This window comes from Elusimicrobiota bacterium, assembly GCA_041658405.1.
Lineage (GTDB): Bacteria > Elusimicrobiota > UBA5214 > JBBAAG01 > JBBAAG01 > JBBAAG01.
Map to the genome: position 1 here is coordinate 1 of JBBAAG010000019.1, position 43,003 is coordinate 43,003.

General features: G+C 41.2%; 31 protein-coding genes. 5 read left to right on the plus strand and 26 right to left on the minus strand.

Annotation, left to right across the window (positions count from 1 at the left end; all coding sequences use genetic code 11):
* From WC955_05150 to WC955_05205, 12 genes are all read right to left on the minus strand, one after another.
* Window positions 1-9,489: carboxypeptidase-like regulatory domain-containing protein (locus WC955_05150; protein MFA5858433.1), on the minus strand; the 9,489-nt coding region annotated here is incomplete at its 3' end.
* Between the two features lie 136 nt (window positions 9,490-9,625).
* Window positions 9,626-10,246: a hypothetical protein gene (locus WC955_05155; GenBank protein MFA5858434.1), complete on the minus strand. Its 621-nt coding sequence runs from the start codon at window positions 10,244-10,246 to the stop codon at window positions 9,626-9,628.
* Between the two features lie 2 nt (window positions 10,247-10,248).
* Window positions 10,249-10,842, minus strand: coding sequence for a sigma-70 family RNA polymerase sigma factor (locus WC955_05160; protein MFA5858435.1), 594 nt, complete (start codon window positions 10,840-10,842; stop codon window positions 10,249-10,251).
* The gene (locus WC955_05165; GenBank protein ID MFA5858436.1) at window positions 10,842-11,624 is read right to left on the minus strand and encodes a hypothetical protein; all 783 of its coding nucleotides are present in this window, start codon (window positions 11,622-11,624) and stop codon (window positions 10,842-10,844) included. The genes WC955_05160 and WC955_05165 overlap by 1 nt, the downstream gene beginning before the upstream one ends.
* A 114-nt stretch (window positions 11,625-11,738) precedes the next feature.
* Window positions 11,739-14,981, minus strand: a complete 3,243-nt coding sequence (locus tag WC955_05170; GenBank protein ID MFA5858437.1) for an FAD-dependent oxidoreductase — start codon at window positions 14,979-14,981, stop codon at window positions 11,739-11,741.
* Window positions 14,982-14,990: 9 nt separating this feature from the next.
* Window positions 14,991-16,811: an NADH-quinone oxidoreductase subunit NuoF gene (locus WC955_05175; protein ID MFA5858438.1), complete on the minus strand. Its 1,821-nt coding sequence runs from the start codon at window positions 16,809-16,811 to the stop codon at window positions 14,991-14,993.
* Window positions 16,804-17,292, minus strand: a complete 489-nt coding sequence (locus WC955_05180) for an NAD(P)H-dependent oxidoreductase subunit E (protein MFA5858439.1) — start codon at window positions 17,290-17,292, stop codon at window positions 16,804-16,806. The genes WC955_05175 and WC955_05180 overlap by 8 nt, the downstream gene beginning before the upstream one ends.
* Window positions 17,293-17,310: 18 nt before the next feature.
* Window positions 17,311-18,669: a DUF4340 domain-containing protein gene (locus WC955_05185; protein ID MFA5858440.1), complete on the minus strand. Its 1,359-nt coding sequence runs from the start codon at window positions 18,667-18,669 to the stop codon at window positions 17,311-17,313.
* Between the two features lie 12 nt (window positions 18,670-18,681).
* Window positions 18,682-20,256 carry a Gldg family protein gene (locus tag WC955_05190; GenBank protein ID MFA5858441.1) on the minus strand — a complete coding sequence of 525 codons (1,575 nt, stop codon included), beginning with the start codon at window positions 20,254-20,256 and terminating at the stop codon, window positions 18,682-18,684.
* Complete coding sequence (locus tag WC955_05195) at window positions 20,244-21,008, minus strand: ABC transporter permease subunit (GenBank protein MFA5858442.1); 765 nt, start codon at window positions 21,006-21,008, stop codon at window positions 20,244-20,246. Before WC955_05195 ends, WC955_05190 begins: the two co-directional genes overlap by 13 nt.
* Entirely contained in the window at window positions 20,983-21,951 is a 969-nt protein-coding gene (locus tag WC955_05200) for an ATP-binding cassette domain-containing protein (GenBank protein ID MFA5858443.1), read from the minus strand. The genes WC955_05195 and WC955_05200 overlap by 26 nt, the downstream gene beginning before the upstream one ends.
* Before the next feature lie 14 nt (window positions 21,952-21,965).
* Complete coding sequence (locus WC955_05205; GenBank protein ID MFA5858444.1) at window positions 21,966-22,484, minus strand: DJ-1/PfpI family protein; 519 nt, start codon at window positions 22,482-22,484, stop codon at window positions 21,966-21,968.
* A 124-nt stretch (window positions 22,485-22,608) separates the two neighbouring features.
* Here WC955_05205 and WC955_05210 point away from each other — a divergent pair, with 124 nt between their 5' ends.
* The 5 genes from WC955_05210 (at window position 22,609) to radC (ending at window position 27,388) form a co-directional block, all read left to right on the plus strand.
* Window positions 22,609-23,247 carry a DUF502 domain-containing protein gene (locus tag WC955_05210; protein ID MFA5858445.1) on the plus strand — a complete coding sequence of 213 codons (639 nt, stop codon included), beginning with the start codon at window positions 22,609-22,611 and terminating at the stop codon, window positions 23,245-23,247.
* Between the two features lie 7 nt (window positions 23,248-23,254).
* Window positions 23,255-24,805: an ATP-binding protein gene (locus WC955_05215; GenBank protein ID MFA5858446.1), complete on the plus strand. Its 1,551-nt coding sequence runs from the start codon at window positions 23,255-23,257 to the stop codon at window positions 24,803-24,805.
* A 77-nt stretch (window positions 24,806-24,882) separates the two neighbouring features.
* Window positions 24,883-25,107, plus strand: a complete 225-nt coding sequence (locus WC955_05220; GenBank protein MFA5858447.1) for a DUF167 domain-containing protein — start codon at window positions 24,883-24,885, stop codon at window positions 25,105-25,107.
* A 26-nt stretch (window positions 25,108-25,133) separates the two neighbouring features.
* Window positions 25,134-26,561, plus strand: a complete 1,428-nt coding sequence (gene glnA, locus WC955_05225; GenBank protein MFA5858448.1) for a type I glutamate--ammonia ligase — start codon at window positions 25,134-25,136, stop codon at window positions 26,559-26,561.
* 131 nt (window positions 26,562-26,692) lie between these two features.
* Entirely contained in the window at window positions 26,693-27,388 is a 696-nt protein-coding gene (gene radC / locus WC955_05230; protein MFA5858449.1) for a DNA repair protein RadC, read from the plus strand.
* On the opposite strand, the gene WC955_05235 is transcribed toward radC, so the two are convergent.
* From WC955_05235 to WC955_05300, 14 genes are all read right to left on the minus strand, one after another.
* Window positions 27,380-28,093 (minus strand): hypothetical protein, encoded by a 714-nt coding sequence (locus tag WC955_05235; protein MFA5858450.1) that lies wholly within the window; start codon window positions 28,091-28,093, stop codon window positions 27,380-27,382. The two genes, radC and WC955_05235, sit on opposite strands and share 9 nt — an antisense overlap.
* A 4-nt stretch (window positions 28,094-28,097) precedes the next feature.
* A complete protein-coding gene (locus tag WC955_05240; GenBank protein ID MFA5858451.1) occupies window positions 28,098-30,038 on the minus strand; it encodes a DUF6785 family protein in 1,941 nt (646 codons plus the stop codon).
* Window positions 30,035-30,757, minus strand: a complete 723-nt coding sequence (locus WC955_05245; GenBank protein ID MFA5858452.1) for a pyridoxine 5'-phosphate synthase — start codon at window positions 30,755-30,757, stop codon at window positions 30,035-30,037. The genes WC955_05240 and WC955_05245 overlap by 4 nt, the downstream gene beginning before the upstream one ends.
* A gap of 4 nt (window positions 30,758-30,761) precedes the next feature.
* Window positions 30,762-31,766: a hypothetical protein gene (locus WC955_05250; protein ID MFA5858453.1), complete on the minus strand. Its 1,005-nt coding sequence runs from the start codon at window positions 31,764-31,766 to the stop codon at window positions 30,762-30,764.
* A 42-nt stretch (window positions 31,767-31,808) separates the two neighbouring features.
* On the minus strand, window positions 31,809-33,158 hold the full coding sequence (glmM, locus tag WC955_05255; GenBank protein MFA5858454.1) for a phosphoglucosamine mutase: 1,350 nt from the start codon (window positions 33,156-33,158) through the stop codon (window positions 31,809-31,811).
* A 96-nt stretch (window positions 33,159-33,254) separates the two neighbouring features.
* Window positions 33,255-34,079 carry a diadenylate cyclase CdaA gene (gene cdaA / locus WC955_05260; GenBank protein MFA5858455.1) on the minus strand — a complete coding sequence of 275 codons (825 nt, stop codon included), beginning with the start codon at window positions 34,077-34,079 and terminating at the stop codon, window positions 33,255-33,257.
* A 16-nt stretch (window positions 34,080-34,095) separates the two neighbouring features.
* Entirely contained in the window at window positions 34,096-35,304 is a 1,209-nt protein-coding gene (gene folP, locus WC955_05265; GenBank protein ID MFA5858456.1) for a dihydropteroate synthase, read from the minus strand.
* Between the two features lie 90 nt (window positions 35,305-35,394).
* A complete protein-coding gene (locus tag WC955_05270; GenBank protein ID MFA5858457.1) occupies window positions 35,395-36,216 on the minus strand; it encodes an MBL fold metallo-hydrolase in 822 nt (273 codons plus the stop codon).
* A gap of 26 nt (window positions 36,217-36,242) precedes the next feature.
* Window positions 36,243-37,319, minus strand: a complete 1,077-nt coding sequence (locus WC955_05275) for a flagellar motor protein MotB (protein MFA5858458.1) — start codon at window positions 37,317-37,319, stop codon at window positions 36,243-36,245.
* Window positions 37,320-37,342: 23 nt separating this feature from the next.
* Window positions 37,343-38,176, minus strand: a complete 834-nt coding sequence (locus WC955_05280; protein MFA5858459.1) for a MotA/TolQ/ExbB proton channel family protein — start codon at window positions 38,174-38,176, stop codon at window positions 37,343-37,345.
* A gap of 17 nt (window positions 38,177-38,193) precedes the next feature.
* Window positions 38,194-39,024, minus strand: coding sequence for a hypothetical protein (locus WC955_05285; protein MFA5858460.1), 831 nt, complete (start codon window positions 39,022-39,024; stop codon window positions 38,194-38,196).
* Entirely contained in the window at window positions 38,987-40,084 is a 1,098-nt protein-coding gene (locus tag WC955_05290) for a hypothetical protein (GenBank protein ID MFA5858461.1), read from the minus strand. The genes WC955_05285 and WC955_05290 overlap by 38 nt, the downstream gene beginning before the upstream one ends.
* A gap of 51 nt (window positions 40,085-40,135) precedes the next feature.
* Window positions 40,136-42,025, minus strand: coding sequence for a FliG C-terminal domain-containing protein (locus tag WC955_05295; GenBank protein MFA5858462.1), 1,890 nt, complete (start codon window positions 42,023-42,025; stop codon window positions 40,136-40,138).
* A gap of 88 nt (window positions 42,026-42,113) precedes the next feature.
* On the minus strand, window positions 42,114-43,003 hold an 890-nt coding region (locus WC955_05300), incomplete at its 5' end, for an alkaline phosphatase (GenBank protein MFA5858463.1).

Sequence of the window (43,003 nt, forward strand, 5' to 3'; positions counted from 1 at the left end):
CTTATAACTAATATCCGTTGACTTAATTCTTATCACATACTTCCCGGAAGTAATGTTTGCAAACTCAAACGGCAACGTTCTCGCGCTGGTATTAGTCCCGGTGAAATCTAACCGTTTAAACGCAACTTCCTCATTTGTACTGGCAAGGAAGAGTGTTACTATAAACGACTCTGCCGTCCCTGCGACTGGACGCTGTACCGACCCGGTAATCTTATGACCGTCAGTAAGTACAAAATTGATCCCAGTTTTTTGTTCACCCGCTGCCAAGGATACCATCTGAGGTATCATCGCAACATCCGGCGTCTTCATTGTCCCGCTATCATTAGTCACGTCGATATCCGGATCAATAAATACTCTGTACACTTCTTCCTTCAACCCGCTGATAGCATAAACTCCGTCGGAAGAAGTTATCACTGTTTCAAACGGCGTAACTTTCGTCCCGGTACGTTCCGCTAACAACGGCACTGCATACACTTTTTGGTTAACCAAATTTGCTGCAGTATACTTAGAAGACTTAATAGAAACAGCCCCTGAAATTTTCCCGCCTGTAGGCAGTACTAAACTAAGCGTATCTTCCGAAGGCACGTTTATTCTTGACAATACCGTCCCGAAATTCCCGCTGAGTTCACCCTTAGGATTTGTTGTAGACGGAGGCACTGAATACTCATTCGCCACAACTATATACTCTCCAAGCCCGAGCCCGTCAATCGAGAAATATCCAGTTGTCGAAACTTCTGCCATCCGCGCTTTAATCCCTTTTTCTTCCCAATATGGCATATACGCCATAACTCTTACTTTGCTGTAATCTACCGTACCGGTAGAAGCTGTTACTACGCCCTGTATTTTCCCGGAGAATTGTTTAAGCGTAATTGTTTGCATAATAACAGTAGTAGTCCCATTGACAACAGCCTCAACATACTTAGGTTCAGCATTGAAGATTATGTCAGTCCAAATTTCAAGCTTATACTTCCCATTTGCCATACCAGATATTGCATACGAATACTCGTTCATCAGTTTAATCATTTCATAATCACTTAAACTCATCCCTTGTGGAATAGTTGTTGAAGTATTGACCATGTCTAGATATTTCAGCGAATCTTCACCCATGAGTATCAACCGTACTGTAAACGTTGCCGGTTCGATATACATCGCTCCCGGCCCTTCATTTGACGACTGTTGAAGGAAACCGGTATCAGCAGATGAAACTCTCCCATGCATCACAAGCTTCTGTCCCTTATACGCTTCATACAGTTCAGGTGTCCAATCAGCAAACACTTTCCCAATCATCATTCCGCCTTTTTCCACCTCAACCATATCCGGTATCGTCATCGATTCAGTACCTATTATCAAGTCAAACGTTTTCTCAGCATACCCACTAACCTGCACGCGAATGCTATACGTATTATCGTCTGTACTATCCGCCTTACCCGGCGTCGGGTCGGCTACCACGCCGTATACCTGGAAATACCCAGTGGTATTTCCCGGCATAATATTACCCCAACCGTTAACGGATACCTGCCCGTCTTTTCTTTGCCCGCCGACATTAATATAATTATTCCCTTCGCTTGTCGCGGGTAACTTAACGTATCCCATAACCTTTATTGCAGGTACAAGGTTAATATTCAACTCCACATCACTTGAAGTGATAGTCAAAGTTGTACGTTTACTTGTATACATTTCACCTTCCGCATGCGCATAAATCTCATAATCACCCGGAGAGAGAGTTATTTCATAATACGTAGTCACCTGATTTTGCAGGTAGAAACCTGTGAAGTTTGAAGAATACGATCCCCTCTTACTTGCTGTGACAGTCCCGCTGATACCATTCCGGCGGTTACCAAATTGGTCATACCACGAATCTACTGCCGCAGGAAGAACAATCTGCCCTTTAACAGTAGCACCTTTCTGCAAACTGAAATTAATATCCGGAGTAATAGTATCCGCTGTGATCGTGATATCCTCAACCTCACTCGAAGTATATCCTTTAGCCTGTACACTTGCCCACGCTTTTTCAGTAGCAGTAGTCGCTTTCAATCCACCAACTGTATAGAACCCATTAGTATCCGTATAGGCCTCACCCCAACAACCCGCACCACCTGCACTCACTCTTGCACCTTCCACCGGCAAATCATCAGCTGTATCAGTTGTTCCTTTGACATCATATTTCACATACCCGCTGATTCCGGCAGATTTAATTTCTATACTCAACGTAGTAGTATCGCTTAACACCATACCATCTGACGGATCCCAATTCGGTGAGTCCAATTCAATTTTTACAGGATAAACTCCTGCCGGCATAGACTGCCCTTGAGTGTTCCGCCCTTCCCACATAATTTCTTTTCTTACACTATCCGCCATCTGAGTACTTGCACCCAACATAAACTGATCTTGATCAATCCATGTATCCATTGCCCAGTCGAACCCAGCCTGCATACGGTTAAGATCTTCATACGTCATCTTCACCCCGTCTTTATACGGCACTTGAGGCCCAGTTGGATTGGCAGGATCCATCTGCCATACAATCTGCCGCCAGTCAAACGCGTTGAATATACCATCACGGTTCGTATCAACTGTTATCTTCGCGCTTCCACCCTTCTGCCACGATTGTGAACCTTGATAAGTGTTAGTATAGGTGAACCTGATATATGCCCTGTCATTTACATTATCCCCATCCGGTGATATTATCGCTTTCACACTAATACCATCATCTGTACCAGTATCCACGCTAATACTGCTGACAGAAACTACATACATACGTTTCTGTAAATACCCGTCGCGGTTGACTACCGCATTGGAATACTGATCCACGAAAACGTCCATTCCACTGGCAATATAACCTTCTTTTGCTAGTCTTACATTATACCTGTACGGATTATACGTATCCGTTGAAATCTTGAGTACAACACCGGAGAACTCAATATTTCTGTACGGGTCAAGGTTAGAGCCTGTACCTTTAACGATACCGGTAACACCGTACGCAATAACTTTGTCATTATCCGAATTATAATCCGAATAAGTATCAATAATCTGTACTGACACACCTGATAGGCCACTACTTCCGCCAGTCGTCATACCCCATTCGCCTTCACGAATCATCATATTTATGGTATACGTACTTGTCTGCATTGATGAGTCACCTGACACAAAATCTACTAACGTAATATCCTTACCTGCAGTAACCCTCCCACCTGTCACAGTAATAGGGTTAAGCGCTTCACCAGATGGTTCATAACTTTGTTGTTGAGTATCGTTACTCATATCCTTAAACGCTGCAACGTAATAATTTGACTTATCCGCCAATCCATAAATTGTATAAGTCGCTTCACCCATTTCGAAATTATTAATCACAAAAGAACCTAACGTAGTAGGCCCGCCAACCGCGTTTTCCCAAACATAAATCAAAACATTCGCATTCATCGTATTCGTCCCGGTATATTTTACTTTACCACTGATTCCACCAGTTGCGATATTCGTAGTATCTAACGCTATAGTATGATTTACAGTTACCATCGACTCTGCAATAAACACCTGCCGTTTGCTGACCGGTTCACCCGGGTCAATGCTGTTTGACATATTAATATCATGATATGCCACGATGAAATAGGTTGTATTTGGTGTAATGTTACTAATTTGATAAAATTTCGGGAATGTTAACTGGATTGTTGGAGAAGGAACAAATTTCAGCCTATTCACAATCGACTGACTCTGCGCTTCAACCACCCTGATTACCAGCTGCCCAAGAAAATTCGTGGGCGCATTTGTGTAACTCACATTACCTTCAACTCCGGATACCACAGGATCTTTCAATGTAATATCCATATACTTCACCTCAGAAGTAGATACTGTCACCATTTGTGCAGCATCGCCCCAGGGTTCTTCAAAGTTTTCGTACATATAGTCATTATCTTTATCCCAATACGCACCAACTTTGTAAGTCCCTACCTGAAGACTCGTATTCAACGTTGCAGTGTTGGTAGAAACAAATGATGCATCACGTGATATCGGCGAGAAATACGCTGCCGGATTCGCTGAATCATACTTAGAGAACTGCACATGCACTACACCTTGAGATATACTCTTGAACCCGTATGATACCTTTATATCTACAGTCCCGCTTTCCATCCCAACAGGATCTGCCATAGAAATCATCTGTGTAGCTTTTCCGTTCATTGGAACAAACACCAGGTATTCATTATTATATCCTGTAGACGGATCAGTACCATCTCTCATATAATCGTTGTTACTGTCCTTATAACCTTTTATGTAATATGTACAATCACCATCAAGCGATACGAACGAGAAATACGACCCGTCAATCCAAGCATATCTTGTATAACTTGTATCCGAAACCTTCCCAACCTCAACATAAGTACGCCCGCTTTGCACACCGCTATAATACACATTACCTTCAATCGCGTTTGTCATGGTCATAGGATCGCGCACTTCAACATACACATTCTGCGCTGACCCACTGGAAACGCTTATTGGATATATCATCCCGAAAGGTTCGGTATCCGGGCTAACTTGCCCGCTATTATCCACATCAACTCCAATGAAAACTGCCCAATCTTCCGCATCAGGAACGCCTGCCCAATAGAAACTTCCGTATTGCAACGTATTAGTCGCTATTCTGACAGGTGTCCAATTTGGCCCCGGTTGCCCATGCCCTAAATATGCGCGGTACATACCTTGTTTAGGCGACGGTGAATTGTACGAATAATTCACGCTTATACTCCCACTGTATCCAGTAGCTGATTTGTATGGTATTGTCATATCTATGCCACTAACATTATTGGTTTCAGAAGTAGAACCTATTGTTATAGGCTGATCACGACGGATAAACGGTTCCACTACCGCATTAACGACTCCATCATTATTTGCGTCTATACCCGCAGTCACATAATAACCGCTATACGCCTGAACCATACTAAAACTATAATAAATCGGCCAGTTATACGGTGTAATTACCGTTTTACGGATTACTTTACTTGTTGTAAGTGACGGCAAACCGTTCCATAAATTGATGAACACCGGTTTATCCCGGAATTCTTCACCATTATAGTACACCTGCCCGTTGATATACCCTTCACCCAGGGTACCGGTTGACAATATAATATCCGCTATTGGCGAATTTGTTGCGCTAACAGCTATCGGCCCGCGTTTCCCTATCGGTTCATCGCTATCAACCGATCCGTTGTAAGTAACATCTATACCCGCACGGACAAAATAAGACACACTATTTGGTAACGTCCCGAAACTATATGATACAGGATAAGACATTGGATACATTTTCTTAACTGCCAGCTTTTGTGCCTGTAATATATTCGACGGATCTCCGCTATACAGTTCTACGTACAACTGATACGAAGTATAGCTGCCACTATAATTTATACTACCATTAATTTTCCCGGTCCCACCGAGGTTATCCATAACTTCTACATTAGGATAATTGTTACTGCCAGGAACTTCTACAGGCCCGAACTGCCCAAACGGTTCGTTTGCCTGGAACTGCAGGTCACCGTTGAGGTCAACAAAACCTACAACAAAATAATTCGTTGCGTTTTTACTTAACGTAAAGTTAAAGTAGAAATCAGTACGTTTATACTGTGTCCCGCCGGTGGGTTCTGTCATTACCATTGACTGTGAACTCATCACAACCGGTACCCAACCTGTGGAATAAGGCCCATACCCTACCATCCCGACAATATTTTTATCACCATAAATACCTTCATACTTCAAATTCGGGTTAATATACCCACCCTGGTCGTTAATATACAAAGTCGGCAAGTTTGCACTCCCACTCGTTGTATCGATCGGCCCTATTTCACCGTATGAATCACCTTCTGCTGGGTTAAATATCCCGTTATTGTTTACATCAATAATTGCTGTAACCAAAACATCAGTATGAACCGGTAGGTCAAAGTTGTAATACGAATACCCGTAACTCGACATGGCAATAGTAGAAGTAGATGGAGTAAAACTCGCCCCGGGTTTACGAATCCCGGCTGATATCAACATATTCTTGCCCGTATAATTACCGTAATAGGAAATAGAACCATTCCCCGCGATCGGCCCAACCAACGCAATATTATTGTTATTTGAAAGATCAAAATTGTTTATTGGCCCTATACGTTGCATCAAATCTCCCACATCGCCATACATTCCATTGCTATTCATGTCAACGATAGCGTTTACATAATAACTTGAATCCATATGCACATTAAAATAATACTCTTGCGAACTCACAACAATGGTTGTAGTAAACGCAACTTCGTTATACCCAACCGTTCCATATTCCCCGTATCCGAGAGATATTTTTACTGGTTTATACAACATTGAACTCGACCCTGAGTATGTCAAACTTCCGGTGATAGGGAGAGAAACATTTACCATATTAAGGGCAAGATCTGTATGTACAGAATACTTTGTCAACGACAATGGCCCGAGGTCGACATACGCTTCCGGCCCGGTGTTTTGTTCCGGATTCACATCAATCATGATAGCCAAATAATAATCCGTCGCATCAGGTATAGTACCTATCGGTACATTAAAACTATACGGCCACCCATTTGTTGCAACTGAAATACCGGTAGAATACGCTACTACATTCCCTGCATCGCCCCATGTTGGCCCCGGTTTTCCATGACCTAACGCAATAGTTACTGGTTGGAGTAAGTAAACACCGCCGGTATAATTTACTGTTCCCGCGAGGTATCCAGGTGCCGAATCAATAACCGCAAAATCTATAGTTCCTGACTGGTAAGACGACAAAAATACCGGATCTGTAGTTCTTCCTGAAGGTTCACCAGAAGTAGGAGAAAGATCCCCAAACGGTGCATCACAATCAACATATGCCTGTATCAAATATGTATGTCCAATCGGTACTAAATCAAAAGTATATGAATAAGTTGAACGACCTGTAGACAACATTCCTGCGTTTATAAACATCTGCGGTGCGCCTTGACCCTGTGAACTAATAGCGACATCCCAAAGTCCTACATACAATGTCCCTGTGGAACGCACTCCGTTATAAATAATATTACCTGAAATAGTTCCTACCTGATCTTTAATCGGGAAATCAACCCCCATCATTTTTGGTACAGACACAGAACACGCCGCTGGTGAAATATTCCCGCTAGTATCTCTGAACACACCTTGAGGTTCGTTTGAGGTAAATCCGACATCATACCCGCCACCTTGAGGAATGAAACAGTCTATATAAGCGCGTACCCAATAATTCATACCAAAATCAACGGTATCAATCTCGTATTGTATTGCGGTACCGGATATCTTGTTTACATCAATTACAGTATAACTAACCGGTGTCAAAGCTTCTGCGCTGGCAAACGCACCGACATGAATATTCCCACTTCTTAATCCGGAATACTGCATGGTACCACCTAGTATACCGCGTTTATTTTCTATAGAAAGGCCCTCACCTATTTTTGACCATTGAGTTAACGTATGCATTGTAGAAGTTGCAGCAATGATTTTATAATCCTGCCCCATAATTAATGCTATCAACATATAATTTGTTGTTGGAATTCCTGTTAAGCTCAAATTGAATGAGCACGGATAATCCGTTGGAGAAGGTGTCAGCGTAATATATGCCGCGTAATTTGACGGATCCATAGGCGAACCCGTTATAGGATTACTAGAAATACCAATAAGTACCTGCCGACCGGCAAATATAGGATTGTTGTAGTACAACATTCCTGAAATACTCCCCGGTTCAGGGTCTCTGATCTCGAAATTCGCTCCTGCAGTTATGTCATTGATTAACACAACGCTTTGAGGGTAATCTCCGCCAAGTTGACCGGAAGCTTCGCCATTAGAAGGACTCATGTCCCCAAACGGCTCTACAGAATCAAGATACGCTTTCATGAAGAAAGTATTCCCGGAAGTCAATCCGCCAATAGAATACGCATACTGCGTCGTCCCGGCTGAGATAGAACCAGCACCAACAATCGCGCAGGGACTCTCACTACTTATTGAAAGATCAAAAGCTCCGACATAAATGTTTCCTGACGTAAAGTTACCGTTATAGCCGATAGTCCCAGAAATCGAGCCAATTACGTCTTTTACTTCAACGTTAATACTTGAATACATTATTGAGGTCGACGAAATATTTATAGGCGAAAGACTTCCGTTTGTATCAGTATAGAACCCTGTTGGTTCGTCAGTCGTACGCCCGACATCAAACGAGCCATTCGGGATAAAGCAATCAACATACGCGCGAATCCAGTAGTCCGTATTAAAATCCAGCGTGTCAAGCTGATAAGCACAACTTGTCTCAGTTGTTCGTCCTACCGCAACGGTATTGACCGGCGTGGTAGAATTGCTGCTATCGAACGCTCCGATGTACATATTACCGGCTTTGGACCCGGGGTAACTGATAACACCCATGATCTTCCCGCGCTGGTTTGTCATAGCAAGATTTTTTCCTGCAAGATTAGTCCACTGCGTATAAGTTGATCTCACACTATAATCCTTCGCCAGCACTTTATTGCCTTGCCCGACTATTACAGCAACTAAAGTGTAGTTTGTAGTACTGATCCCGGCTAAGTTCAGCGAATAATTGTATGGATAGGAAGTTGTCGTTGTAACAAACTTCGCGTAGTTTGACGTGTTCCCAAGATCAATTTCAGTCGGAATTAACGGAGTGATACCGATTATAACCTGATGATCTGAATAAATTGGAGGGTTATAACTCAATGTTCCAGTGATAAAGCCTGTCAGCATATCGTTTACGGCAACATCACCTATCGTAACCGTATCTGCCATAACATTATAATTTGTCAGTATATCGCCGAAAGGCTCTCCTTCATCATATGCTCCGTCATTATCTGCATCCACAAACGCTTTAACCTTATATGTTCTCCCCATGATAATATTTGTAATATCAGGGAACTGATACTGTGTAGTTCCTGAAACAAGAATTGTACTGGAAGAACTCCAAAAATATTCAGATGTCCTTTCAATATCCTGTACACCCATCAACAACGGTTTTCCTTCATAAGCAGTACCGGTATAGTATGCGTACGCACCATCAAGAAACGCGGTCTTGTCACTTATTGCAAAGATAACGTTACTTTGAACAGTTTCTGATGCTACTGCTATACTACTCCATCCGGATGGCTCTTCCTTTGTTTTACTTATCGCATACCCGGTTGTGACAGGTGATAAACAATCAATAAAAGCTTCTATAAAATACGTGTTACCCGATACCAATGATGGATAATTTAAAGTATAAACACCGCCGTTAGTTTGTATTGCAGTCTTTACTGACCCGAGGTCCATCGCGCATACCGGCATTGTATCACCTTGTTTTTCAAATGCCGCTACTTTTAACGGTGCACTACTGTCTGCATACACGCCGTTATAAGTAATCATTCCACCAATAACCCCTGCGACGCTAGTCGCAACACTGCCGAACAACACGGCAACTGTTAAAACAAACACATTCCATAACACATGGTTACGCTTCATACTTTTCCTCCTGAAACTTAAAATAAAAAATTCTTTACTTTATGCATTTTTGCACATTAATGTATATTTTATAACCCTTAGCTCTCTATTGTCAATTGTATTTTTTTTCACAATTACATCAATCATCCTTTTATGACTATATCTTAGTAACATCAATAATTGAGTTCTTCCTGCCATACCCGTCATCCACAACCTCTTTTGCCTGAGGGTCAGCTACATAAGTAGCATCATCTAAAACAAAAACGTACTGATACCTACCTGGTTTAAGCGATACTTTAATACACCAAGTACCATTAGACTTCACCAGCTTCGCAGTTTCGCAGTCCCAATTATTAAAATCTCCTGCCAACGCAACAGTAGCCGCATCTTCTGCTTTAAAAGTAAAGTCCACTATTACTCTCCGCGAAGTATCATTACTAAAATTCCCGGCCTTATAAACTACCAGCACTGTCATAATTATTGCAAGAACAGCTATGGGCACCACCTGTACAACCCGAGCCAACCAAACGCTCATCTGTACATTACCGTCGGTATCAACAGTTTTTTTTATAGTATTAACCACGCGTTCCGCAAAATATTCCGGCGGATTGAACACACGCAATTTATCACGGGTACTATCAATTTTTTTCAGGAATTCAAACAATTCAAGACAAGTTTGACAACTATCCATATGGCTGCGTACTTCAATGACTTCACTTTCTGGAAGTTCATTACGCACCAACAGCTCAATCTTGTTACGATACTTACAATTTCCCATATTTACTTATCATTACGTTTCTCGCGGTAAAATAGTTTCATTTTTTTATATAACTTATCCTGTGCGCGTATAACCCGTGTTTTAGCAGTCCCCACAGGCATATTTAATATTTTAGCGATTTCTTCATATTTCAACCCTTCCCAATGCCTTAGAACTATCATCACGCGGTACTTTAATGGTAATGTATCAACAAATTTTTGTACTACCAGCTGTTCATCCTTCACAGCGAACTTTACCGCAGGATCACTTCCTTCCTCCTGCAATGCCCAAATTACTTCACCGTCATCAGTCTCAACCTTTTTATCCAATGACAAAAACTGCCATTTCCGTTTTCTTAACTTATCATTTGTTAAATTAACAGTAACTCTGTATATCCAGTCCTTGAACGCAAATCCGCTATCGTATTTTTTCAGGTTCTGATATATTTTTAAAAACACCTCCTGGCAAACATCCTGTGCTTCAACAAAATTCTGGAGCATCCTTACAGCAAGATTAAACACCATCGACTCGTACCGTTTGACGAGATGTACATAATCATCAACTTCACCACTGATGACTGCTTCTATAAGTTCCAACTCGCTGCGTTTATCATCCATTACTTCCGGTTTTCCTTATTCTTATCCTTCAAAACTTCGCTTCTTACTTCATCCCTTGCGCGGTTCTTTATCAAAAACTCTATACGCTGCTTAAACCACCCGAAACTTTTCTTTTTCCTCACCAACTCGCCCAATTCATTATCCATCATCCCGCCTTCCACTCCGTTTTTCCGTGCGAATGTTATCAGGTCCATATACTTTGCGAACTCACTATGCTGCATCTTTATCGACCAGGATATTACCAGTTTTGCTGTCTGATTGGACACACCGTTTTCAACAAGTAAAACATGATCCTGTACTTTATGCAATAAATTATCGACTGACACACCTGCGGTTTTGCTTTCTTTTTCAAGTTCATCCAAAAACTTTATATCATATCCCCGTTGCAGACATTCCGCAAATAATTGCACACAATACTTTTCATCCCGTACCGTTAAACCGTTTCCCCTAGCTTTTCTCACAAATCCCGCTGCGATTTTCATGGCGTTAACCCAGTTACTCACAACCCTCCGGAGTTCAGCAAAACTTGCTTTCTTAGCCACACCTTCATTGATTTTCTTCTGTACATATTCCGTCGACAACCTGTCATCATCCAATGTTTTAATCAACCGCTCGATATCTTTCACCTGCTCCGTGGTAAACTTAAGTTTAGACACCAACTGCGTGCGTATACTCCCCTGCAACCCAGTTAGTTCCCCCGTACAAAAAGAGTTTGTCACAAAAATACCCGCCAGCAAAATAATTGTGACGGGTAACAACTTGCTTTTAGTAGCTACTATCATATACCTGATTTCTCTCCTGCCGAAAATAATTTACTCTATTAATATGATTATTGTTGTTTAAACAATAATTGTCAATTGTATGTTTTGTCACATAAATGGAAGCAAACGCAACGGTTATTCAAATAATCCGCGAATACGCTGATTAACCGTCTCAACTGCAATATCTTCAGGCACAATCAAACTTTTTTTCTTATTCTCAACCGTAAACTTTTTCACACTGCTTTTATGATCAACCCGAACATTTTGTTTGACCAACTTAAGAATATCAACATTCCCTGTCGCCTCATTAGGCAACCTTAACGGTAAGACCACTCCGGGTACAATACTATCATGTATCCCCGCGATGAAAATATCATGTTTTACAATAAAACTATCTTTTAACGCATTCCTGAATTTACTGCCCATAACCTCCTGGCCAAACGAATACAAGAGTTTCACCCCGCCGTTAAGCATAAAATTCATCGCATCATTAGTTTCTAAAGAACCTTTATACTGTCCCAGGACTTCAGCTACTCCGTGTCCATTACCCCCACGGGTGAGACGCACAAACCTCACAAATTTATTATCGTGAAAACTACCGTGGATATCTCTCTCCGCAATAATCAGGACAGAACCTTCCGCAATATGATCGTTTTTGTTTATCCAGTTCTCAAGCTCATTATTATTTGCGAAATACTTAATCCCGTCTCCGAAGTTGACATTCGAACGTAATGACACAATATCTTTTCCCGCTGCCGTATACTGTCTTAACAATATCCCGAGATATGGATAATACTTTTCAACATCGGTATCAACAACCGCCACACGCGGGTACTTACCAATATTTTCAATACTTTCATTCCCATCAAAACTTAACAACCCGGCAAAGTCTAATCCCAAACTAGCAACTTTTGCGCCGCCAATCTTTTTTGCAATCCCCACAACCTGCTCAACTTCTTCGTTGGAAGAATTTCCGCTAACCAAAAACAATACACTACCGGCACCACATTTTTTTGTAACTTCCAAAAGCTTTTTTGCAAAAAATTTAATAGCCTGGGATAACTCTACTGTTTTATAAACACCCTTATTATTAATCCCAGCCTGATTTGTTGATAACCGTTCCGGATGATTTACGAGATACCCCCCAAACCGCGCGTATTTACAGATATTACCCTTAGATTTCAATAATACACTACCGTATGACCAGGACTCAACCCTGCATCTCATCCCGCAAAGTGTGCATACCGAAACCCTGCGTTCCGGAACTACTGTAACGTTTTTATAGAGATACGGATTTTTTTCGGTAATCGCGCCGGTTGGACAATGCGCAACACAACTCCCATCGGAATCACACTTAGTATCACCCCACGGTGTGCCGTACTCAGGCGCTGCAAGAGTTTCAAACCCGCGGTTGTACAAGTTCAAAACTTTCTTCCCACTAAGCACTCCGCATGCCTGTACGCACTGCCCGCAGAGTATGCATTTATTAGGTTCTAACGTTAAATATGCATGTGAATCATCATTCCCACGTTTAACCATTTCACCTAAATAATTCGCTACCTGCGCTTTATACTCAACCGCATACTCCCTTAACTTACACTCATAAAGATCACCACATCCGCAAGTAAGGCACCGGCGTGCAGATTTTACAGCTTTAATTTCATCATACCCGCACTCAATTTCCTTAAAATTCTTATTCCGTGCCTTTATACTTAATACATTCTGTTTATTTTTTGGTAGAGTTTTGAGTCCGGAAAATTCTTGGGAGTCAATAACATCCCATTTTGGTTTTGCTATTCTCCATGTATCCTTATAATAAAACCACTCTGCGTTATATAACGATTTACCTGATAGATATCCATCAATTGCAAAAGCCGCACGGCGGCCCTGCCCGACAGCTTCAACCACGGTCTTAGGCCCTGTAACAACATCACCCGCTGCAAATAGCCATTCAACCGATGTCCTTTGCGTCTTTGGATCAACAACCACCCCTCCACGGTCACCAACTATTTTTGATGAATACTCACCAAAACACCCTCGATCAACCCGCTGCCCAATTGCTGAAATAACACTATCACAAGATACAACAAAATTTGATCCTTCTACAGGCACAGGTTTCCTCCGCCCTGATTCATCCATAGGGCCGAGTTCCATACGTATACATTCAATACTATCAATCACACTATCCTTTTCTGTTACTTTCACTGGTGCAACGAGGTATTCAAACTTCACGCCTTCATGTTCAGCATCTTCAATTTCTACGGAATTTGCCGGCATCTCAGCTTTTGTCCGGCGATAAAAAATCCTTACTTTCTTAACCCCGGGTAAACGTAACGCCGTCCTTGCAGAATCTACAGCAGTGTTTCCTCCACCGACAACAATAACTTCCGTGCCAAGTTTAACTTTCTTTCCTTGCGCAACCATTCTTAAAAACTCAATTCCTGAGAATACACCTGAAACGTTATCCCCAGGAACACCGAGTTTTGTATCCACCCACGCGCCTGTGGCGATACACACCGCATGATACCCTTTGGATTTAATATTATCAATAGTGAGAGGCATCCCAACTTTTTTGTTATAAAAGATCCTGGCGCCGGTTTCCGAAAGTATTGTGTCAACTTCCGCACCTAAAACTTTCTTTGGTAACCGGTATTCCGGGATCCCGTACTTTAACATACCCCCGGGTGCCGGCATTGCTTCATAAATATCTACGCGGTAACCTTTTTTCCCGAGATAATATGCTGTTGCCAACCCCGCAGGGCCTGCTCCTATGACAGCAACTTTTTTACCGTTATACTTAACTCTTCCGCTTTTTTCACGGGCATCAAGCCTCTTTTTGTTCTCAGCCGCGACATTATCGTATACAAACCGTTTTAATAACCGTATATCCACTGCACCTTCAACCGCATTCCTCCGGCATTCGGATTCACACGGTGCGGGGCACACACGCCCGACAGAACCCGGTAACGGCATAGCTTCACGTATTAGTTCATAAGCCTCGCTATACTTCCCTGACGAGATGAAGTTTACATACCCCTGGACATTAATCCCGGCGGGACACGCGCGGTTACATGGTGCATAACAATCTGCGTAATGGTTTGACAATAACAATTCCAGACACGCTTTTCTTGTATCCCTCACACGTTCAGTATCTGTATCAATAACCATCCCATCAGCAACCACTGTCCCGCAGGAAGGTACTAATCTCAATTTATTGAGTTCAACTACGCAGATAAAACATGAATTTATATGTGTAAGATCAGAAGCTGAACATAGTGCCGGAACGGGAATACCATTCTTCCGGCAGACATCAATAATCTTGGTGCCCTCTTCAACAACAACTTCTTTACCATTAAGAACAACTTTCACTTCAGCCATATATTCCCTTCACTCCACATCCACAGCATCAAACCTGCACGCTTTTCGGCACTGCCCGCATTTGATACAAACCTTACCATCTATCACATGCACAGCCTTAGGTTCGCCGGATATACATTTTACCGGGCAATTCCGTGCACATAGATGGCAGCCTGTACATTTATCAGGAACTATACTGTACTTCACCAACGCACGGCACTTTTTTGCAGGACATTTTCTGTCCACTACATGCGCTTTATACTCATCAAAGAAATATTTTAATGTTGTGAGTACAGGATTAGGCGCGGTTTGTCCCAGCGCGCATAATGATGCGGAACTAATTTTTCCTGCAAGTGCTTTCAGCGCATCCAAATCCTTTTCCACTGCCTTGCCCTCAGTTATTTTGTTTAATATTTCTAACAATCTCTTTGTTCCGATCCGGCAAAAAGTGCACTTCCCACAGGATTCATTTTGTGTGAATGACAGGAAAAACCGTGCGATATCAACCATACAATCACTATCATCAAGAACAATCATTCCACCGGAACCCACAATTGCGCCGGTGCTTTTCATAGACTCATAGTCTACTAACACATCTTCTAAACTTGACGATAAACACCCCCCAGACGGACCTCCAATCTGGACGGCTTTAAATTTTCTCCCATCCTTAATCCCGCCGCCGATTCTGTATACAATATCTTTTAAAGTAACTCCAAACGGCACTTCAATCAATCCGGCATTAACCACTTTACCCGCAAGCGCAAAAACTTTTGTTCCTTTAGATCCCTGGGTTCCGATTGATGAGTATTCAATTGCACCATGGTTTATTATCCATGAGATAGAACTCAAAGTTTCAACATTATTAATCACCGTCGGCAAGCCAAATAACCCTTTTTCCGCGGGGTACGGCGGCCTAAGCCTAGGCATTCCTCTACGTCCTTCAATAGATGCCATTAACGCAGTTTCTTCCCCGCACACAAACGCTCCGGCGCCCTTTTTTATCTTAATATTCATTTGGAATCCTGTATTACACACATTATTACCGAGAAAACCCTTATCCTTCGCCTGTGTTAATGCCAGTTCCAACCGTTTAATCGCCAGAGGGTATTCAGCACGAACATAAATTATTCCGTGATTCACACCGATAGCATATGCTGCGATGATCATCCCTTCGAGAACACTATGAGGATCGCTCTCAAGAACGCTGCGGTCCATAAACGCTCCGGGGTCTCCTTCATCAGCATTACATACAATGTACCCGGTATCCACGGCAGATGGATTATTTATTTTAAACTTTTCAATATTTCCCGCAGCAAGACGCCATTTTTCTCCGGTAGAAAATCCTGCACCACCGCGACCGCGTAACCCGCTTGATTTAACTTCTTGCACTATCTGTACAGGAGTGCAGGAGGTTAACACTTTTTTAACCGCCTCATACCCTCCTGCCGCAATATAATCCTCTATGCGTTCAGGATCAATAACCCCTGAATTACGCAGTACAATACGTTTTTGTAATAACAAAATATTCGACATTAACTCCGGAGATAAAAGATACTGCTTTACAGGCTGTGCGTTTATTATGTGTTCAATAACAATTTTTTTTACTTTCTCAGGTGTTACATCTTTATAAAAAACACTATTCCCAACGGCATATCGTACTTCAACCATAACCTCGTGTTCGCACATACCATAACACCCGGTTTTCCCGAGCAACCCAGGATTCAAATTATTATTTTTTAGTTCAGTTTCGAATGCAGAAAATACGCGGTCACCTCCTGCTGCAAGCCCGCAGGATGCTAAACCCACAACTATTGAATTAACTACATTATCCGAACCTGAAACTTCACTCATCCTTTTTATTGCCTACAGCTTCTTTCAACATTTTCCTGACTTTATCCCCATTACTCAACCTGCCATAGACTTTACCATCTGCCATCACACACGGTGCAAGGCTGCAACATCCCAAACATGCAACTTTTTTTATGGTGACATCACCATCCACAGTTGTATCACTCCCCGGCTTAAACTTTAGTTCAGCATTAATCGTTTCATCAACATTCTCCGCACCGCCGACATGGCATGCTGTGCCATGACAAACTTGCAGTAAATGTTTACCTACAGGTTTTAACCTAAACTGATTAAAAAACGTTGCTACCGCCATAACCTCGCTGAGCTCCATCCTCAATTTTTGCGCTACAACAGATAACACATCTTTCGGCAGGTATCCAAAAACATCCTGTACTTCTTGTAATACAGGGATAACATCGCTCTTGGTATAAACCTTCTTTTTTGAAAGAATAGAACTTACTTTCTCAACATCTTTTGCAGGCATTATAAATCACATCATCCTTTACAGCGCGTCTGACATTACACGTTCCCACAAATTCTCAAGCAGAGAATATACCATATTTTCTGATTCGCGGAGACAATAATTTTTATTACCAACCGGTGTTTTTCCGAATATTATGGTATCAACCTTAACTTTTTTGCTTTTATCTTTATACAATACAACTTTCACTTCCGGAGTATCCAAACCGTACCGATGCAGATCCTTAGGGTTTTCCTCAATAATTTCAGTATAAATCATTCCTTTTAACTGATTAACCAAGTCAGAAATATTTATATCCAACCGTTCTTTCCCAATAACTTGCCACGTAGTAGTCCTCTCCGCAAGTATCGTCTTAATCGGAGTATTGAACTCTAAATAATTAACCTCATCATCCCCAAACTCTATGACATTACGGATAACCCACCCGTAAGGATCATCCGGAGTTGTACTAAAATTTTCAGTATTAACACTGAATATTTTGTCGCTTCCTTCAGCCCGTGCATAAATCTCTTCTATCTTCTTCTGTGTAGCAAACACTATCCTACGTGGATCAACCTCGCGGCCAAGCCACAAGTTAATCTCCCCGGCAGTACTATTAAACCCGTATTTTCTGAAATCATCATTCTTCGCGCCTTCCACTGCAAACGCTGTGGCTTTCATATTCTTTACTTGGAACAAATAGTCATCAACTTTGTTACGGCTAACCTTTACCTTCCCCCCCGACGGTTCTAAGTACCACCATTGCTGGTTTTTATCCCGGTCAATAACAAACCCGCGTTTATTTTTTATACAATTAATTTTTACGACATCATTTATATTAAATTCGAGCAATGTTTTATCCCGAAAATCAAATACTGCCTTATCCGCATCGTCGTAAACATACTTCCAGACAGTCATTACTTCCTTAATATCCCCGCGTTTTACATACACAAAACTGTTTGTAGGATTATAATCCCCCAATCCAAGAACATACGTCTTACCCTTATTATCGGTGAACTTCATAGTCAATCTTGGATTTTCCAACCCACAATCCGCGATAGGTAGCTCATCAGTTTTAAACTTATCTTCAATATCCGTACCTGTAACAACTGATAATACCGAGTCTATCTCTTCATTATCCGCTTTTGCACTGACCGGCTGTACCATAAACCATTGCTTATCACGTTTTTCGCATACAATAGTTACCGTCGAACGTATATGTTCAAACTTTACAATATTATCTTTATCAATAGGCACAATCTTTTTTGCTACCGCTGCTGAATGTTTCCACTGCGGCATAAGTTTTTGTTCCACTACAAAAAAATATACTGCTAAAACAACTAGAACGGAAATTACCCACACAATTTTTGAGGAAAGTATTTTTTTTATTTCGATTGTCATATCACTATATGCTTATACCGCCCGCCGGCGTATTAACATATAAATCCCGGCACCCAGTACCGTCAATGGTATTATAAGTACTATTAAAAGAAATATCACGCGTCCCTGTCCTGCAGTGAGGAACAACGGCTGAACATCTTTTTCCTTCGGGCGGATAGAGATCAAATTACCTTCTTCCACCAACCACGCAACGGTATTAAGAAATAAATCGCGGTTACCGGAGAGCCCGAAGTTGCTGTTCATTACGAAATCAGAATCTCCGTAAACCACAAGTTTAGCCGCGGTTGCACGGTTGTCAAGATTCGTAATATCCGCACTCATCGCAATATTCAACGGCCCGACAATATCCGTCCCAGCATTGAAAGTTGCCATTTTTTTTGTACGCATAGAGTCGAGGTCTACTTCCGCCCAACTTTGCTGTCCTGTCCGAACGAGCCATTTTGTAGAGATACCTACCGGCAGATTCTCCGCAAGTTTTACCGTCCGCGCATATGGGAAAAAAGTAGTTACGCGTTTCATGTCCTTGGTTATCTGGTGATCAGAATAATCCATAGCAACCGGTACAAAAAAATCGCCGCCAAAGACTTGCGATACTTTGTCTATGATAATATCTTCGCTGAGCTTCAATCCCAGAGTTCCGATAAACTTCTTAAGATTCGGCGTACGTACTTCCGGGTCTATCATAAGCAACACGCGGCCGTCCATCATCAAATATTTTTTTAAAACATTAATTTCATTCGTTAACAAATCATTCAACGGACCGGGTATAATCAACGCGGAACAATCCGATGGTACCGATGTCGCACGGATAAGTTCAATAGTATTCACCACGTACCCTTGCGATTCTACTTCTTTTTTTACTACTGAGTACCCGACAGCCTCTTGATTCTCCAACTGCTTCTCTCTGTGTCCAACAGTAAAATACACTGTTTTCTTTTCCATACGGAAAAGTTTTGTTAACGCGTTAACAAACTTTTCTTCGGTGACACCTTCAACTTTCTGTACCTGCCCGCCGGATTCCATAACGATTGTTCCGTAATTCTCTATACCGTACCGCTTCGCCAATGCAGGCTTGCGGTCAGGATCAATAAGTTCGTACTTAAACAACCTCGAATACGCAGTAAATTGTTTCAATAAATCTTCAGACTGTACGCGGTCAGGCTGGCTGGGTTTGAAAAACGCAAATGCATGAACTTCTTTGTCTAACCCGGCAAAAACTTTACGTGCCTGTGGTGATAAACTAAATCGCTTAGATTTTGTGAAATCCATCTGTAGATGATGCCGTACCGCCAATGCCTGAACAAAGATGAATATCCCTAATACACACAGTGTCAGAATCGCGAAATTCGCTCCTTGCACTGTGGATTTGCGTTGTAACAGATTGATTACCATTTTCTTATTGACAACAATATACCACCCCATCCCGGCAATACCTGATATTAACAGCAAAACAAGCCAAACGGTTATCACCGGATTGATGATATACAAAAAACTTCCGGATATCAGCAGTATAACACCGACAATCCCAATACCGCTAATTATTTTATCTTTTGACTTATCATTAAATTTCAAAATTATCCCCGCCATTTTTTAGTCCCTAACACACTATAAGTAAGATATAAGAAAAATACGCTGAACAAGAGATAGAACACTATATCCTGGGTGTCTAACACCCCTTTTGAAAAATTCTCAAAATGCACAATTATCGAAAACTGTGTGATAACACTTCCCACTACACTGCTCACAGAATCCGCTGCCCAACTTATTAACCAAAAAAATAACAATGTACCAAAAGATACCACTGCGGATATTATCTGATTTTCTGTCATTGAGGACGCAAAGATCCCGATTGCCATAAAAGATAATCCCAGTAAAAACAATCCTAGATACTGTACAAATAACGTTCCCCATTCAAGTTTGATGTACTGCGCTAAAATCAGGGGTTGTACCAGTGTTAGCGCTAACGCCAATGTAAACACCGACATCGCAGCAAAATATTTGCCAAGTATAATCTCTTCATCCTTTAGGGGATAGGTAAACAAAAGTTCAATAGTCCCACTTTTTTTTTCTTCAGAAAACAACCTCATTGTCAGCATCGGAAGCACTAACAGCATCACTACACTGATATTGGTTATCAACGGGCGGAACACGCCTTCCATTATGTTTAGTTCAAAATACGGCTGGCTTTGCCATCTCTGGCTTAACGAACTATAGAACCCTGTGATTGCATAAAAAAACCAACCGCTAAGCACCAAAAATACGGTGATAACAATATATGCTATAGGCGAATAAAAAAATGACCTTAACTCTTTTTTATAAATTGGTAACAGGTTTTTCATCTACAATACTTTCCTTAGTAACTAACTTAACAAAAATATCTTCCAACGACATCACTACCGGCTTAAGTTCTAATAACCGGTATTTGGCAGTGACCACTTTTTCCGCAATATCGCTCCGGAGATCACGATCTTTAACAGTTTCCACTTCGTAAACATTAACATCTTCGCCCTTTTGTTCCTTAACTTTTACAGAGATAACACCGTTAATACTCTCGACAGCTGACTTCACACTATCTATCGGCCCGGTAATTTCTGCAACTACACGGCGTGCATTCTCCAAACCGCGAGTAAGATTCGCAGGGGTATCAACAGCAACTAGCTGCCCATCACTAATGATCACCACCCGCTGGCATAGCATCCCAACTTCCGGAAGTATATGCGTACTGAGGATAACAGTCCGTTTTCCAGCAAGGTTTTTTATAAGCCCGCGTATTTCGATTATCTGTTTAGGATCAAGCCCGATCGTTGGTTCGTCAAGTATCAAAACTTCAGGATCACTCACCAAACTCTGAGCTAATCCTACTCTTTGGCGATACCCTTTTGACAACTTTCCTACTATCCGCCCAGCCATTTTCTCAAGCCCGCAGTCAGATAGTACTGCCGCAATACGCTGTTTGCGTTCACGATACGGCATACCTTTGATTTCACCAACAAAATCGAGGTACTCTGTTACTTTCATATCATGGTATAACGGCGCATTCTCCGGGAGGTACCCCAACCGTTTTCGGGCCTCCAGCGAATTTTCCGAAACATCAAACCCCGCAACTTTCGCTGTCCCGCTGGTTGGCGGGAAGAAACCTGTGAGGATCCGCATAGTCGTAGTCTTCCCCGCGCCGTTAGGCCCGAGAAATCCTAGGATCTCACCTTTCTCCACGGTAAAAGATATGTCTTTCACCGCGTGAAAACTGCCGTAGTATTTAACTAAATTTTTTACTTCTATCATAACCAGCAACTACTTTATATTTTTTTACTAAGTAATTCAACAACTTTCTTTGCAAACCCTTTCGCGGCCTGTGGCCCGTTGGCAGTTACTATCCTTCCATCAGTCACTACATCAGCAGAAATATACCGCGCATGATTCTTTTTCAACACAGCAATCCCCGACTGAAAAACTGTTGCGTCTTTATTCTCCAATACACCTGCGTTTGCGAGGATCACCGGTGCTATACAAATCGCTCCCAATACCTGTCCTGCCTGTAATGTTTGATGCACAAGGTTATGAATCGTTGCATCATTGAAGTACACACCCGCACCGCCACCCCCCACAAATACAGTTGCCACGTAATTAGCAGGCTGTACATCTTTTACTAAAACGTCAGGAGTAACCACAGCGCCAAGCATGCCATTGGCGGGTTCTTTCATTACACACGCGGTTACTACGTTGAATCCCATTTTTACAAAAAACTTTTTTGGGACGAGATACTCTTCATCCCGAAATTTTTTTGGCGCAATGATCATTAAAATATTATCACCCATAAAACATATTTTATGTACCTTTTATTGTTAAAGTCAAATTCTATAAATATTATTTTCTATAATAATTTCCCAAATCTTCTTCATATTTGACATTTCCACAGTAATTATAGTAATATCATAATTTATGATTGCGAAATTCAGAAAGTACTTTTTTACAGGTTTAGCGATAATACTGCCAGGCTGGCTGACATTATACATTCTTTGGCTGTTATTTCTGTTTATCGGTAACTTTGTCAGTCCGTTTGTAGAACAAATATTTCATTACATAGACCGACAGTACTTCCCGTTATATTCTCTTACGGTTGATATATTATCCTTTATCCTAACCATCACCATCACCTGTACTTTTGGTTTTATTGCGAACAAATACGCAGGCCCGGAGCTACAGAAACAGGTTGATATATTTTTTAACCGTCTACCTTTTGTCCGGCAAATATATAACGCGTTATCTAAGTTCACAAAAATGCTTTTTGGTGAAAGCGGCACGCCTGAAGCGTTTAAACACGTAGTCCTTGCGCGGTTCCCTAAAAAAGATGATTTTGTAATAGGGTTTATTACAAACGAGATAAAGTTAAAATCCCCGGATCGTCCAGGTGAATACATAGTCCCGGTATTCATTCCAACTACTCCGAACCCCGCAACAGGATACTTCGTGTTTTTCCACGAGAAAGACCTTAAAGAGACCGATCTCGCAGTAGATGAAGCTATAAAAATCATAATTTCAGGCGGTATTGTAATGCCCTTAAATAAACGGATAATATAATCTAACTATGTTAACCCAAAAAGAATTTGACCTTTTACTTGAAGCCACTCGCACGGTAAACTCAACACTTGAAATTAAAGAACTTCTTACGATAGTAATCGACCTCTCAAAAAAAGTCCTCACCGCTGAAGCTGCCTCGTTGTTATTGTATGACAAAAACCATAATGAACTATATTTTGACATCGCATTAGGCGATAAAAGCGAAAAAGTAAAAACGATCCGGCTGAAATCCGGAGAAGGCATTGCCGGATGGGTACTCCAACACGGCCAGCCACTCCTTGTGAAAGACGTATCAAAAGATAAACGCTGGTTCGCTCCAGCGGATAAAATCAGTGATTTCCAAACCCGCACATTACTGGCGGTACCACTATTATATAAAGATGAAAAAATTGGCGTAATTGAAGTCATAAACAGCCTCAACCGCCCGAATTTCGTACCGAGCGACATCCCGTTACTACAAGCCTTTGCCGCACAAGCTGCTGTTGCATTAAAAAACGCGCAGTTATTCACCACGCTCGGTGCGGAACGCGATAAAACCGCAGCTGTACTCGGAGGTATGACCGACGGCGCAGTGGCAGTAGACCACGACGATACAATAATAATGGCTAATAAGTCCACCTGCAATTATCTCGGTGGAACGTGTATAGAAGGCACAAACTTTTTTAAACTTGTCAACGATTTTGAAATTTCACCGGTAGTAAGAAGTTTTAGCGAGATAAAAGCCGCGGAGTTTAGTTTTGAACTTTCCCGAAAAAAAGGTAAAAAGTTGTATCTCAGGGTTAAAGGTAAAAAGTACACTGAAGACGGCCAGCGTTTCACCGGAAGTATCATGGTAATAAGCGATGTTACCGAAGAAAAACGAGAAGAAATGCTTAAACGTACTTTTTTGTCATTAGTTTCACACAAATTAAAAACCCCGCTAACAACAATAGCAGGATACATACCATTATTACTTAGTACCGAACTCACAGAATTTCAGAGAAAAGCTCTTAATGCAATGAAACAACAATCAACACACCTCACAATTCTGGTAGAAAAACTGCTTAATCTAATACTGGTGGAAGCCGAGGCTCTTGACCTTGTCCCGAAACCGCTTATCCTATGTGATTTACTCTCAATAGCTCAGGAACAACTCGCAGTTGTGACAGAATCAAAAAATGCGTCTATCTCCTTAGACCAATCAGTACAAGACTGTCCAACAATACTTGTGGATAAAAACCGTACTATTGAAGCGTTTAAAAACATTATTGAAAACTCTATCAAATTTTCGGATAAACCCTCTCCGGAAGTAAAAATCAGTGTTGCTCATAACAAAAAACCGGTAGTACAGGTAATCTTCGCGGATAATGGCCCCGGTATTCCTCCGGAAGAACTACGTAAAGTATTCGAAAAGTTCTATCAGATAGAAGAATCCTTCACAGGCCAGGTAGAAGGTTTTGGCCTGGGCTTAGCATTAGTCAAACGCGTGATTGAATCCCAACACGGTAAAGTCTGGGCTGAAAGCAAGATCGGGGAAGGCACAAAAATTATTTGCGAACTACCTATTGTAGAAAACTGACAGATATAATAGAATTATTAAACAATAAAAGACGTATTAGAATGTTTAGATAACATAGAATGAAGGACAGGTTATCAATGACGATAACAAAGATTAAAGTACAACCTCGCGCGAAGAAGTGCGAAGTAACTCTGCAGGCTGATGGCACTCTAAAAGTACGCGTTACAGCACCACCCATAGACGGTAAAGCTAATCACGCTGTGATAGAAACCTTAGCCGAACATTTTAACACCAAGAAAAGTAATATCCATATAATTTCTGGCCATAAATCAAATACTAAAATAGTGGATGTGTTATTGTAACGCAAAGAAAGGAGCAGTAAAGTTGTATGTTTAAGACAGGAAAAGATTTGTTAGAGTACATTAAAAAGAATAAGGTGGATCAGGTTAATTTCCGGATCACAAGTATTCCGGGAAAACTTCACCACCTAACGGTCCCTGCAAATGCTATTAACAACAACATTTTTGAAGACGGTGAAGCATTTGACGGTTCAAGCGTAGGGTTTAGAACAGTGGAGGCCGGAGATTTATCATTAATCCCCGATGTAACCACTGCATTTATTGACCCTTTCTTTGAACTAAAAACTTTAAGTATTACATGCGACATCGTTGAAGCAGATAGTAAAAAAAGTATTGGACTTGACCCCCGTGGCGTGGCGAAACGCGCAGAAGCGTACCTCAAAACCACAGGTGTAGCTGATGAAACCTTAGCCAGCCCGGAATGGGAATTCTACGTATTTGATGCCGTACATCACGAAAATACAATTAACAACAACTCGTACCAAATTGATTCCCAGGAAGCCGAGTGGAACACGTATATGTCTGACCAGAAAAATCTTGGACACAAGATCCCGCATCACGGCGGATACCACGCATCGCCACCAATGGACACTCTACATAACTTCCGTTCAAAAGTTGTAAAGTTTCTGGTAGACGAAGGCATCCCCGTGCGGTATCACCACCACGAAGTCGGCGGGCCGGGTCAATGCGAGATTGAAGTCGGATTCAGGAACATCGTCCAGGCAGGCGACGACGGTATGCTGATAAAATACGCAGTAAAAAACTTTGCATCGCTAATAAACAAAACGGCCACTTTTATGCCAAAACCGTTATACAACGAAGCCGGATCCGGGATGCATATACATTTTATGCTGCGAAAAGATGGGAAACCTGTATTTTACGATAATAAAGGGTATGCGAATCTCAGCAAAACTGCGTTGTACTTTATTGGAGGAATACTTTCACACGGACCGTCATTAGTAGCGTTCACAGATCCGTCAACAAACTCGTATAAAAGGTTGATTCCAGGATTTGAAGCACCGGTAAAATTGTTTTTTTCATTAGCCAACCGCACAGCAGCAATCCGTATCCCGAAATATGCGGTAAAACCTATGGAGAAACGGTTTGAATTCCGCACACCGGACGCAACCTGCAACATATACCTTGCACTCGCAGGATTATTGATGGCCGGCCTTGACGGAGTTAAGAAAAAAATTGATCCCATGAAGAGCAACTTCGGCCCATATGATGAAGACTTAATGAAAATGAAACCAGAAACCATAGCGAAAATCAAATCTTTACCTGAATCGATTTATATGTCGCTTGAAGCATTAAGAAAAGATAATGCTTACCTTACTGAAGGCGGAGTATTCACAAAAGAACTTATCGACCGGTGGATAGAGATCAAAACAAAAGACGCAGATCGCGTGCGTAATACACCGCATCCTTACGAAGTACGATTGTATTATGATGTATAGCAAGTAAAGCAATAACATCCGCGTTTCCGGGATAACGGTTAAACCATTAACTACAGTTCCGGGAACGCGGATTTGTTAGGTATTTTAGGTGCTGGACTCGAATAACATAAACTTAGACACTGGATTGATTTATGGAAAACATAAAGAATTATTATTCATTGAAACTCAGAGAACTACCATCGGAAAACAAACCCCGTGAGAAAATCAGCATTCACGGCCCGGCAGCACTAAAAAATTATGAACTTCTGTCAATTATCCTTGGACGCGGCAACCGTAATGAAGATGTTTTTATGATATCACACAGGATTATTGCGGAATATGGGAATAAAGCTATAATTAACGAAACAAGTGTTAGCAAACTTCAAGCACTTACCAGTATAGGAACGGTCCACGCATGCCAGGTAATTGCCTGTTTTGAACTTGGCCGCCGTTTCTTTGGGAAAGCGCGTCATGATATTTACCTCCGCACACCTGACGATGTTTACGCTTATCTTTCCGATATGCAAAAACATAATAAAGAACACCTCCGCGGTTTGTACTTAGATATAAAAAACAAACTTATTCATGACGAAATAATTTCTATTGGAACATTAACCGAAAACCTTGTGCATCCCCGTGAAATATTTAATCCCGCGATTCACCACTCCGCTGCGGGTATTATAATTTCGCATAACCACCCTTCAGGCGACCCTACTCCAAGCGAAGATGACGTGAAGGTAACAAAAAAACTTCTTGCTGCAAGTGATGTCTTGGGAATCGAACTTTTAGACCATATAATTGTCGGGGACAAAGTATGTGTCAGTATGAAAAAGATAGGATTATTTTAATACGCGTTTTATTTTCTCAGCTGTTATCTGTGTGACTTGTTCTATATAAAGAATTAAGTATATTGACGGCAGGGTTATTAGAAAAACCAGCCCTCCGATTCCTGTTATTACACATAAAAATATTAATAGTGCGAGTACCAGCATAACAACAAACGATTTTTCAAGATTTGCCCATAATAACAAAAAACTTACCCGCACAAGGTCAAGCATTGACGTGTTCTGCATAACAAATAACGGCCAAAAGTACATTTGTACTGCCATAATAAATATTCCACCCCATAACCATAACACACCGAGTAATATATTTAATTCTCTGGGGAATATTTTTATGGTGTTCGAAAAATAGAATACGGTATTAAAAAAAATAATCAGGTATATCAAAAATACGATAAACGTCATCACAGCGGAACGGACATAATACTTTTTTGTTAATTCAAAGATATCTCTCCACCGCACGGAATAATCGTTTTTGGTAAGCCTATCCGCAACAGCCATCACTCCAACAGTTACCGGATTAACCAGCACAGAAAATACAATTACAGAGAGGATAAACCAGATCCCCGGAGATAAATACAGATTTAAATACAGCCACATTAACCCTGCCAACGGCACAACCGCGAGCAGCCACACAATATTTGAAACAGCTACCGCTCCGAAGTTTTTGTAAGCAAGTACTACCGAGTTATTAAGTAATTTAAAAAACATTAATTTACGTGCTCCGTACTAACGTCCCGATAATACCCATCCACACAAAGTATCCAAACGCATACCCCACAAACCCGGGGATAAGTTTTTTATATAACACCACTCCACCTAGCTTTAATACCAAACTTTTTATGATCCAGACACCTAAAAACGCAAACCAAATAGGCATACCATATGAATTCGCGCATAGGTATCCTATTGGATGCAACGGAAACCAAAGGAAAAACCTGCGTAAAACCGTTATCAGTAAAACAACACCTGCGCCGGATACCGTTGCTTTTATACGATTATTATCTGGATTCTTAGGTAATGCCATCTCAGAAGATACAGTCTGAAATTCAAGTACCGCGTTACGTACGCGGGTTGAACCCGTTGATGCCATTGACGCTTGTCCTCCGCCATCAAGAACGTTACTTCCATACTTATAATACAACGATAAATGCTGGTAGTACCCTATTGTTAACCCGAGTATTACGGCAATAGCAAGCGCAGTCATAACATTTCTGCGGTGCATATTGACATTATCCGCCAGCTTAAACGCTTCCGCCTGATACGCAACAGTCTCCGGAAAAAATCCGCGTGCAAGATGCCCGATAACTGCAAGGTTAACAAATGTGGCATCACCAAACCCTAATAATGTTTTACTCCCTAGTGTATACCCCACAATTTTTGACTGCATAAAATATGGGAACATAAATGAGTTAGGTATACCTGTTTCAGCGCGTACACGTGAATACACCACTGCTACCGTCAATAACATAGAAAGGTAAAATATTGCGATAACAAAATGTATTTTCATCATCAATAATAGACACAATAACACTGCAATGCCCGCACACATTCCCCAAAACGCTACTTTGTATGGTATTGCTTCGGTTGAATCATCAACACTTTTGTCGTTAAATACAGCTTTTTTTATAACTTCCTTCAACTGCGTTTTTGAAAACCATAACATCACAAAAAAGTATGCAAGAAAACCGCCTATAGCCTGTTCCTGCATAAACGGAAATCCCGAGGCCACACTGATTCCCGCTGCGCCGGTAAATACCGGCACTATTTTCCCCAATATAAAAAAGAACCAGATAGAAAAACTTACTTCTAACGGTACAAGAAATGCTAAACCCCAGATTGACGGTTCCCAGGAAATAGACAGCGGCTTGATTAACGACAACGGGGGGTCAGTAAACAAATACCCCAGGTCATATGAAGCTCCCATCGCAGGAACTTCCGGATAAAACTTATTCAACGCGTTAGTCAATCCAAAAAGTATCGCTAAAACAAATCCGATCCACATCACTGGATCACGGAAAAACGGCACTTTACCTTCCTTGCTCCCGGAATCATCAGTTTCCGTAATCTCCATCGGCAAATAAGTTAGAGGAAATACCAGTTTTTCTTTATCAATCCACTGTTTTCTCAGGATCACAAGCACGCAAAACAATGTAAAAAATATTATCAAAAACACTGCTGACCAGAATATCAGAGGGACAATCCAATCACCCCAGGGTACTGTTCCATCAGGGTTCCCTTCATACATTTGCCGGACTACTTCCTTATTACTCGGTGAAACCCAGCTGGGGACAGTATTAGCGATACGTTCGTAGTTCGGGTCGGAAGACATAAAATAGTTTTGTGCGGTAATAAACGGCAATAACTGGCGTATCACGCCTAACGACATCATAGATACTGCCACTGCGATAATAGTATAAATCACCAAATTTTCCGCGCGGGTAAGTTTAAATTTCCCAGAAATTAAAGATAATACAGGGTTAAGAATCATAATAATTACAATCCCGGCGATCGCGGGTACTGGAGGCAAGGTTTGCGATAACTGCCCATAAAAATTAATAATCTCGACTTGCCCGATCCATAACGCTGAAAACAGTGTTAAGATAAACGCAACTGCAATTGACCGTGAAGTAACACCGTTTTGTTTTTCATTCATAATACATTGATTAATTTCTTCATTTCCTTAACCGCTGCGGGAATACCTGTAAATACCGCCCGTGCGATTATTGAAAATCCTATATTCAACTCATATATACAATCTATTTTTGCAATAGGAACCACGTTATCATAATCCAACCCATGTCCCGCGTTAAGACCAAGCCCGCAGGAACACACAATTTTTGCGGCTTCTTTCAACCGTTTAAGTTCAGTATTCCGTGCGATACGACTGTGTTGTTCCGCGTAACAGCCGGTATGAAGCTCAACATACTCAGCGCCAACGCATTCCGCTGCCAAAATTTGTTTTTCCACAGGATCAATAAATAAACTAACCTTTATCCCGGCAGAACGGAATTTTGTTACCACTTTAGTCAATCGCACAACATCACCTGCGACGTTCAATCCGCCTTCAGTGGTAAGCTCCTGCCGTTTCTCTGGAACTAGGCATACATAATCTGGCTTTACCTTCAGCGCAATCCGCACAATTTCGTCAGATACCGCCATCTCAAGGTTCAACCTGGTCTTTATCCGTTCACGTAGGAGATAAACATCGCGATCTTGAATATGCCTGCGGTCTTCACGCAAGTGGCATGTGATACCATCCGCACCAGCACATTCCGCGGCTAATGCTGCATCTAACGGGCTGGGATACGTTATTCTGCGCTGCTGCCGTAATGTTGCAACATGATCAATGTTAATACCAAGTTTTACTGCCATAACCTTACTTTTTCGTACCTCCGCCGGTAGTTTTACTCTTTCCTCCTGATTTTCCCTTCTCTCTCTCCAATACTTTCTCTGTTGTATCCTTAATTTCCTTATTAAAATTAGCGATTATCTCATCAACTTCAGGATCCGTTGGTAAATCTTTTGATAAAGGTAACAAATTGTATAAATAATCCTTGATTTTTTTTTCTTTCTTATCGACATACAACATCATCATCCCCACATATTCACCCCGAGTACCTGGATGAGCTATATAAGTTTCCCCAATTTTCTCAGGGCGTTCCATCCGTTCATTAATATGCCCGCCAATTATAATATCCACACCCTTAACAGTTTTTGCAAATACACGGTCATACTCCGAACCAGCATCCGATAATACTATCACGAGGTCTACATCCGCTCTGACCTTATTCAATACACGGGTAACGGCTTCCACAGGATCTTCAAATACCAAGCCAGCGTATTTCTCGTGTTTATGAAACTTAAACGAGTCCTTAATGGTTATCCCTGTAATTGCTACTGTCAATCCAGGTAATTCTCTTATAACATACTCCTGTGCAAAAAATACCGTGGCATTACCAGTTGACAACTTGATATTTGCGGAGATAAACGGTATCATATTCAGGTCAATTTGTTTCTGAATATACGAAACACCCATTGCAAAATCTACATCACCAAGATTCACCGCTTGATACCCGATACTTTGCATACATTTCAACACATACTTGTTCAATTGCGGGTTAGAATATGGTGAGATTGTATCCCCTGAATCCATAATCAATGATGGTACCGTTGTTTTTGACATACTTCTTATTATCCCAGCCCTAGGCGATATCCCACCGTAAGGCTGTGTAGGACAATTACAGGATGTCATTAACCCGTTAGTTCCGCTGGTGAATACCAGCATAATATCCGGTGATACCGTTACTGGTATGGCTGCACCCTCGCTTTTCCCTACCATAAGAATGCAAGATGCTATTATTAACGTAATACACTTATTCATACTTCTATTTTTCCTTCTTCCTGCTGTTATTCCGCAAAATATTTATATTATTGTTTTTTTTATTGCTACAGCGATACTCTCCGCTGCGGTTTGTACTTTAACCCGATCCTTAGCTTCAACCATCACACGTATGTAAGGTTCCGTACCGGAAGGACGTACATTTATGCGGTGTGGATTACCCAATAACTTTTCCTGGCGTTCAACCACACACCTAACTTCGTGGGTCATCATCTCGCCATCTTCCATCTTCCGTTTTACAGGCACATTAACCAGTACCAGCGGGTATTGAGGTATATCCCTTACGACATCTTCTAAAATATCAGGCTTATCCCCAATAATTTTTAGTATCTGTAATGCAGTTATTATTCCATCCCCGGTCGGAAGGTGACGCCTCAGAATAATATGCCCCACAGGCTCACCGCCTAGTACTGCACCCGTAGATTTCATCCCTTCCCCGACATACCGATCACCTACCCTAACACGTACTGTACTAATCCCGTGCTCTTCAAGTTTTTCAACTAATCCTGTGTTAGCCATATGCGTGATGATAACCATATTTTTATTCAACAACTTCCGTTGTGCATAATCCCTAGCGATAAGATATAAAAGATGGTCTCCGTTAACGAGCTCACCCGCAGAATTTACTACTATCAATCTATCACCGTCACCGTCAAACGCTAATCCAAGATCCGCATGCTCTGCTACTACAGCACTACGCAGTTTGTCGGGATATAACGACCCGCAGGCACGATTAATATTTTTTCCGTCAGGTACATTACAGATAACTCTAATTTTTGCGCCGAGAGAACTTATAATTTCGGGCGCAATCTTGTATGCCGCGCCATTTGCGCAGTCAATCACAATACTTAACGGTTTAACGAATCCCTTAAACTTCTTATGCGCATGGCTTTTATAGCGTTTAACATACCGTTTGCCATCTACCACTTTACCGCGAGTAGATGCTATCTTTGGCATAGTTGCAAGTTTATCTGTAAGATCTTCAATCCATGTTTCAATCTCGTCACTTACTTTTTCTCCGGTAGGTGAGATAAGTTTTATACCGTTAAACTCCGCTGAATTATGCGATGCTGTTATTGAAACCCCCATCACCGCCCCGGAATCTTTTGTTAGAAACGCCACTGCCGGTGTTGTGATTATCCCTAGATCAACGACGGTAAGTCCTGCGGACTTCAACCCGGTCGCTAAATCCCGTAACAACACTTTCCCTGACCCACGGGTATCACGCCCGATTAATACAACCTTTTCCCGGTTAGTATAAAACCTCACTGCTGCAATAGCCGACGAATACCCAACCTTAGAAACTATTTCATCACATAACGGCCACTGCCCTACGCGTCCACGTATACCATCAGTACCAAAAAGTTTGGGCATACTATTTCATAAACCTTGTTACATAAACCCAAAGGAGTGTCGCTAAAAATAACGCCATCATTTTTAGAACAAGGTTTTCATTCCACTTCATAAAACTTACGCTCCTGCGTTATTCTGAGGATTAGTCTTTTTAATATTTGTTAACATTGATTTACTTTCATTTCTTTTGCGGTATAAGTTATATAACTTTTCTTTAAGTTTGTCGAGGTCTACCTCACGTTCAAGTTTTGAATTATGCGCTAGAGAAACCGTACCTGTTTCTTCAGATACTACAATTACATACGCATCTGTAATTTCACTTAACCCAATAGCCGCACGATGACGCGTACCAAGAATTTTAGCAATACTTTTCTCATCGGATAATGGAAGGAGGCACCCTGCAGCGATTAAGCGGTTATTCTGTATAATAACCGCGCCATCATGAAGAACCGCTTTTGTGTTAAACACTGTTTGAAGAAGCTCATTGGTAACCTCTCCGTTTATTACAGTCCCGGACTCGATATATTCCCGTAATCCGGTCTCCTGTTCCAGAACAATAAGCGCCCCGGTACGCGTTTCAGAAAACTGCCGGATTGCAGATATAATTTCTTCAATGAAACTGAAATCATGCGTGATCAACAACCGCGCAAACTGTTGTGAACCAAGCTGCGCAAGCGCCGCGCGTAGTTCGGGTTGAAACACTACCGCCAGTATTACAACACCGGGTACCCAGAAGTAGGTTAATAACCAGCTCAATGTTGGAAAATGGAGGACGTATTTCACAAAAAAGGTTGCGAAAAGCAATACTATTACACCGATAAGAATCTGTACTGCACGGGTACCTTTTATCACCAGCATAAGTTGGTATAACAGATACGCAACGATTAAAATATCAAGGATGTTTACCAGATACAGCGACCATAACTTCTGTAATGTTTCCATAAAACCTATAAGTCCTTTATTTAGATAACCTAGCTGTTATTTCCACCACCTGCTTTGCCGCAGCTACGTCATGTACACGTAAAATATTAGTACCGTTCTGTATAGCAATAACGTATGACGCTAAACTTCCATACAACCTTCCTTCGGATGGTATCGGGTTTGATTCAGTACCCAATATTTTTCCGATGAATGATTTTCTTGATGTCCCTATCAGCAAAGGAAGGCCTAATGTCTTAAACTCCCCCAATCGATTTATCAATTCAACATTATGCTCAACCTTCTTCCCAAACCCAATCCCCGGATCGAGAATAATATTATTCTTAGTTATGCCATTTGAGGTTAAATATTTGATACGTTCCTCAAAATACTTGTAAATATCCAGCACGACATCATCATATTCAGGTTTTACCTGCATATCCCTGGGAGTACCCTTAACATGCATCACAACTACCGGAACGTTGAACCTCTGTACAGTCTGTACCATATTATCGTCATATCTTAACCCACTGATATCGTTTACCAATGACGCACCGGCTTCCAGTGCAACTTTTGCAACAGCTGATTTATAAGTATCTATGCTCACAGGTATGTCTGGGAACTTTTTTACAACTTCTTTAATTATAGGAAGAATACGCTTAATTTCTTCATCCTCCCCGACTTCCACAGCGCCAGGCCGTGTGGATTCGCCGCCTATATCGATGATATCCACGCCTTCGGACGCCATTTGTTCTGCTCGCGCAACCGCCGCAGCGGTATCATAGAATTTACCTCCATCATAAAACGAATCCGGGGTTGCATTGATGATACCCATCACAGCAATATTTTTACTAAAATCAAACACCCTGTTCTTTAGTTCAAGCGTTAACTTTTTTGAACATAAAACACTGCGTTCAATTTCTTCAGCTAATTCTTTTGTTCCGTATGGCTGGATCTTTAGCTTTGCGACTAAACGGTGGTAATGTTTGTTAGTACCCATCAATAAAACTGTAGACGTCCCGCGTTCATACCTCCCTACTTCACGTGCCACCGCACAATCTGCACCGCCTTGAGCAAGCATTTCCTGTTTCAACATATTTGCAATGTGGTTGGGAATATCGTCAATAACAACATTATGCCATAGGGTCTTAGGCCCCATAATGCCCCATGCTTCCTTATCTACCCCAATTGATGCGAATAGTTTCTCAGCGTCTTGCTGTCCGTTTATTTTTATAAGTCTTATACGCATAAACAAAATATTATCCTATCCATATAACATATTTATGTATATTATTAACAAAAATCGGCAGGATGTCAACTTATTAGGTTAGTGCTGGTGCTACGCCTGAACGGTAATCACGCGTGAACGTTTATACCTATGTGTTCTCACAAGTTCAATACCTTCAACACCGCGCAGGTGTAATACGCGAGTAACACAATCCCACGCATCTTCATGCGTATTATTCCGGTCGCTCACATGCGCGAGAAATACATACCGCAGTTGTGACGGAGAAGAAGCGCAGCTTAAATCGCATACCGCACGCGCTGCTCGTTGATTACTCAAATGCGCATCCCAACCGTGTTGCCCGTACCCGTTATCAATCACAGTTTGATCATAATTAGTTTCAATAATCAACGCTGACACACCTGCAAGTTTTTCCAGTATTTCAGGTGTCACTTCTTTAAGGTCAGTCATATACCCAAATTTAACATTCCCTTCCACACGTTTTACGCTCAACGCAAATCCCAAGGGATATCCGGGATTATGTTTAGGATGCTTTACCCGAAAAGGTTCGATCCTATACACTCCAATCTTAAATGGTGCCAACCGGTGAAACGCTATCTGCATATTAGCCTCAAGTTGTTTTATCACACGCTGGTTGTTGGAGTATACAATCTCATAATTTTCCGGATGTATATACACTTTAATACCGTATGCCAACGCAAACTTTAACCCATTAGTATCGATATGATCACTATGTGCATGGGTGACAATAATCCCGCGGATATTGTTGCATGAAATACCCAGTTGATTAAGCTCATATTCCAGCTCACTCACCCGCACATGCCCGCAATCTATTAGTACACACTCGTTTTTTGTCCATAACGCAGTACAATTCCCGGAACTACCGCTGCGGATTACTGAAATGTTAATTCCCATATATTTATTTTTGAAAAGTTTTTGACTTACTTCTTATTCTTTAATTTATCTTTTGCACGGTCGACATTCATACTCGCGAGTTGATGGTTGGGGTTAAGCTCTAAAACTTTTTGCCAGTAATATATAGCAAGCTCATACTTTTTACTCTGATACGCCTCCTGTGCTTGTATATAATAATCTTTGATCAAATCCTTTTGTACATCAGTAAGAACACCTGGTTGCTGCGGCTGTATCACCGTCTTTTTCACAGGTTCACTTTTTGGTACAACCTGCGGCTGTACTTTCTGTGGTGTTTGAGGGGTTTGTACTGCCGGCACAGGTGCTACTGGTGCTGTCTCTGTTTTCACAGGTTCAGTTTTTATGGGTACACTTATTTTTAAGGCACCTTCATCAGTACCGGTAAACAACTCTTCAACCTTAATTTCTTTTCTAAGCTCACCCGAAACAAATGATTCTGAGGTAATAACAATCACAACTCTCCTATTCGCCGGTTCACCAGTAATACTATCATTCTCTTTCGCTATAGGATGAGTATCAGCGTAGCCGATAGACTTAAACCGTTTCGCATCAGATTTTTTTCCAATAAAAAACTTCACAACACTCGCTGCGCGGGATGAGGACAGTTCCCAGTTTGATGGATACTGTACACTTTTTATTGGTACGGAATCAGTATGTCCTTCAACCAAAACAACACGATCCGCCATTCCAGGTTGGTTTAAAAGGTTTGATAGACGTAACAGTATTGGCAATGCATTCATCTTTACTTCCGCGCGTCCAACGTCAAACATAAGTTTGTCTTTAAGATTTATCTCCACTCCTTGTGGAGTAAGGACAACCTTTACTTCATCCTGTAACTTTTCAGATACTACAGCGTTTTGTATCATCTGCGTAAGTTCTTTGTATGTTACGCGGTTTGAAGATTTTTTGTCAGAAAAAAAATCGCTTGCCATCTCGAGTTTAACCTGGTTTATATTAGACACACTCGCAAGAAAAACAAAGAACGCAAATAACAGTGTTATCATGTCTGAATACGAGAAGACCCATCGGCCCATCTCGTCTTCCTCACCTTTTTTTCTTCTTAAGAGATCTTCAAGTTCAGACATTTAAGTATATATCTTGTTACACATTACGCCTTCGCTGAGGAACGGGATTGCGAAATATTTTCTTTGGCATACAACTTTTTCCTCTGTAAAGGCGACATAAAATGCGAAAGCTGGTCACGTATAAATATAGGATGCCTTTTTTCTATGATATACATCACACCCTGTATCTGCAGATTGCCTATTCTCAAGTTAATTTCAGCGTGATGCTCAATCTTATTTCCCATTGGTATAAAAATAACATTTGCTAAAATCAACCCATACAACGTCGCCACTAATGCTGTTGCTATGAACGGCCCCATTTTTTCAGGGGAATCACCCAATGAACGCAACATAAAAATTAATCCAATCAAAGTTCCTACCATCCCGAATGCCGGAGCGGAACGCCCCATTGTACGGAAAACGTAATAATCTATCATCTCACGGTCATATCTGCGGGTAACATTTATCTCTAACGCTTTTTTGATCTCATCTTTCTGGTACCCGTCAAGTATCATCTTCATCCCGTCATTCAACATGTTTTCATCTTTGTACGTCTTAATCCTGCCTTCCAACCCCTTAATTCCGGTTTGCGCATATATATTCGCAAATTCGCATATTTCCTCTACTATTTTCAAATTATCAAACTCCTGACGGAAAAACAACGTAAAAAAAGCGTTCATCCCGCGTATAATATGAGAGAACGGGTGGGCAATAAGCGTGGCTGCTATTGTTCCTCCGACAACAATAAAAAAAGCTGAGAGGTCAAGGTACAAGCTGTAAACACTGCGATGCGCCGTAGGATCCTGGTTCGCAGTAGTTATGATAGCTAGCACCATCAAAAATAATCCTAACGCAATACCTAAAATAGTTGTTGGCATAAACTCGACTCCTACCTTTACCTTCTCTTACCGTATCTCAACAATGCGCGTTTAACTTCTTCCATTTCAGGATCCAGTTTCAATGCAGACTCCCACGAATTAACCGCAGCTTCAGTATCTCCTAATGTATAAAAAATTGATCCTTGCAATGCATACCCTAATGACGTTTCCTGTGTCATCAACGATCTTTGAACGGTCTTTAACGCATCATAATACTTTTTTGAATAGAACAATTTTTGGGTTTCATGCAAATCTTTAAGCACGTCTTTACTTATAGGTTTACCTCCGGATGATTTGTTGTCCATCTGTTTACTAAGATACTCATCCGCTTCCTTTGCGCGTTCTTCTGCTGACTTATTATCCTGCTGTGGTTTCTGCTGTTGCTGCGTTGGTTTAACATTTTTATTCGGCATCTCGATACTCATATCCACGTACTGCGGATCAACTAAAATATCTATCTCATTATCCTTATCCTTACTTTGAATATGTACGTACTGCTGTTTCTTACCATCAACCGTAACTGTTTCCATAATACCTTTATCTTTTAGAACATCAGTACCTCCGGCAGTATTACCTTTTGCAGTGGAACTCTTCAACTCGCTTGATAATACGCGGTAATTACTTTCAAACATCATCTCCAGCATATCCGCGCGTATTGTAAAACTTGAGATCTCAGCCTGAAAAATATCGTTCTGCATTTTTAACCGTTCTACCTGCTGCGTTAAATCAACAATTTTACGTTCAAACGCAGCAAGTTGCTCATCCGTAGCACCTACCGCGGGTATACTACTGCCTACTATTAAAGCAATACTACAAAGTAAAATTAAAACGTAGTATCGATAATTCATAATATAATCCACCAACCTTAACCCTTATATCAGTTGTCCCGGATTTAAGCATAATTTCGTATAAAGATACATACGAAACACCCAATCCCAACGAAATATTTTCTGCAATATCAGTCTCTACTCTGACTCCTAAAACATCAAACATCCTTAACTTCTCGACATCCCACCCGCATATTTTCCCGAAATTAAACTCAGTTGCCAGAATATCACGCTTTGGTGTTCCGGGTTTGCGTTTCACGGAAATCAGAGGCAACCTTATTCCCACACGTCCATAAGGATTGAACGACCCTGCATTTTTACTCATTGATACCATCGTCTGTGGTACTATGGTTGATTCAATCCCACTGTAAAGATATAATGCTCCAGCAGTAAAAGTAACCTTTGCAGTTTCACTGAACACCGTTTTTAAAGATATTCTGCCATCAAAGGATATGTAATTAACAAATGGCGGTACAGCTATCTGCCCGCTGGAAGCTGTCTCTCCAATCTGCATCCCACCAAAACCAATACCAAAATCCGTACCAAAACTCGGTTGTGTGTTAGCAGTTGAAATCTGGCTCGTAAAATCATTACTCCACACAACACTTAACGATTCAGTATCCACTATCCTCAGGTTAAGATATACCGCTGTGTCTGTCAACAAAAAATCGCCTTCTAAAAACCCGTCAAATCTCAACTTACGGCTGGCTTCCTTAATTTCTTCAGTTGACTGGAATCCGGAAGTAAATTTAAAAACATTATCTTTTGTGGTGATACGCATAGGCCGTACTTCTGGTGAATATATCAACGTCGGACGCTGGACTTTAAGAAAAGAGGATATAACCTTGCCTTCAATTTGCTTTGCCACAGCGTCATTAACATTAGTTTTGTCTGTACGTATTGTATAAAGCACAACACGTTTTACGTCTTGTTTGAGCTCAGCTATTTTTTCAGGAAACGGCGCCAGCGCGGTATCTATTTTAGAGATAATCTCATCGTTAGTCAAACATTGAGCATTAACACTTGTAAATAATATTGTTAAAGACAGAAATATCAGTACAGCAAAACTTTTCTTTACCATCCTGCACCCACTCTTTCAAAAAAATATAACAATTAAATTAATATACGGATATCAATTCCCGATATCAATTTTTCCGGCCTTTACTAGTTCGCGTATCTTTGACGTAACAACTCTCCGCGCTCTGTATATTTCGTCAACCGACAATCCATCTTCCTCTGCACGCTTTATCCCGTCACTAACAATAATCCTTGCCCGTCCGGGAAGGTTGATCAACACCTTTTCTTTAACACCCTCACTTGCGCTGGTCAACGATTTTATCAGTATTTCACGGTCAATATCATTTACAAGATTTGATAACGTACGGTCCGGCAATTGCGGAAGTTTATCAAAACTTACATAAACTTTACGCAGTTTTTCCGCCATCGCGCTATCTTGGGCTGTTATAGTATCCAATATCTGTTGTTCCATATCCGGTGATGATTGTTCAAGTATGTTTATCAACGCTTCCACACCATCAAGTGTCACGTTCCTTAGTTTTTCAACTTCAATTGCTTTCTGTGCAAGCTTTGCTGCGGTCTCGCGGTATGCAGATATCGGTAAATTTCTGATTTTACCCATCTCCAACGGCACCTGTACACGAATATTATCCGGTAACTCATTTAATAATCCCGCAGCGATATCGGGTGTTAGTTGGGCAAGTATTAAAGCTATTACCGACACAGGTTCTTCCCGAACGATATGAAATATCTGGTGGGGGTTTAATGGTTTAAGAAAATCAAAGAAACTACTGTTTTCTTCCCGCTGCTGCGCGTCACCAGTACCTCCAGCAACTTCCGCACCTTCAGCAGTATTAACTGCTTGGGTTTTATGGAATTCCTCATAAAACTTTTTAAATAATGTAATAACTTCTTGTTCCTCATAACTTGTCACCTGAGGCGCCTTTTGATCCACCTTTGCTAAAATATCATTCGGCATATAAGAAGCTAAGACTTTTACTTCCCTGGGATTAACGGCTTTAAGAAATGTCGCTATATCCACCACTCCTTTTTCTTCGTCATAATTAACCCATCCGGTAAATATTTCACTTGAAAGCTTAGGATTACTCTCAATCGTCGTAATCATCAAGCGTTTAAGTTCGTTAAACGAACTTTTATCCGGGAATACGTTTACTTCAGATGATGGCATAAGTTCATTAAATCCTCCGCGTGATAATGAAGGAACATGGATATTAGGTTCATTTCCCTGCGATAAATTCTGTTGCGGGTCAATCGTAATCCTTGGATTATAATATCCCCCGGGATATTCCTGCTGCGGTATAGGCTTGGGTTTCATAAAATTCAATACTTGCATCACAACTACCATTAACAGTACAAAACCCGCAAATATTGCGAACGTTATTATATACGGGAACATATTCTGCCACATTTCGGAACGTTCGCGTTCCTTTTTCTCGACAGCAGTTTCACCAGTTTGTACTTCCGGAAACAACATTTTCTTTATCGTTAAACGGTCACCACGGATTATATCAAACCCGGTTTGGTTTTTGACTAAAGTCTCAACAAACGCTTTGTCCTGGTCATTAAACACTTTTTCATCTACCAGAACAGTTACTTCCAGATACTGAATCCTGTAACGATCCATCAGGATTGACTCTTGGGAAACAGGTTCAGCAGGCTGTTTTGGCACTACCGGCGCTGCCTGCATAGGTAATCCCGGAAGATCTTCAACTTGCGGAGCTTCCTGCTTGGCAGGCTGAGGGGTTTCAGTTCTGGGAATAACTCTTGCGATATTGGCTTTCACACTGACAATATACGTACTTTTTTTGTAGTATTTGCTCAGCATATCTTCTATTTGCACTTGTATAGATTCAGCTATGGCAGATTCCCGGCGGATAATTTCAAGATCCTGGCTGTCATTTACAGGCGGAGCATATAACGGATTAACCGCAAGAGTTGTTAAACATATAAAGGTAAAGACTATATATCTAGAAATTTTCATCATAAAACACATTTTATCCAGTTAATAAATTCATCTTCGCATATTTGGTAATAATATAACATACCATTTACCAAGTCAAGCATTGATAAAGCTATTTTCCACCAGTTTTAGTTCCTCCCGCTTGTGACAGGGCTTGAAAAATTATATTCGCAACACAAGTGTTATCATGCATACCCCTTAGTTGTTCAGCCCCTGGGCCGATACCAAATAGCATTAATGGCGCAGAAGTATGTTCTTTTCCTATCCAATGAATATTCTTCAATTGCTTGAGTTCTTCAAGCTCTTCCGGTTTTTTGTACTTATACGGATAGTCAAACACCGGCGAACCGGTTTCATGGTCAGCTGTTACTATCAGCAAAGTATCCGGATTCCTTTTGATATACTGCTCGACAACGCTTATGGTATTATCAAACTCTAACAGTTCATCAACTAACCTCTTCGCGTCATTAATATGCGCAGCATGATCAATCCTTGCTCCTTCAATCATAAGAAAGAAACCGTCTTCATCACGTGAGAGAATCTCCAGTGCTTTTATTGTCATATCAACTAATGACGGTACTGTTGACGCACGGGTTTGGTAATAGTCTACTTCTTTTTCCGAAAACAATCCTAGTGCCAGCGCAACCTTACCAGCATTAATTTTATTTAGTTCATCCTTAGTTCTCGCGACGATATACCCTGCATTAATAAAATCCTGGATTTTATCACTCCCGCCTTCCTTTGCCTTAAAACTTTCCGCACCTCCGCCAAACAGGACATTAATTTTTTTTGCAAGAAACTGTTCCGGAATTTTATCTTTCATTTTTCTGCTGACAACATGCGCACCGAACCCTGACGGCGTAGCACCAACAATAGTGTCAGTGGTCACAAGCCCAACACGCTTGCCCAATTTCTGTGCGCGTTCAAGCACAGATTCCAAGACAATACCATCAACATCAACACCAAGCGCGCCATTTGTGGTTTTTACACCGGTAGCCATTG

Coding starts and splice junctions, on each gene's coding strand:
- WC955_05175 (MFA5858438.1), bottom strand. CDS start 16,811: ATGAGTGAAGTTTCAGGTTCGGATAATGTAGTTAATTCAATAGTTGTG.
- WC955_05275 (MFA5858458.1), bottom strand. CDS start 37,319: ATGTCTGAACTTGAAGATCTCTTAAGAAGAAAAAAAGGTGAGGAAGAC.
- WC955_05235 (MFA5858450.1), bottom strand. CDS start 28,093: ATGTTTTTTAAATTACTTAATAACTCGGTAGTACTTGCTTACAAAAAC.
- glnA (MFA5858448.1), top strand. CDS start 25,134: ATGTTTAAGACAGGAAAAGATTTGTTAGAGTACATTAAAAAGAATAAG.
- WC955_05210 (MFA5858445.1), top strand. CDS start 22,609: ATGATTGCGAAATTCAGAAAGTACTTTTTTACAGGTTTAGCGATAATA.
- WC955_05160 (MFA5858435.1), bottom strand. CDS start 10,842: ATGGATGATAAACGCAGCGAGTTGGAACTTATAGAAGCAGTCATCAGT.
- WC955_05195 (MFA5858442.1), bottom strand. CDS start 21,008: ATGAAAAACCTGTTACCAATTTATAAAAAAGAGTTAAGGTCATTTTTT.
- WC955_05245 (MFA5858452.1), bottom strand. CDS start 30,757: ATGGCAGTAAAACTTGGTATTAACATTGATCATGTTGCAACATTACGG.
- glmM (MFA5858454.1), bottom strand. CDS start 33,158: ATGCCCAAACTTTTTGGTACTGATGGTATACGTGGACGCGTAGGGCAG.
- WC955_05185 (MFA5858440.1), bottom strand. CDS start 18,669: ATGACAATCGAAATAAAAAAAATACTTTCCTCAAAAATTGTGTGGGTA.
- WC955_05180 (MFA5858439.1), bottom strand. CDS start 17,292: ATGCCTGCAAAAGATGTTGAGAAAGTAAGTTCTATTCTTTCAAAAAAG.
- WC955_05240 (MFA5858451.1), bottom strand. CDS start 30,038: ATGAATGAAAAACAAAACGGTGTTACTTCACGGTCAATTGCAGTTGCG.
- WC955_05280 (MFA5858459.1), bottom strand. CDS start 38,176: ATGCCAACAACTATTTTAGGTATTGCGTTAGGATTATTTTTGATGGTG.
- cdaA (MFA5858455.1), bottom strand. CDS start 34,079: ATGGAAACATTACAGAAGTTATGGTCGCTGTATCTGGTAAACATCCTT.
- WC955_05290 (MFA5858461.1), bottom strand. CDS start 40,084: ATGGTAAAGAAAAGTTTTGCTGTACTGATATTTCTGTCTTTAACAATA.
- WC955_05295 (MFA5858462.1), bottom strand. CDS start 42,025: ATGATGAAAATTTCTAGATATATAGTCTTTACCTTTATATGTTTAACA.
- radC (MFA5858449.1), top strand. CDS start 26,693: ATGGAAAACATAAAGAATTATTATTCATTGAAACTCAGAGAACTACCA.
- WC955_05170 (MFA5858437.1), bottom strand. CDS start 14,981: ATGGCTGAAGTGAAAGTTGTTCTTAATGGTAAAGAAGTTGTTGTTGAA.
- WC955_05155 (MFA5858434.1), bottom strand. CDS start 10,246: ATGGGAAATTGTAAGTATCGTAACAAGATTGAGCTGTTGGTGCGTAAT.
- WC955_05285 (MFA5858460.1), bottom strand. CDS start 39,024: ATGAATTATCGATACTACGTTTTAATTTTACTTTGTAGTATTGCTTTA.
- WC955_05220 (MFA5858447.1), top strand. CDS start 24,883: ATGACGATAACAAAGATTAAAGTACAACCTCGCGCGAAGAAGTGCGAA.
- WC955_05270 (MFA5858457.1), bottom strand. CDS start 36,216: ATGGGAATTAACATTTCAGTAATCCGCAGCGGTAGTTCCGGGAATTGT.
- WC955_05200 (MFA5858443.1), bottom strand. CDS start 21,951: ATGATAGAAGTAAAAAATTTAGTTAAATACTACGGCAGTTTTCACGCG.
- WC955_05250 (MFA5858453.1), bottom strand. CDS start 31,766: ATGAATAAGTGTATTACGTTAATAATAGCATCTTGCATTCTTATGGTA.
- WC955_05205 (MFA5858444.1), bottom strand. CDS start 22,484: ATGGGTGATAATATTTTAATGATCATTGCGCCAAAAAAATTTCGGGAT.
- WC955_05215 (MFA5858446.1), top strand. CDS start 23,255: ATGTTAACCCAAAAAGAATTTGACCTTTTACTTGAAGCCACTCGCACG.
- WC955_05165 (MFA5858436.1), bottom strand. CDS start 11,624: ATGATAGTAGCTACTAAAAGCAAGTTGTTACCCGTCACAATTATTTTG.
- WC955_05190 (MFA5858441.1), bottom strand. CDS start 20,256: ATGGCGGGGATAATTTTGAAATTTAATGATAAGTCAAAAGATAAAATA.
- folP (MFA5858456.1), bottom strand. CDS start 35,304: ATGCGTATAAGACTTATAAAAATAAACGGACAGCAAGACGCTGAGAAA.